The organism is Pseudoalteromonas luteoviolacea (assembly GCF_001696455.1).
GTDB classification, from domain to species: Bacteria; Pseudomonadota; Gammaproteobacteria; order Enterobacterales; family Alteromonadaceae; genus Pseudoalteromonas; species Pseudoalteromonas luteoviolacea_C.
Genome location: NZ_MAUJ01000011.1, coordinates 1 through 57,671, shown reverse-complemented (window position 1 = coordinate 57,671; position 57,671 = coordinate 1). Strand labels below are relative to the sequence as shown.

51 protein-coding genes, 4 tRNA genes and 1 pseudogene (1 of these 56 running past the window's edge) are annotated in these 57,671 nt (G+C 43.4%); 20 read left to right on the top strand and 36 right to left on the bottom strand.

Annotated elements, in window-relative coordinates; all coding sequences use genetic code 11:
* Positions 1-770, bottom strand: partial view of a 23S rRNA (uracil(1939)-C(5))-methyltransferase RlmD gene (gene rlmD, locus A7985_RS22220; RefSeq protein ID WP_065792626.1) — the 5' portion only. The gene continues 535 nt to the left of window position 1, outside the view; only the first 770 of its 1,305 coding nucleotides appear in the window; its start codon is at positions 768-770; the stop codon falls past the left edge of the window.
* An 82-nt stretch (positions 771-852) separates the two neighbouring features.
* Between rlmD and barA the strand changes: the two genes are divergently transcribed.
* Positions 853-3,621, top strand: coding sequence for a two-component sensor histidine kinase BarA (gene barA / locus A7985_RS22215; RefSeq protein ID WP_065792625.1), 2,769 nt, complete (start codon positions 853-855; stop codon positions 3,619-3,621).
* A 60-nt stretch (positions 3,622-3,681) separates the two neighbouring features.
* On the opposite strand, the gene A7985_RS22210 is transcribed toward barA, so the two are convergent.
* From A7985_RS22210 to pspA, 8 genes are all read right to left on the bottom strand, one after another.
* On the bottom strand, positions 3,682-4,023 hold the full coding sequence (locus A7985_RS22210) for a 4a-hydroxytetrahydrobiopterin dehydratase (protein ID WP_065792624.1): 342 nt from the start codon (positions 4,021-4,023) through the stop codon (positions 3,682-3,684).
* 10 nt (positions 4,024-4,033) lie between these two features.
* Positions 4,034-4,831 (bottom strand): phenylalanine 4-monooxygenase, encoded by a 798-nt coding sequence (gene phhA / locus A7985_RS22205; RefSeq protein WP_065792623.1) that lies wholly within the window; start codon positions 4,829-4,831, stop codon positions 4,034-4,036.
* Positions 4,832-5,045: 214 nt separating this feature from the next.
* Positions 5,046-6,224: a methionine gamma-lyase gene (gene megL, locus A7985_RS22200; protein WP_065792622.1), complete on the bottom strand. Its 1,179-nt coding sequence runs from the start codon at positions 6,222-6,224 to the stop codon at positions 5,046-5,048.
* Positions 6,225-6,402: 178 nt separating this feature from the next.
* Entirely contained in the window at positions 6,403-7,431 is a 1,029-nt protein-coding gene (locus A7985_RS22195) for a TIGR01620 family protein (RefSeq protein WP_065792621.1), read from the bottom strand.
* Complete coding sequence (locus tag A7985_RS22190) at positions 7,428-8,837, bottom strand: YcjX family protein (protein ID WP_065792620.1); 1,410 nt, start codon at positions 8,835-8,837, stop codon at positions 7,428-7,430. Before A7985_RS22190 ends, A7985_RS22195 begins: the two co-directional genes overlap by 4 nt.
* Before the next feature lie 52 nt (positions 8,838-8,889).
* Positions 8,890-9,291 (bottom strand): envelope stress response membrane protein PspC, encoded by a 402-nt coding sequence (pspC, locus tag A7985_RS22185; protein ID WP_065792619.1) that lies wholly within the window; start codon positions 9,289-9,291, stop codon positions 8,890-8,892.
* Positions 9,288-9,521, bottom strand: a complete 234-nt coding sequence (gene pspB, locus A7985_RS22180; RefSeq protein ID WP_063359547.1) for an envelope stress response membrane protein PspB — start codon at positions 9,519-9,521, stop codon at positions 9,288-9,290. Before pspB ends, pspC begins: the two co-directional genes overlap by 4 nt.
* An 80-nt stretch (positions 9,522-9,601) precedes the next feature.
* A complete protein-coding gene (gene pspA / locus A7985_RS22175; RefSeq protein ID WP_065792618.1) occupies positions 9,602-10,261 on the bottom strand; it encodes a phage shock protein PspA in 660 nt (219 codons plus the stop codon).
* Positions 10,262-10,444: 183 nt separating this feature from the next.
* Between pspA and pspF the strand changes: the two genes are divergently transcribed.
* The 6 genes and pseudogenes from pspF to A7985_RS22145 all read left to right on the top strand — a co-directional run bounded on the left by pspF (position 10,445) and on the right by A7985_RS22145 (position 16,851).
* Positions 10,445-11,530 (top strand): phage shock protein operon transcriptional activator, encoded by a 1,086-nt coding sequence (gene pspF / locus A7985_RS22170; protein ID WP_065792617.1) that lies wholly within the window; start codon positions 10,445-10,447, stop codon positions 11,528-11,530.
* Between the two features lie 14 nt (positions 11,531-11,544).
* Positions 11,545-13,188 (top strand): ABC transporter substrate-binding protein, encoded by a 1,644-nt coding sequence (locus A7985_RS22165; RefSeq protein WP_081310684.1) that lies wholly within the window; start codon positions 11,545-11,547, stop codon positions 13,186-13,188.
* Positions 13,188-14,219 (top strand): ABC transporter permease, encoded by a 1,032-nt coding sequence (locus A7985_RS22160; protein ID WP_065792616.1) that lies wholly within the window; start codon positions 13,188-13,190, stop codon positions 14,217-14,219. Before A7985_RS22165 ends, A7985_RS22160 begins: the two co-directional genes overlap by 1 nt.
* Positions 14,206-15,099: an ABC transporter permease subunit gene (locus tag A7985_RS22155; RefSeq protein WP_065792615.1), complete on the top strand. Its 894-nt coding sequence runs from the start codon at positions 14,206-14,208 to the stop codon at positions 15,097-15,099. Before A7985_RS22160 ends, A7985_RS22155 begins: the two co-directional genes overlap by 14 nt.
* Positions 15,099-16,105, top strand: a pseudogene (locus A7985_RS22150) (peptide ABC transporter ATP-binding protein). The gene A7985_RS22155 and the pseudogene A7985_RS22150 overlap by 1 nt, the downstream one beginning before the upstream one ends.
* Positions 16,090-16,851 (top strand): ATP-binding cassette domain-containing protein, encoded by a 762-nt coding sequence (locus A7985_RS22145; protein ID WP_065792614.1) that lies wholly within the window; start codon positions 16,090-16,092, stop codon positions 16,849-16,851. The pseudogene A7985_RS22150 and the gene A7985_RS22145 overlap by 16 nt, the downstream one beginning before the upstream one ends.
* 54 nt (positions 16,852-16,905) lie before the next feature.
* Here the strand turns inward: A7985_RS22145 and A7985_RS22140 are convergent, their stop codons facing one another.
* From A7985_RS22140 to A7985_RS22095, 10 genes are all read right to left on the bottom strand, one after another.
* Complete coding sequence (locus A7985_RS22140; protein WP_065792613.1) at positions 16,906-18,819, bottom strand: SurA N-terminal domain-containing protein; 1,914 nt, start codon at positions 18,817-18,819, stop codon at positions 16,906-16,908.
* 162 nt (positions 18,820-18,981) lie between these two features.
* Positions 18,982-19,254 carry a nucleoid-associated protein HU-beta gene (gene hupB / locus A7985_RS22135; RefSeq protein WP_063359539.1) on the bottom strand — a complete coding sequence of 91 codons (273 nt, stop codon included), beginning with the start codon at positions 19,252-19,254 and terminating at the stop codon, positions 18,982-18,984.
* Positions 19,255-19,464: 210 nt separating this feature from the next.
* Positions 19,465-21,834 (bottom strand): endopeptidase La, encoded by a 2,370-nt coding sequence (lon, locus tag A7985_RS22130; protein WP_065792612.1) that lies wholly within the window; start codon positions 21,832-21,834, stop codon positions 19,465-19,467.
* 123 nt (positions 21,835-21,957) lie between these two features.
* Positions 21,958-23,241 (bottom strand): ATP-dependent protease ATP-binding subunit ClpX, encoded by a 1,284-nt coding sequence (clpX, locus tag A7985_RS22125; protein ID WP_065792611.1) that lies wholly within the window; start codon positions 23,239-23,241, stop codon positions 21,958-21,960.
* A 236-nt stretch (positions 23,242-23,477) separates the two neighbouring features.
* A complete protein-coding gene (gene clpP / locus A7985_RS22120; protein ID WP_063372306.1) occupies positions 23,478-24,086 on the bottom strand; it encodes an ATP-dependent Clp endopeptidase proteolytic subunit ClpP in 609 nt (202 codons plus the stop codon).
* A gap of 193 nt (positions 24,087-24,279) precedes the next feature.
* Entirely contained in the window at positions 24,280-25,587 is a 1,308-nt protein-coding gene (tig, locus tag A7985_RS22115; protein ID WP_065792610.1) for a trigger factor, read from the bottom strand.
* 274 nt (positions 25,588-25,861) lie between these two features.
* A tRNA-Pro gene (locus tag A7985_RS22110) sits at positions 25,862-25,938 on the bottom strand.
* Positions 25,939-25,958: 20 nt separating this feature from the next.
* Positions 25,959-26,034: transfer RNA gene (locus tag A7985_RS22105), tRNA-His, on the bottom strand.
* 24 nt (positions 26,035-26,058) lie between these two features.
* Positions 26,059-26,135, bottom strand: a tRNA-Arg gene (locus A7985_RS22100).
* A gap of 49 nt (positions 26,136-26,184) precedes the next feature.
* Positions 26,185-26,261, bottom strand: a tRNA-Pro gene (locus A7985_RS22095).
* A gap of 386 nt (positions 26,262-26,647) precedes the next feature.
* On the opposite strand from A7985_RS22095, the gene folD reads away from it, so the two are divergent.
* Positions 26,648-27,502, top strand: coding sequence for a bifunctional methylenetetrahydrofolate dehydrogenase/methenyltetrahydrofolate cyclohydrolase FolD (gene folD / locus A7985_RS22090; protein WP_065792609.1), 855 nt, complete (start codon positions 26,648-26,650; stop codon positions 27,500-27,502).
* Between the two features lie 18 nt (positions 27,503-27,520).
* Here the strand turns inward: folD and A7985_RS22085 are convergent, their stop codons facing one another.
* From A7985_RS22085 to cysS, 4 genes are all read right to left on the bottom strand, one after another.
* Entirely contained in the window at positions 27,521-27,931 is a 411-nt protein-coding gene (locus tag A7985_RS22085) for a hypothetical protein (RefSeq protein WP_065792608.1), read from the bottom strand.
* A gap of 109 nt (positions 27,932-28,040) precedes the next feature.
* Complete coding sequence (locus tag A7985_RS22080; protein ID WP_065792607.1) at positions 28,041-28,322, bottom strand: hypothetical protein; 282 nt, start codon at positions 28,320-28,322, stop codon at positions 28,041-28,043.
* A gap of 136 nt (positions 28,323-28,458) precedes the next feature.
* A complete protein-coding gene (locus A7985_RS22075; RefSeq protein ID WP_065792606.1) occupies positions 28,459-28,926 on the bottom strand; it encodes a RidA family protein in 468 nt (155 codons plus the stop codon).
* A 365-nt stretch (positions 28,927-29,291) separates the two neighbouring features.
* Entirely contained in the window at positions 29,292-30,671 is a 1,380-nt protein-coding gene (cysS, locus tag A7985_RS22070) for a cysteine--tRNA ligase (RefSeq protein WP_065792605.1), read from the bottom strand.
* A 210-nt stretch (positions 30,672-30,881) separates the two neighbouring features.
* Here cysS and A7985_RS22065 point away from each other — a divergent pair, with 210 nt between their 5' ends.
* Together A7985_RS22065 and A7985_RS22060 are read left to right on the top strand one after the other, a co-directional pair.
* Entirely contained in the window at positions 30,882-31,376 is a 495-nt protein-coding gene (locus A7985_RS22065) for a peptidylprolyl isomerase (RefSeq protein WP_063372300.1), read from the top strand.
* A 52-nt stretch (positions 31,377-31,428) separates the two neighbouring features.
* The gene (locus tag A7985_RS22060) at positions 31,429-32,157 is read left to right on the top strand and encodes a UDP-2,3-diacylglucosamine diphosphatase (protein WP_065792604.1); all 729 of its coding nucleotides are present in this window, start codon (positions 31,429-31,431) and stop codon (positions 32,155-32,157) included.
* Positions 32,158-32,184: 27 nt separating this feature from the next.
* Here A7985_RS22060 and A7985_RS22055 read toward each other — a convergent pair whose 3' ends face one another.
* The 5 genes from A7985_RS22055 to A7985_RS22035 form a co-directional block, all read right to left on the bottom strand.
* Entirely contained in the window at positions 32,185-33,114 is a 930-nt protein-coding gene (locus A7985_RS22055; protein ID WP_065792603.1) for a glycosyltransferase family 2 protein, read from the bottom strand.
* Positions 33,071-34,210, bottom strand: a complete 1,140-nt coding sequence (locus tag A7985_RS22050) for a polysaccharide pyruvyl transferase family protein (protein WP_065792602.1) — start codon at positions 34,208-34,210, stop codon at positions 33,071-33,073. The genes A7985_RS22055 and A7985_RS22050 overlap by 44 nt, the downstream gene beginning before the upstream one ends.
* Positions 34,211-34,429: 219 nt before the next feature.
* Entirely contained in the window at positions 34,430-35,110 is a 681-nt protein-coding gene (locus tag A7985_RS22045) for a sugar transferase (protein ID WP_065792601.1), read from the bottom strand.
* Positions 35,111-35,112: 2 nt separating this feature from the next.
* Positions 35,113-36,369 (bottom strand): WecB/TagA/CpsF family glycosyltransferase, encoded by a 1,257-nt coding sequence (locus tag A7985_RS22040; protein WP_065792600.1) that lies wholly within the window; start codon positions 36,367-36,369, stop codon positions 35,113-35,115.
* 212 nt (positions 36,370-36,581) lie between these two features.
* Positions 36,582-37,325 carry a hypothetical protein gene (locus tag A7985_RS22035; protein ID WP_065792599.1) on the bottom strand — a complete coding sequence of 248 codons (744 nt, stop codon included), beginning with the start codon at positions 37,323-37,325 and terminating at the stop codon, positions 36,582-36,584.
* Positions 37,326-37,560: 235 nt separating this feature from the next.
* Between A7985_RS22035 and A7985_RS22030 the strand changes: the two genes are divergently transcribed.
* From A7985_RS22030 to A7985_RS21995, 9 genes are all read left to right on the top strand, one after another.
* Entirely contained in the window at positions 37,561-39,189 is a 1,629-nt protein-coding gene (locus tag A7985_RS22030; RefSeq protein WP_065792598.1) for an LruC domain-containing protein, read from the top strand.
* Positions 39,190-39,204: 15 nt separating this feature from the next.
* Positions 39,205-39,813, top strand: coding sequence for a hypothetical protein (locus A7985_RS22025; protein ID WP_065792597.1), 609 nt, complete (start codon positions 39,205-39,207; stop codon positions 39,811-39,813).
* A gap of 258 nt (positions 39,814-40,071) precedes the next feature.
* Positions 40,072-41,526 (top strand): sigma-54-dependent transcriptional regulator, encoded by a 1,455-nt coding sequence (locus tag A7985_RS22020; protein WP_065792596.1) that lies wholly within the window; start codon positions 40,072-40,074, stop codon positions 41,524-41,526.
* Between the two features lie 160 nt (positions 41,527-41,686).
* Complete coding sequence (locus A7985_RS22015; protein WP_065792595.1) at positions 41,687-42,925, top strand: oligosaccharide flippase family protein; 1,239 nt, start codon at positions 41,687-41,689, stop codon at positions 42,923-42,925.
* A gap of 10 nt (positions 42,926-42,935) precedes the next feature.
* Positions 42,936-43,943, top strand: a complete 1,008-nt coding sequence (locus A7985_RS22010) for a glycosyltransferase family 2 protein (RefSeq protein WP_065792594.1) — start codon at positions 42,936-42,938, stop codon at positions 43,941-43,943.
* Positions 43,944-44,140: 197 nt separating this feature from the next.
* Positions 44,141-45,412, top strand: coding sequence for a polysaccharide biosynthesis/export family protein (locus A7985_RS22005; RefSeq protein ID WP_247684924.1), 1,272 nt, complete (start codon positions 44,141-44,143; stop codon positions 45,410-45,412).
* 11 nt (positions 45,413-45,423) lie between these two features.
* The gene (locus A7985_RS22000) at positions 45,424-46,557 is read left to right on the top strand and encodes a hypothetical protein (RefSeq protein ID WP_256096832.1); all 1,134 of its coding nucleotides are present in this window, start codon (positions 45,424-45,426) and stop codon (positions 46,555-46,557) included.
* Between the two features lie 71 nt (positions 46,558-46,628).
* Positions 46,629-46,823, top strand: coding sequence for a hypothetical protein (locus tag A7985_RS27010; protein WP_256096831.1), 195 nt, complete (start codon positions 46,629-46,631; stop codon positions 46,821-46,823).
* A 3-nt stretch (positions 46,824-46,826) separates the two neighbouring features.
* Entirely contained in the window at positions 46,827-48,185 is a 1,359-nt protein-coding gene (locus tag A7985_RS21995) for an O-antigen ligase family protein (protein ID WP_256096830.1), read from the top strand.
* Between the two features lie 7 nt (positions 48,186-48,192).
* On the opposite strand, the gene miaE is transcribed toward A7985_RS21995, so the two are convergent.
* Complete coding sequence (gene miaE, locus A7985_RS21990) at positions 48,193-48,981, bottom strand: tRNA isopentenyl-2-thiomethyl-A-37 hydroxylase MiaE (RefSeq protein WP_065792593.1); 789 nt, start codon at positions 48,979-48,981, stop codon at positions 48,193-48,195.
* 207 nt (positions 48,982-49,188) lie between these two features.
* Here miaE and A7985_RS21985 point away from each other — a divergent pair, with 207 nt between their 5' ends.
* Positions 49,189-49,788 (top strand): Yip1 family protein, encoded by a 600-nt coding sequence (locus A7985_RS21985; RefSeq protein ID WP_065792685.1) that lies wholly within the window; start codon positions 49,189-49,191, stop codon positions 49,786-49,788.
* A 119-nt stretch (positions 49,789-49,907) separates the two neighbouring features.
* Here the strand turns inward: A7985_RS21985 and purF are convergent, their stop codons facing one another.
* The 7 genes from purF to A7985_RS21950 form a co-directional block, all read right to left on the bottom strand.
* Positions 49,908-51,434 carry an amidophosphoribosyltransferase gene (gene purF / locus A7985_RS21980; RefSeq protein WP_065792592.1) on the bottom strand — a complete coding sequence of 509 codons (1,527 nt, stop codon included), beginning with the start codon at positions 51,432-51,434 and terminating at the stop codon, positions 49,908-49,910.
* A gap of 18 nt (positions 51,435-51,452) precedes the next feature.
* The gene (locus tag A7985_RS21975; protein ID WP_065792591.1) at positions 51,453-51,947 is read right to left on the bottom strand and encodes a CvpA family protein; all 495 of its coding nucleotides are present in this window, start codon (positions 51,945-51,947) and stop codon (positions 51,453-51,455) included.
* A 61-nt stretch (positions 51,948-52,008) separates the two neighbouring features.
* Complete coding sequence (locus tag A7985_RS21970) at positions 52,009-52,752, bottom strand: SPOR domain-containing protein (protein WP_065792590.1); 744 nt, start codon at positions 52,750-52,752, stop codon at positions 52,009-52,011.
* Positions 52,753-52,764: 12 nt separating this feature from the next.
* Entirely contained in the window at positions 52,765-54,024 is a 1,260-nt protein-coding gene (gene folC / locus A7985_RS21965) for a bifunctional tetrahydrofolate synthase/dihydrofolate synthase (protein ID WP_065792589.1), read from the bottom strand.
* A 22-nt stretch (positions 54,025-54,046) separates the two neighbouring features.
* Entirely contained in the window at positions 54,047-54,922 is an 876-nt protein-coding gene (accD, locus tag A7985_RS21960; RefSeq protein ID WP_065792588.1) for an acetyl-CoA carboxylase, carboxyltransferase subunit beta, read from the bottom strand.
* 213 nt (positions 54,923-55,135) lie between these two features.
* Positions 55,136-55,936 (bottom strand): tRNA pseudouridine(38-40) synthase TruA, encoded by an 801-nt coding sequence (gene truA, locus A7985_RS21955; RefSeq protein ID WP_065792587.1) that lies wholly within the window; start codon positions 55,934-55,936, stop codon positions 55,136-55,138.
* Positions 55,937-56,031: 95 nt separating this feature from the next.
* A partial coding sequence (locus A7985_RS21950; RefSeq protein ID WP_305119519.1) for a FimV/HubP family polar landmark protein occupies positions 56,032-57,671 on the bottom strand: 1,640 nt, incomplete at its 5' end.

Sequence of the window (57,671 nt, the reverse complement as noted above, 5' to 3'; positions counted from 1 at the left end):
CGAATATCGTCGACTTGATACTCTGGAAGTACGTCATAATGCACCTCACTAGCGCCATCATCCCAAAGCACTTGCCAAGGGAGTTGAGTTGATAACACTTGTTTTGTCTTCTCATCAATCGGCTTAGTATGGCGCAATAAAATAAACGGGAAGTTATCCGCTTCGCATAATTGAATGTGGCTTACGCTTTTAAATTGTGAATGGCTATTGAGGGCGACTCTTAATAAAGAAAAGACCTCTTGATACACCTCATTTAATACAGCACACGCGCGTACTTCGACTATCTTTTTCGACTTTGCAGCGCGAAACCCTAGCTTTAAAGATTTCGTGCTCTTGTCCAAATAAGTAGCGATTCTGCCAGCTCTGCGATAATTAACGCTTTCACTCGCAATCGCTTCGCGCCAAGGTAATGATTGAATACCTGCAAATTTCGCAAACAGCTTTTCAACAGCAAGCTGTTTGTGACTTATTTGCGCGCGCTCTTCTAAATGCTGCAGCGAGCATCCACCGCACTCTTGGTAATGCGAACAAAATGGTTTAACCCTGTCAGCACTTGCCGTGACGACCTTTTCTATGACCCCTTCAAAAAGCTTGGCTTTTTGTTGTAGTACTCGTACTTTCACTTGTTCTGAGGGAAGTGCACCGTCAATAAATCCCACTTTGCCTTGATGCTTGGCCACACCGCGTCCGGTATGGTCAAGAGACTCAATCGAAACTTCAAAGACTTGCCCTTTGCCCGTTGTTTTTTTAGCACGAAAAAATTGTGCCATGCATCGCCCCTTTTACATTGCTAAACACCAGTGAACTCGCTAATCTAGAGTTCATAATTATCAAAGTTTTATATCGCAAATTATGTCAAAATTGAGCTTACGAGATAGCGTTTTGTTGCTTACTCTGATCCCGACGGTGTTAATCGGTCTAATACTTGGAGGGTATTTTACTATAAATCGCTACGTAGAGCTTGAACAAATCCTTAAACAGCAAGGCACCAGTATAGCCAATGCTCTGGCGATGACAGTAGAACAACCGCTCACGACAAAAGACAAAGCTAAACTACACGGCATCATCACAAAAGCACATAATCAGCATGCCTCTTTGGTCAACAGCATTGCCGTGTTCGACAAACACAACCAGCTCATCATGACCAGTAACTATCACAGTGAGTTTAATAATCTTCATTATCGTGGCAATGTCGTTGCTTTACATGCAACTGAAGTACAAAAGCTGCGTAATAACTATGTCATATTTGCGCCTGTCAAGCATTATGGAACTGGCTCAGTCTGGCAAGAAGCGCATGCACAGACCACTGCGGTATTGATGGTTGAAATCAGTCAAGATCAGGCCATCATTGGTCAACAAAAAGCATTGTTGTTTAGCAGCGCAATTATTCTGGCGGCCTTGTTTTTAAGCGCTTTATTATCAACGCGACTTAGTCGGATGTTTTCAACACCACTCTCTCAACTGCAGCTTGCAACGGACAAATTAATAGAGGGCAAAACCGATATCGGTGTTAACAATCCCATGCAAGGTGAATTTGACATGATGCGTCAGGGCCTTATCACCATCAGTGAAAAAATGGTCGGGCAACGTGACGAAATGCAAAAACACATCGACCAAGCGACCAGTGATTATCGAGAAACGCTTGAACAGTATGAAACTCAAAATATACAGCTCAATATAGCTAAAAAGGAAGCACAAGTTGCAAACCGTGTTAAGTCAGACTTCCTCGCCAAAATGAGTCACGAGCTTCGTACCCCCCTAAACGGCGTCATCGGTTTCACTAGGCAACTATATAAGACCCCGCTCAATAAACATCAAAAAGACTATTTGGACACCATAGAGCTTTCAGCCAACAGCCTGCTCACCATTATTAGCGATATTTTAGACTTTTCGAAACTTGAAGCTGGCGCCATGGAGCTAGAAAACATCCAGTTTCAACTACGTGACGCGGTGAACGAAGTGATGACGCTGCTTGCCCCAAGTGCCTATGAAAAGCAATTAGAGCTTTCAATAGCCGTTAACCGTCAGGTGCCTGATAATTTAGTTGGCGACCCAACACGGTTTAAACAAGTACTAATTAACCTAATTAGCAATGCGATTAAATTTACGGAAAAAGGCTCCGTTAAAGTTGATATAAGCCACCGGCTTAAAGGCGATACACAAACCTCCCTACTGGTCTCCGTGAGTGATACCGGCTTAGGCATTGCCCAAGAGAAACAAGATACCCTATTCACGCCATTTGCGCAGGCTGACACCAGTATTACACGGAAATTCGGTGGCACCGGCCTTGGTTTGATCATCACTAAACACATCGTAGAAGTGATGCAAGGGCGTATCACATTGAACTCTGCACTTGGTAGTGGCTCTTGCTTTACTTTCAATGCCATTTTCACTTTACCTAATCGCCTATTCAACGATGACTTACCGTGTAAACCGCTTGAGAATAAACGCGTGCTATATTTCGAGCCGCAAGAACATACGCGCAATGCGGTGTGTGCGCAAATTGAAAGTTGGCATATGCAAGTAACAGTGTGTGAAAGCGATGAGGCTTTCCAACATGCGTTATCACAGGAGTTTAGTTACGACATCTGCCTAGTAGGAAATATGGCGACCGTAGATGACATGCAAACAGTGAAAGGGTATATCAATCAAGCTCGCAACAAGGCTGATTACCTATACTTAATGGTGAACACCATCTCACACAATATGCGAGAGTCCTTAATAGGTAGTGGCGCAGATGCATGTATCAGTAAGCCTTTGCACCATAGAAAACTGTGTGAAATGCTGGCGGCACCTTATCGCTTGGATCACCCAGATCTCTCCATTGAAACCGACAGCCCTACACATTTACCACTGAAAGTGCTGATTGCAGATGATAACCATGCGAACCTCAAGTTGCTCTACACATTACTCGAAGAACAAGTAGAAACCATAGAGACAGCACACAATGGTGCCCAAGCAGTGGGTTTATGCAAAACACATAAATACGACTTAATTTTTATGGATATTCAAATGCCGATCATGGATGGTATCACCGCTTGTAAGAGTATAAAAGAATCTTCCATGAACGATGATACCCCCATTATTGCAGTAACAGCACACGCACTCACAGGAGAAAAAGAGCAATTGGTGAAAGATGGATTTAGTGGGTACATGACCAAACCCATCGATGAAGACATGTTAAAACAAATCATTTGTGATCACAGCGCAGCGTCTCCTGTGGAGAGAGCGCAGAAAGAAGAGCAGCTTGTTAGTAGTGTCGCACCATTTGACAGTCATTTACTTGACTGGAACCTTGCTTTGCAACGCGCAGGCAATAAGCCACACCTTGCGCTTGAAATGCTCAATATGCTGCTGCAAAGCGTGCCCGAAACCATCGAGCAGTTAAATGCAGCCTGTGAACAAGAAGATGCCGAGCAACTTCTCAAGATAGTACACAAGTTCCACGGAGCCTGTTGCTATACAGGCGTGCCAAAGCTCAAACAGTTAGCAGAGACAATCGAAACCGCTTTGAAACAGAATAAGGGGTTTAATTATGTGGAACCAGAAGTGTTAGATCTAATTGATGAGCTTACTAACTTAAATCAAGATGCTGAAATCACCACGGTACCAAGTTTGTAAGTGAGATTATACGAAATAAAAAAGGCGCCTTAGGCGCCCTTAACATTCCGAATTTATCGATTATAGTGCTGCGAATACTTCGTCAGTCTTTGCCGCACAAATGAAATCATTCTTGTGAAGACCTTTGATTGAGTGGCTCCACCAAGTTACAGTTACTTTGCCCCACTCAGTAAGAAGGCCTGGGTGGTGTCCCTCTTCTTCAGCCATATCGCCTACTTTGTTAGTAAACTCAAGTGCTAACTTAAAGTTTTTGAACTTATAAACTCTTTCTAATTGCATGATCCCGTCACGCACTTCAGGGACCCAATCAGGGATCTGCTTAATCAATACTGCTAACTCGTCATCTGACACTTTAGGCGCATCCGCACGACACGCTTCACATTTTTGTGCACTTAAAGACATGGATGGTTCCTTAACTTGCTAATTTGTTTTTAGGTGGAAATTTAGGTTCATACAGACCCAATTCTTTGGCTCTTTGTACTAAAGACATAATGTCCATTTGAGAAATATCAAATAAGTCATCAATCGAGTTAATGGTGTAGTACAGGGGCTGCATTATATCAATTCGATATGGTGTACGAAGTACATCTAATACTTCTAGTTTGTTGATCTCTGGTTTATCAGAGTAAACATATTGCGTTTCGCCAGGGCTAGATAAAATACCACCACCGTATATGCGCAAGCCGTTTTCTGTTTGCATCAAACCAAACTCAACAGTAAACCAATAAAGGCGTGCTAGATAAACACGGTCTTTTTTCTCAGCGGCATAACCGAGCTGACCATATTTGTGAGTAAATTCGGCAAATGCTGGATTTGTTAGCATTGCACAGTGTCCAAATATTTCATGGAAGATATCTGGCTCTTGCAGGTAATCAAACTCTTCACGAGAACGAATAAAAGTTGCTACTGGAAACTGTTTGTTGGCCAATAGACGGAAAAACTCATCGAAGTCAATCAAAGCTGGTACCGGGGCAACTTGCCAACCAGTTTCTTTTTCTAATACCGCATTAATTTCGTGCAACTGTGGAATACGATCGTGAGGTAAGTCTATTTTTTTTAGACCTTCCATATATTCATCACATGCCTTTCCCTCAATGCACTTAAGTTGTCTAGCGACTAATTCGGACCAGATCTTATTCTCTTCGTCGCTCCACTCTATGACGCCTTGCTCGTTTGGCTGCTTGGAGATGTATTTACTAGATTTAGCCATAGTAACCTTCTTAAATTTTGATCCCCACTTCTGCTGGTGGAGCGTTCAAACCTGTTATCTGGATACTATGTAAAAGTGAGCAAAATATTAATAGTAGGGACGTAAATGCCCCCACTACAAACCCGGCTTTTTGTACACTTTAAATTACACTTTTGAACAAAAAATATTACACCCCTTTTATTACGGGGCACTCAAGCCAGCTTGGTGTAAACATTTATATACAAGAAAATGCTTTTTCAAGGTCTGCAATAATATCTTCAGCTGCTTCTAATCCAACAGAAATGCGGATCAGACCATCAGAGATACCCGCCGCCAATCGTTCTTCGGGCGTATATGGAGAGTGAGTCATAGAAGCGGGGTGCTGGATCAGCGTCTCTGGATCTCCCAAACTCACAGCCAATGTGCAAAGCTCAGTCGCATTGATAAATTGCTCACCATCTGCCAGCGTCCCTTTAATTTCAAACGCGATGACCCCGCCAGCCGCTTTCATTTGATTACCAATAAAACGATGGCCTGGGTGAGATTCAAGTCCGGGATAATATACCCGCTCTACTTTCGAGTGAGACTCCAAGTATTCCGCCACTTTTTGCGCACTTTCACAGTGCCTTTCCATTCTAATATGAAGCGTTTTTAATCCACGATTGATAAGCCAAGCATCATGAGGGCTGATAGTTGCACCTATGTCTTTTAACACCGTGAGCTTAACTGTTTCGATGTGCTCTTTACTACCACATACGACACCAGCAACTACATCTCCGTGGCCATTCAAATATTTAGTTGCACTGTGAATTACAATATCGATACCAAAATGCTTGGGTTTTTGCAGTAAAGGCGTCATGAAAGTGTTATCAATGACACTGATTAACCCATTTTGCTGGGCAAATTCACCGAGCATCGTCAAATCCAACACCGTCATATTTGGGTTGATGGGGGTTTCAGCAAATAACATTTTACTGTTTGGTTTAAGTGCTGCCTTGAGTGCGTCAAGATCGGTCATGTCTACGAAGCTGACTTCGATCCCAAATTTAGGCAACATATGCGCGAACAATGCAAAGCTACAGCCATACAGTGCACTGGATGCAATTAGGTGGTCACCCTGTTGTAAAAAGCTAAGTACCGAAGCAGAAACCGCGCCCATACCAGTCGCTGTTGCCGCTGCATCTTCCATTTCTTCCAATTGGGCGAGTTTCTCTTCTAGCTCTCGTGTCGTTGGATTACCCAATCGAGTATAGATATAACCAGCTTCCTCACCAGCAAAACGCGCAGCACCTTGAGCCGCATTTGCAAACTTAAAAGTAGAACTCTGATATAAAGGCGCGGTCAAGGCACCATGTGGATCTTCAAAATGATTTGGACCGTGGATACAATTTGTTTGATCATGTAACTTCTTCATTGCTTGCCTGTTTGTTATTATTCAAAAGTTTAATACCTGTATGTAATTAGATATTCTATGAATGATAAATGCACAAGCATGCCGGAAGTTCAGATGGCTATGTGAGAAAGATTAATATTATCAGGCTGTACACATATCTTGTCACCACAGAAAGTGCAAGACATGTGCACATCATGTATTAGTTTTGCTTAAGCAGCTGATTCGTCAATTTTTTAGCAAATGTTGTGAGGAAATTTGCTTTGTTTTCTAAGCGAGGAATAGGTCGGCATATTTCCATTGCTTTATATCCAAGCCTTGCGGTGAAAACACCAGCACTTAGGCCTTGAGCAGAACGTGCAGACAGCTTACCCAATAGTTCGGCCCCTAAACTAGTCGCTGCGAGATCGCTCAAAAGCTCCGTCGCGCCGACAAATACTATCTGCTTTGCCAGTAACTTATACAGTTTTATGCGACTACGATAACCAAGCTCCACGCCGTAGTGTTTACTCAGCTTCTCTATCAGGCTCACACCTCGCCACAGCACAGCTAACATATCCGTGATAGCCATTGGACTCAGTGCAACCATTAACGCTGAAGTGGTCGCATATTCAGATATAATGGCCCTTGCGGCATCATCTTGCGTTTTTAGTACACTTTGTTCATATAGCTGGAGCACTTCTTTGTCAGTATAGTGACTTTTAAGACTCGCTTGAAATTCATCAACTGTACCCTTGGGTAATTTTTTAAATATCGGCTCAAGCCAGCTTTGTGCTTCACCTATTTGGTTGCTACTGAGTAACCGCGATGCTTGTTCACGTCTGATCTCTAAGTTTTTTAGCGTTCTAAGTGCCAAAACCTCTTTAATTAAAAACTGACCACCCCAGCCTAAAGCCGATACCACACACAAAGTATATATACCCGCAAGGATTATACTTTGTTGAAATGCAGTATAAATAGCCATCGCCATTTCAATAGGAATAAGCACCATCAAACTAAACAGCAGGATGTGCCGCCAGCCGAAATGACTGCTTGATGCCTCGAAGCTACTTTCAATTTGCTCATCATTGGCTTGGCGGCTCAGTACATTGATATCCTCGGTAGAAAAAGACGCTTGTTCGTCCTCAAGTCGCGCACTCTGGCGGTTAAATTTTTGCGTTTGTAGCACTTCATCCGAAGATGCTTGAGTATCGATCCTGCGTCCCGCCTGCCACTGTTTTGACTTTGTCATCTCAACTTGTCCCCTATTAAAAACTGCAGCGTGTGATCTAAACGGATATGCTCCAATTGGCCTTGATAAGCAGGCATGGGATAAAAAGACAAAAACTCAAACCCCTGATCTGGCCAGTTTGAGGAAGACAGCACATGGTCAGGCGGTTCAGGTGGTAAAAATGTGATGAATTGGGATTCGTTTAGTGGTTTACCATACACGCAATTCAAGGTTTTGCCTTGATCTTGTACTTGCTTGTGTTGGCAGCTTTTTACCGAGGAGATAGTCATGGTATCCACTTCCACACCAGCAAATTTCAGTTCGTTTTCATGCTCACACAGTAGTTCGTGTAACAAACGCGTTAAGTTATCTTGCTCTGTAATCGCAACGGCATCGCACTTATTGGCCGCAAACAGCACTTTGTCAATTTTTGGCCTAAATAGCCTTTGCAATACGCCACTTTTGCCATGCTTGAACATGCCCATAGTCTCTCTTAGCGCCTGTTGCGTTTGAACGAGTGTTGCCGGACCATCATTCAGGGCACCGATTAAATCAACGAGTACCAACTGCCTATCAAACGCACAAAAATACTCTTTATAAAAAGGTTCGATCACTTGCTTTTTATAAGCCTCAAACCGCTGCGCTAACTGTTCGTACTGCGTGCCAGCTTTTTCTACTAGGTCGTGATTAGGGAGTGGAAAAAATTGAATAATTGGTGCACCGGCTAAGTCACCGGGGATCAACATTCTGCCTGGCTGTAACTTCGCGACCTTGGTTTCGCGTTTTAGCGTTTTCAAAAGCGTGCAATAGCTTTCAGAAAGCATATTTAAAGCACTTGAGTCCACCTGTGCCGTCGCATCAAATTTATCGAGCTGAGCCAAAAGTGGCTCACTATACTGGCTATATGCAGACTGTGATAAAACATCTAATTGAGAGCGACTCCATTGCTCAAAATTCATATTGAGCATGGGTAAATCCATAAGCCACTCACCTGGGTAATCAATCAACTCAAGATAAATCGTGTGATCATCTGAGAAATGCTGACGTATCCCACTACGACTTCGAAATTTAAGCGCCAGAGTCAGCGTATTGATACGCTCGGTAGAAGGTGGCCATCTAGGGTCTTCAGCCAATAGACAGGCTGCCGCACTGTGATAATCAAACGTCGGGATATCAAGCGCTTTTTGTGGTACCAATTTACAAGCAATAAGACGGTGATCTCTTACAACATCGAAAAATGGTAGGTTTTGACTATTTGCTTGCGTTGTCAGATGCTTGACAAGCGCTGTTATTAATGCCGTTTTACCGCTGCCACTAAATCCCGTCACAGCTAATTTAATATGTTGATCGAGTGAGCGCTGTATCGTTTTTTGCGCTTTTTGCTGCAGCTTTTCAAGTGTTTTTTGGGTTGTAAACCTTAAGCTCATGTATTGGTAATTCCTTAACGTAGGCGGCGTGGCGAATCCTCGCCACAGGCCATTAAAGCTTATTAATTTCCCTTTTTACCGTAAACTCAGCGGACGTCACATAACGCTCCATATTTTGGATACGGCTATCTAACCTGCCGAGTCTATCTTTTAAATCAAACAAAGCTTGACGCGGTGGCTCTCCCTTTTGCCATACCTTGAACTTTACTGAAACAGGATCATTATCGTGGTTGTGGTTAATGTGTTCATGTTCAAGTTCCTTTTTATCTAAAATGAACCAGCACGCAATATAGATAACCACAAATAAAGGACCACCTGACAGTAATACGGCAGTAACGAATAAGATACGTACCAGCCACAACTCCATGTTGAAGTAATCACTTAACCCAGCACAAACCCCTGCTAACTTACCCCGTTTAGGGTCGCGATATAACTCTCTTCGTCTCTGGCTCATACTTTACGTCTCCATTCTGGTGACTCTTGATCTAATAGCGCTTCTAACGTCTCTACTCGTTCTGCCATTTTCTCTGCTTTATGTGCCAGCTCCAGTAATTGACGATGCTCGTGTTCGCTCAGACCCTGACTCAGCTGTTTTTTGCTTTTGTAATGAAGAATGAGCCACAGCGGCGCTACCACAATTAAAAATAGGACAACTGGGGCAACTAGTATTTCTGCGTCAAACATAATCTTCTCCTGTTTATATTGGTCTTGGCAGCGTAATTATTGTTGTTTTGCACCTACTCTAACAGTAGGTGCTGCTAGATTCACTTATTTGCCAGCTTTTTCTTTAAAGCTTCTAGCTCGTCATCTACTTTTTCATTTTTTTGTAGATCCGCTATCTCATCAGCCAGTGACTTTTTACCAAGATCATACGCTTCCACTTGCGATTCAAGGCCATCAATTTTAGTTTCGTAACGCTCAAAACGATTTAACGCATCTTCAACTTTTGAGCTATCTAGTGCTTTTTTAACATCGAGTCTAGACTCAGCCGAACGTTGTCTCAGTACAATGGCCTGTTGGCGCGCTTTTGCATCAGCAAGCTTTTCTTGTAGTGTCGTTACTTCTTGTTGCAATTTTTCAATGTGAGACTCTACATGGCTCAACTCTTGTGCAACGCTTTGCGCCGCATCTGAAGCTTTTTGCTTTTCAAGCAGTGCAGCACGCGCTAAGTCCTCGCGCTCTTTCGTCAATGCAAGCTCAGCTTTTTCTTGCCAATCATCAGCTTGCGAGTTTAATTGCTCAACGCGTCTCTCTAACTCTTTCTTCTCAGCCAATGTTTTAGCTGAAGTCGAACGCACTTCAACCAATGTATCTTCCATTTCTTGGATGATAAGGCGAACCATTTTTTCTGGATCTTCAGCTTTATCTAAGATGGCATTAATATTAGAATTAACGATGTCAGCAAAACGTGAAAAAATTCCCATAATCTTTTACCTCGTTGGTTATGATTTGTATTACTGGGTTTTATATATCAAATAGCTTGCCAACTTTACAATGAAAATTAACCCATAATTTTCAACAACTTATAATCACAACAAAAAGCTTCCTATCACTGTTTTTTTCAAATAAACTATATCTTAGTCAAAAACACTAAGAGTTAGGCAAATATGAGTCAGTTCCGCCAACAAGATAATCTTTTGGGTCAATCCGATAGTTTTTTAGCCGTGCTCGATCAGGTATCCCAACTCGCGCCCTTAGACAAACCCGTGCTTATCATTGGCGAACGCGGTACAGGTAAAGAACTGATTGCAGCCCGCTTGCACTTTCTTTCTGAAAGATGGGACCAAAGCTATGTCAAACTCAACTGTGCTGCGCTAAACGAAAACCTTTTAGAAAGTGAGTTATTTGGTCATGAGTCTGGCGCATTTACAGGTGCGAGTAAACGTCATGAAGGTCGCTTTGAGCGAGCCAACAGCGGTACGTTATTTCTAGACGAATTAGCGAATACATCGGCGATGGTCCAAGAAAAACTACTACGCGTGATTGAATATGGTGAATTTGAACGAGTTGGTGGTAAACAAACCGTCAAGGTAGATACCCGATTAGTTTGCGCAACCAATGAGGACTTGCCAAGCTTGGCTGAAAACGGGGAGTTTAGGCATGACCTGCTCGATCGACTCGCATTCGATGTCATTACACTGCCCCCCCTTAGAGCTCGTAAAGAAGACATCTTATTGCTAGCCGAACACTTCGCAATAAATATGGCCCGTGATCTTGGGTGGTCATTATTTAGTGGATTTACAAGACGGGCCACCGATGCCTTGTTAGATTATGAATGGCCGGGCAATATTCGAGAGCTTAAAAACGTGGTTGAACGGAGCTTGTATCGCCACGGCAATGAAAATCTGCCAGTACACCAAATTAACTTTGATCCATTCGACAGCCCTTATAGGCCACAACAAAGAATAAAAGCAGTAAAAGACACTGATACGGTGCGCCATGAATTGATAAAAACAAACCCACAAGCGCCCACCAATCACACGGAATCGGCAGAAACAACGAGTTTGGCATTCGACTTTCCATGCGATCTCAAATCTCTCTCCAGCGACTACGAGGTCGAGTTACTTAAAAAAGCGCTTGAATTTAGTCAATTTAATCAAAAGAAAACTGCACAAAACCTAGGATTAACGTATCATCAGTTAAGAGGCTATTTGAAAAAATACAATTTGTTAGACTCACAACAAGAGGCTTAACTGTGGTCACTGCGATGACTGACTTACTGACTAAACCCAAGCATTATATTGGCCGTATCTGGCTGCCCGCTTTTGCCCTGTTTATCACAGCATGTAGCGATGTAAAACAGGTTGAAAATACGAGTAAAACGCAAGGCATTGTATATTGCGCAGAGGCAAATCCTGTGTCATTCAACCCACAGGTCACAACGACAGGGTCGACAATAGACATTATTGCTAATCAATTGTACAACTCCCTTATCAGCATTGACCCAGTTACCGCTGAGTTTAAACCAGAGTTAGCGACTGAGTGGCATATCAGCGAGGATGGTAAAAAGATCACGTTTAAACTACGTGAAGGGGTCGAATTTCATACGACGGAATATTTCACGCCTACCAGAGCGATGAATGCGGACGATGTTATCTTTTCTTTTAGTCGTCTTTTTGATGTCTACAATCCCTACCACTTTGTCCATGACGCGAGTTATCCATATTTCCAAAGCGTCGGTATGGATCAATTGATTAGGAAAATTGTCAAAGTTGACAGCCACACTGTACGCTTCGAATTATTCAGTGCAGAGAGTAGCTTGCTATCTAACATTGCCACCGATTTTGCGGTAATTCTTTCTGAAGAATATGCGATGCAACGCGCTTCTCAAGATCAAAAGCACCTATTCGACAACATGCCGATTGGTACTGGGCCCTATAAATATAAGCACTTTTTACGTGATAACTTAGTGCGCTTTCACAAACACGAAAATTATTGGAAGCATGACTACGGCGTTGATCAACTCGTCTATGACATCACGACCAATAACACCACGCGCATCGCCAAAATGCTGACCAAAGAGTGTGATATTACCTCACATCCTAGCGCCACTCAGCTGGAAGCCCTTGCTGCTAGAAAAGATATCGTGGTCGACAAAGCTGTCAACCTCAATGTGGGATATTGGGCGTTCAATACGGAAAAGCCGCCATTCAATAATGTGCTAGTTAGAAAAGCGCTTGCACACAGCATCGATTTCAACAAAATCATGCAAGCTGTTTTTTATGGAAACGGCATTGCGGCCAAATCAATTTTGCCCCCCTCTTCATGGGCTTTTGCCGCTCAGCAGATGCCGGTATACGATCCCGAAAAGGCAAAGGCATACTTAACGGAAGCTGGCTTTCCAAACGGTTTTGAAATGACCTTGTGGGCCATGCCCGTCTCTAGAATTTATAACCCCAATGCCAGAAAAATGGCTGAACTGATTCAAAGTGATCTGCGCCAAATAGGTATTCGTACGCGGATCGTTGAATTTGAATGGAATACATTTATTGAACGTATTGGTCGGCATGAGCATGACAGTGTGCTTTTAGGTTGGGCTGCTGACACCCCAGATCCGGACAACTTTTTCAGTCCACTGCTTAGTTGCACCGCCACTTTTACAGGGAAAAACCCGGCTAATTGGTGCAACCCGGAGTTTGACTTATTGCTCACCCAAGCATTGGATACCAATGAACTTGCAATGAGAAAGAAATACTATCTCCAAGCACAAGCGATGCTCATTGATGAGATGCCACTGGTTCCAATTGCTCATGGAGTTCGATTCCAAGCGCGAGGTGCCGACATTGAAGGCGCACAACTGAGACCATTTGGCGGCGTCTCTCTCGCCAATGTTAGAAAAGGCGAACAGTAATGCTTGATTATCTCCTTCGCCGATTTAGCTTACTGTTATTTATGTTGTTCGCTTTATCCGCGTTTACTTTTGGGTTGAATTACTTATTTCCAGGAGACCTGTTAACCAACTTTAGCGGACAAGTGAATACCAGCTTTAGTCAGTCTCAAATGCTTGAAGACAAATACCGAATCAACGAGAACGTGCTCGTTCAATATGGTGCCTTTCTAGGACGATTGCTCGAAGGTGATTGGGGGGTTTCTTTGTCATCAGGGCAAACCGTGTTCTCCCATGTTACCTTGCTTTTACCTGCCACTTTAGAACTATGCTTTTATGCGCTAGTCATGGCGGTCATCATCGGTATTCCAGCAGGGATCATTACCAGTGCATACCATAGAAAGTGGCCCGATAAGATTATCAGCACACTGACCTTACTTGGGTTCTCGATACCTGTTTTCTGGTTAGCACTGTTACTCATTATGGTATTTTGTCTTGGCTTTGGCTGGTTCCCGATGTCAGGCCGAATAGGCTTACTTTATGAGATCCCTGCTGTCACAAACTTCATATTATTAGATATTTGGCTACTTGGGTTTCCTTACGGTGGACAAGCTTTTGTTGATGCACTGCATCATTTAGCGTTGCCAACTATTGTCTTAGCCATGTATCCAACTACAGTACTCACTCGGTTTACGCGCGACTCAATGCTGAACGTGTTGGAGCAAAACTACATAAAAACCGCCAGAGCGAAGGGCCTTAACCGTAGGCAGATTATCCTCGATCATGCACTACGAAATGCATTGCTTCCGGTTATTAAACAAATTGGTCTGCAATTTAGTACGCTGATCACCCTCGCGATGGTCACTGAGGTGATTTTCTCTTGGCCAGGTATTGGCCGCTGGCTCATTGACAGTATTTACCAACGAGATTACCCTGCGATTCAAGGTGGACTACTCGCTGTTTCGATGTTCGTCATATTCGCAAATATGTTAGCGGATCTGACCCACTCAATGCTCGACCCTGTATCAAGGAACCAATCTCATGGCAAAGTTTAGCTTATACAGTGAAGAGTCAAACCGTTCCCCTTTATCTCGGCTGTGGCGAAACTTTAAAGCCAACCATTTAGCGCTGGTTGGTCTGTGGATGTTTATTGGTTTAGCACTGCTGGCTATGACAGCGCCTCTACTCGCGCCTTATGGGATTGACCAACAACATAGTAATGCTTTATTACTGCCCCCTTCGTGGCACGATGACGGTGACGTGCATTTTATCCTTGGTACTGATGATTTAGGCCGTGATGTGCTTTCTAGACTGATGAATGGCGCTACGTACACCTTCGGCTTATCTATCATCGCGGCTTTGATGACGACGATTATCGGCGTTGTGCTAGGCACGTTAGCTGGCATTAACCGGGGCTTCAAATCGAGTATTTTAAACCACTTATTGGACATAACTTTGGCAATCCCTTCGCTATTGCTCGCAATCATAATTATTGCCATCTTGGGCCCTGGGCTTCTCAATACTGTTTGGGCTATTATCCTCGCCTTGCTACCACAACATATCCATTCCGTTCGCAACCTTGTTGTTGATGAATTAAATAAAGATTATATCGGCGCATACAGATTAGATGGAGCCAGCAGAGCACACATCCTATTTAGAGGTGTTTTTCCCAACATCTATGAGCACATCGTGGTCATATTTACTTTGGCACTTTCTACAGCAATCTTGGATATCGCAGCGCTAGGCTTTTTGAAACTTGGTGCTCAACCACCCACAACTGAGTGGGGTGCAATGTTGGCTGAGAACTTAGGTTTAATCTACATCGCTCCTTGGACGGTAGGATTACCGGGAGCATTATTGTTTTTGTCAGTATTAGCCACTAATCTAGTGGGTGACGGGCTTAGAAATGCACTGCAAGCGCGAAAGGCAACCTAATGCAATTATTAGACATAAAAAACCTGACCATTGAGCTACCCACAGAAGACGGCATTATTCGTGCTGTTGATAAGGTCAATCTTAGCCTGAAAGAGGGTGAAGTTCACGCTCTAGTAGGTGAATCAGGATCAGGAAAAAGCCTCATCGCTAAGGCAATTGTTGGCGTACTCAACGCGCGTTGGCGCGTCACAGCAGACAGAATGCATTGGCAAGGTGTGGATTTGATGCGCCTCAGCCCAGAAAAACGCCGTAAAATCGTAGGGCGAGATATGGCCATGATTTATCAAGAGCCGAGGCGAAGCTTAGACCCCACAGCAAAAATCTTTGAGCAAGTTGCTGAATCTTTACCTGATGACTGCTTTAAAGGAGGGTTTTTTGGTAGAAAGAAAGAGCGCCAAAATAAAGTAAAAGCGCTGCTTCATAAAGTAGGGATCCGAGAAGACGAAAAAGTATCAAGTAGTTATCCCCATGAACTCTCCGAGGGTGTCTGCCAAAAAGTCATGATCGCAATGGCGATTGCTAGAAGCCCCAAGCTGCTCATCGCAGATGACCGACGACAGCGCTAGAAAGTACAACCCGCGCGCAAGTTTTTAGACTGCTGAAAAGCTTAAACCAGCTTAAAAATATGTCTATTTTGATGATTTCTCACGAGCTGGAAGAAATTACTCAATGGTCCCATGCTATGCATGTGCTTTATTGTGGACAGATGGTGGAGGCTGGGCCGACTAAGAAAGTCTTTAACGGTCCGTACCACCCGTATACTCAAGCACTTGTAAAATCATTACCTGATTATGCGCATGGCATCGGCCATAAAGCACCATTTTATGCACTCAAAGGCACTATTCCCCCACTTCAACATTTGCCGATTGGTTGCCGTCTAGGTCCACGCTGTCCACAAGCTCAAAAAGAATGTGTCGCGACACCCACGCTGGTCAAATCTCACGGTCATTCATTTGCCTGCCACTTTCCACTAAATAGAGAGAAAAAGAAATGCAACCCGTGCTAAAAGTGCAGGCACTTAATAAATCATTTAAAACCCGAGCAGGCCTTTTCAGCCGTCAGAAAGTTCAAGTCTTAAAAGGGGTCTCTTTTGCGGTTACTCCTGGGCAGACCTTGGCTGTCATTGGCGAAACCGGTTCAGGAAAAAGCACCTTGGCAAAAGTCCTTGCAGGTGCGGAAGAAGTGGATTCTGGACAAATACTCCTAAATGGAAACATGATAGTGGACGATGGCATTAAAAATCGTGAATGCCACCACATTCGGTTGATATTCCAAGACCCCACTCGTTCACTCAACCCCGGCTTGACGATTGGTGAAATGCTAGATGACTGTTTAAGATTCAATACTAAGCTCACTGAGCAACAAAGAGAAGGTAAAATAGAGCTTACTTTATCTAGGGTTGGGTTACTTTCAGAACATTATGAGTATTATCCCCATATGTTTAGTGGTGGCCAACTACAACGTGTTGCACTCGCTAGGGCTCTGATATTGGACCCTAAAGTGGTCGTACTGGACGAAGCCCTTTCATCTTTAGACCCATCAGTACGCGCACAAATCGTGAACTTGCTTCTTAAGTTGCAAAAGGAAACAGCATTGAGCTACGTGTTAATCACTCACCATCTAAGCTTAGTGAAGCACATGAGTGATAAATTATTGGTTTTGAATAAGGGTGAGGTTGTTGAGTACGGGTCCAGCGAAGCAATATTTAATAACCCTAAATCTAAAGTCACGCAAAAACTGCTGGCAGTCTAATCACCTCAATAATACGTTATTGAGACATTAAAAAAGGCGCCTAAGCGCCTTTTTTTAGTTTTCTTCAGTGACTGTGAATGAACTTGGTTTGTTCACCTCAGCAGTACTTTCAAGTGCACTGAGAAGCGCTAGGTAGTTTTTATTAACCTGCGTTCTAGTAATACTTTGCTTTTGTTGTGGCTCAACTTCTTCAGCTATCTCTGCGACCTTAACAGCTTTCACTACCAACAACGCGGAATCACCATTATTAAGTTCAACCATTGACTTAGAAACGCTGTCAGCTGCCGGATGTGGCAGTTTAAACGCTTCGCTTACCAATGCTGGCTGAACCGCATAGCTCTGACGTGCCAATGCTTCTTGGGTTTGTACTTCAAGAGATTGCTCCGTTGCAATGTCTGTAAGCGACGCACCTTGCTCAAGCTTTGCGAATAACTCGGTGGCTTTCTCTTTTGTCAGCTCTGTCGCCTTGTCATTTTCAAGACGCGACTTAATTTGTGCTGTCACATCTTCAAGCGGTCTAACAGCGGCAGCTTTGTGCTCTGCAACACGAACGACAACCATGTGCTCTGGCGCAACTTCAATAACCTCTGAGTTTACACCATCTTCTAAAAGCTCAGGCGTAAATACAATATTGGTGACTGCCGGCTGGTTAAGTGGTGCAGGAAGCAAGTTACGGGCAACAAGCTCTGTTTTCTTCACTTCAAGATTTGCAGCCGCTGCAGCATCTTCTAATGAATCTGCCACCTCAAATGCCAGCTCACGAATTTCTTCCTGTTTACCGTAAAAAGCATCGATTTTAGCGTTTTGCTCAAGCTCTGTACGTAATTCTGCTGCCACTTCTTCGTATTCTTTACTTTGTTGAGCTTGTAGATCTGTCAGTTTAATGATGTGAAAACCGAACTCAGATTCAACAATCTCAGAAAAGTCACCGATGTTCGCTAGGGCAAATGCAGCTGTTTCGAATGCCGGATCCATCATATCGCGATCAATCCAATCTAAATCACCGCCTAGTTCACCACTGGCGATGTCGTCTGATTGTGCCTCTGCCAACTCTGCGAAGTCTGCGCCACCTTGCAGCTGAGCATAGAGCTCTTCAGCTTTAGCCTTTGCCGCAGATGCATCATCACCACTTTCAATTAAAATGTGAGATACACGGCGTCTTTCTTCTTCTAGATACTGTGCTTTATTTTCTTCGTAGTATGCTTTTACATCTTCTTCTGAGATAGTTTCTTCCAACTCGATGTCAGATGCTTTTAATTCAATATAGCTCAGTGCTACCTGTTCAGGAGACTGGAACTGATCTTGGTTTAAGTCATAGTAGTCTTTGATTTCTTCGTCACTGACAGACACTTGCTCTTTGACTGTATCTTTACTTAAAACAAGATAATCAACGTCACGAGTTTGCTGCTGAAGTGCGAGCACTTGCTTAACTTCGTTATCCAATGCAAAATCAGAGCCTGCAAGCGCAGAGACCAATTGATTACGTGTCATCTCTTCACGTAGATACTCACGAAACTCATCAGGTTGAAAGTTCATCTGACGAATAAGTTGTAAATATCGGTCGTTATTAAACTCGCCGCCGATTTGGAAATATGGCATTTCAAAAATGGCTTGCTTAATTTGCTCATCGCTTACTCTCAGCCCTAACTCAAGCGCTAGCTGGTTTTGTAGTTCTTGCTGTACAAGTCTGTCTACAACACCTTGACGAATTTGCGCCATATAAGTTGGATCTGAAGCGATCTGTTCAAAGTATTCACCAAACTGCTGCTCTAGTCTGCCACGCTCGTTCTCGAACGCTCTAGAAAACTCTAGCTGGGTAATTTTAACTCCATTGACTTCTGCAACTGGCTGCTCTGTGGTTTGACCTAGGTAACCACCAATCCCTGCCAGCGCAAAAGACAAGATAACTGCACCAAGAACGATCTTGGCAGCAAGGCCTTGCGAGCCCTCTCTAATCTTTTCAAGCATTTGTTCTATCTCTTATCTAAGTCAAAGCACCTGAGTACTTTGCATCAGTTAGCTCATGTAAAAAAAGCGTATCTTACCAGATACGCTTTTTATCTTGAAGCTTATCGCGTTCAATTAGCCCTGTTTAATAACTGGGTAATTGTAAATTGTATAAGCTATATCTTAGTTAACCGCGTCTTTTAGAGCTTTACCAGCTTTAAAAGCAGGGATGTTAGCAGCAGCAATGTCAATTGCAGCACCCGTTTGAGGGTTGCGGCCTGTACGTGCAGCGCGTTCACGAACAGAAAAAGTACCAAAGCCTACTAGCGCCACTGAATCGCCATCTTTAAGCGCAGTGGTTACTGACTCAATGAATGAATCCAGTGCACGACCAGCAGCGGCCTTAGAAATATCAGCATCAGCTGCGATTTGATCGATTAATTGAGATTTATTCACAATATCATCCTCTTACATTGTTATTATCAAGAGCGATGGTGTTTTAAAACTAACATCACTTTTGTTGTTAACTACGAGAAATCTTACGACTCTCTATTTGCTTAAATGTATTACAGCCTAGATGCTACGGGGCTTCCCGCGAACTAGGCTTAAATCCAGTGCTTAACTTAGCACACCACTGGGATTTGAAAACCCTTTTTATCGACTTTTTTAAGCTTTCTCAGCAGTTTTTTGAGTTTCCACTGAAAAACTGTCCACAGGTTGAGCAAGTGCTATCGATAAAACGTCTTCAATCCACGTGACAGGGTGAATTTCTAGCCCTTCTAGAACGTTATCAGGGATCTCTTTAAGATCTCGTTCGTTCTTCTTCGGGATCACCACCGTTTTTATTCCGCCACGGTGAGCAGCTAATAGCTTCTCTTTCAAGCCACCGATCGGCAATACTTCACCACGTAAAGTAATTTCACCCGTCATCGCGACATCGCTACGTACAGGGTTGCCCGTCAGACTTGAAACAAGACCAGTTACCATCGCGATACCTGCACTTGGACCATCTTTAGGCGTTGCACCTTCAGGCACATGCACGTGAATATCACGCTTCTCGTAAAAATCATCGTTAATACGAAGCTTGTCTGCACGGTTTCTAACCACGGTCATCGCCGCCTGAATAGACTCCTGCATTACATCGCCTAGCGAGCCTGTGTAAGACAGTTTGCCTTTACCAGGTACCGCAGCACTCTCGATTGTCAACAAATCACCGCCTACCTCAGTCCAAGCAAGACCAGTCACTTGTCCAACACGATCTCCATCCTCGGCTTTGCCATAGTCAAAGCGTTGAACACCTAAGAAACTCTCTAAGTTATCACCATTGATGACAACTTTCTTTTGATCTTTATCGAGCAAGATCGCCTTAACCGCCTTACGACATAACTTCGACATTTCACGCTCTAAGTTACGTACCCCCGCCTCGCGAGTGTAGTAACGAATCGTATTGATAATAGCGCTGTCTTCAATCTCAATTTCACCTGCTTTTAACCCGTTACGCTTAATCTGTTTCGGAATTAAATGCTGCTTTGAAATGTTAAGCTTTTCGTCTTCTGTGTAACCCGAAAGACGAATGACTTCCATACGATCTAACAGTGGACCAGGAATATTGAAACTGTTTGACGTCGCGACAAACATTACATCAGATAGGTCATATTCAACTTCAAGGTAGTGATCCGCAAAGCTGCTGTTTTGCTCAGGATCTAATACTTCAAGTAATGCAGATGCCGGGTCGCCACGCATGTCAGAAGACATCTTGTCGATTTCATCAAGCAAAAAGAGTGGGTTTTTAACACCAACTTTGCTCATGCTTTGAATAAGCTTGCCTGGCATTGAACCAATGTAGGTACGGCGATGTCCTCGGATCTCCGCTTCGTCTCTTACCCCACCAAGTGCCATACGCACATATTTACGACCAGTAGAACGCGCTATCGATTGACCAAGACTGGTTTTACCCACGCCAGGAGGACCGACTAAACACAGGATTGGTCCTTTTAGTTTATTTGTGCGTTGTTGAACCGCTAGATATTCAATAATACGCTCTTTCACTTTATCTAACCCATAGTGGTCAGCATCGAGAATTTTCTGCGCATTTGCTAAATCTTTTTTCACCTTAGAGCGCTTCTTCCAAGGCACATTGATGAGTGTATCAATGTAAGAGCGAACAACGGTCGCTTCGGCAGACATCGGCGACATCATTTTTAGTTTGTTCAACTCAGATATCGCTTTTTCTTCTGCTTCTTTTGGCATTTGTGCTTCACTGATGCGCTTTTTCAACGCTTCAAACTCATCAGGCACATCATCCAATTCACCAAGTTCTTTTTGGATGGCTTTCATTTGCTCATTAAGATAATACTCTCTTTGAGACTTTTCCATTTGCTTCTTAACACGAGAGCGGATTTTCTTCTCTACTTGAAGTAGATCAATTTCTCCCTCCATTAGCGCCATTAAGTACTCTAAACGCTCTGTAACATTGTACAGCTCTAGTACTTTTTGTTTCTCAGGTACCTTGATTGGCATGTGAGCAGCCATGGTATCTGCTAAACGTGCAGTTTCATCAATGCCAGATACAGAGGTCAGAACTTCAGGTGGAATTTTTTTATTGAGTTTTACATACCCTTCAAACTGACTAACTGCACTGCGAATGAAAATATCCTGCTCCTGCTCAGGAATATTTTCCGAGGCAATAAACTGGGCTTGTGCTAAGAAGTAATCATCGGTTACTAAAAATTCATCGATTCTTGCCCTTTGCGTCCCCTCTACCAACACCTTAACCGTACCATCAGGTAGTTTAAGCAGTTGTAAAACAGTCGCAACCGTACCAACTTCATAGATATCGTCAGTACTAGGATCATCGATTGAGGCTTCTTTTTGAGCCACTAAAAATATTTGCTTGTCATTTTCCATTGCAGCTTCAAGACATCTAATAGATTTCTCTCTGCCAACGAACAGCGGGATCACCATATGAGGGTAAACAACCACATCACGCAGTGCCAACACTGGAATTTCAACTCGATCCGTTCTCTCAAGCGTCATTTTGTTCTCTTCGCACTTCTTTTATTTTTAAGATTACAGAGGTATATGGGGATGCCCTCTATAAAGTTCAACTCTTCGACAAAAAAAGGAGCACGAGGCTCCTTTTCTAATTATCTTGCCTGATTACTCAGACGCAGCTTTGTCTTGACCACTGTTTTCATAAATTAAGATAGGATCTGACTCCCCCTTAATTACAGTTTCGTCAATGACAACTTTGCTTACATCTTCAATTGAAGGTAACTCATACATAGTTTCAAGTAATACAGCTTCAACAATTGAGCGTAATCCTCGAGCACCCGTTTTACGTTCCATTGCTTTGTGTGCAATCGCTTTCAAAGCATCTTCGCGGAACTCTAGTTCAACACCTTCCATCTTAAATAGCGCACCATACTGTTTCGTCAGTGCATTTTTAGGCTCATTTAAGATTTGTATTAGCGCGTCTTCATCTAGCTCTGTCAGTGTTGCAACAACAGGTAAACGGCCAATAAACTCAGGGATTAATCCGTATTTAACAAGATCTTCTGGCTCAACATCTTTAAACGTTTCACTTAATGAACGCTCACTGTCAGCACCTTTTACTTCAGCGCCAAAGCCAATACCTGTACTTGTATGACTACGTTGTTCGATTACTTTATCAAGACCGGCAAACGCACCGCCACAAATAAACAGAATCTTAGATGTGTCTACTTGTAAAAACTCTTGCTGAGGGTGTTTGCGACCACCTTGAGGTGGTACAGACGCTACTGTCCCTTCAATCAGCTTCAATAGTGCTTGCTGTACACCCTCGCCTGACACATCTCTTGTAATAGATGGGTTATCAGACTTACGAGAAATCTTATCAATCTCATCAATGTACACGATGCCACGCTGAGCTTTTTCTACATCATAATCACATTTTTGAAGTAACTTCTGAATGATATTCTCAACGTCTTCACCAACATAACCCGCTTCGGTTAATGTGGTTGCATCCGCCATTGTAAATGGCACATCTAACAATCTTGCGAGTGTTTCTGCTAATAAAGTTTTACCACTACCAGTAGGACCGATCAGTAGGATGTTACTTTTGCCTAGTTCAACCTCAGTTTTAATACCTTGGTTTCTCAAGCGTTTGTAATGATTGTAAACTGCTACTGACAATACTTTTTTCGCGTGCTCTTGCCCGATTACATAATCATCCAGATGGTTACGGATTTCTTTAGGCACCGGCAGTTTATCAGACGAATCATGCTGCGGCGCAATATCCTTGATCTCTTCCCTAATGATGTCGTTACACAGTTCGACGCATTCATCACAAATGTATACTGATGGACCAGCAATTAACTTGCGTACTTCGTGCTGACTCTTACCACAAAATGAGCAGTACAAGAGTTTGCTATTCTTGTCGCCGTCTGTAGGAGTGTCTGACATTCAACTACCTCTTAAATTTGGTGAGTTGCCACTACCGTGACAACACAATACATGCTTTAACTATACCAAATAAAAAATCAGTTGGTATAGCTAAGCTAGCGCAAAATGAAAAGTACTCGTGCAAAAGTCTTCATTTTGGCAATAAACTCTAAAAAACTTGGACCTCTCTAAGATATAGATCCAAGTTTTATTATTTCAAGGTGTAAATTTTCACCTAAAAATAAATAGTGCATTATTTAGCGGCTGGTATGTACCGCATCAACCAAACCGTACTCTACAGCTTCTTGCGCATTCATAAAGTTATCACGGTCTGTGTCATTGGCAACTACATCGAACGGCTGGCCAGTATGATCAGCAAGTAATCTGTTTAATTTTTCTTTAATTGTTAAGATTTCTTTTGCATGGATCTCAAAGTCAGACGCTTGACCTTGGAAGCCGCCCAATGGCTGGTGGATCATGACACGAGAGTTTGGTAGGCAATAGCGCTTGCCCTTGGCACCGCCTGATAACAAAAATGCGCCCATACTTGCCGCTTGGCCAACACACACAGTGCTCACATCTGGCTTGATGAAGTTCATCGTGTCATAGATAGACATACCAGCTGTCACAGAGCCACCAGGAGAGTTGATGTATAGGTAAATATCTTTATCTGGGCTTTCCGATTCAAGAAACAACATTTGTGCAACAATCAGATTTGCCATATGGTCTTCAACTTGACCTGTCAAAAATATAATTCTCTCTTTAAGCAAACGAGAATAAATATCGTAAGAACGCTCACCTTTAGCTGTCTGCTCAACAACCATAGGCACTAAAGCGTTTAGAGGATCTATCATACCGTCATTCATATTATTGGTTCCTTTGTATGCGAGGCAGGTTTGCTGCGCAGTTCAAGTGCTAATTATTGAACTAGCCTTGTACTTTTTCTCTATCATCATAACGAAAAAGGCTCGCAGCACTGCAATTAACAGAGCATTACGAGCCATTTAAGCGTTAGCTTAACAGTAAGTCAATGCTTTCCTCATAGTCGAGGGAAGAAACTTACTCTGCAGCTTGTTGTGGGTTCATGATGTCGTCAAAAGACTTTTCAACATCAGTAACCGTAGCGCTTGCAAGTACAGCTTCAACAGCTTGCTCTTCCATTGCTACATTACGCATTTGCTGCATTAGTTGATCATTTTCTTTGTAGTAGTTAACTACTTCTGAAGGATCTTCGTAAGCTGAAGCAACTGTTTCAATTAAAGACTCAACTTTTGCGTCGTCAACTTTAATGTCGTTCGCTTTGATCACTTCACCAAGAAGAAGACCTGTCTTAACGCGAGTTACAGCTTGCTCATGGAATAGTTCAGCTGGAAGCTCAGGCATGTTCTTAGCATCACCACCGAAACGCTGTGCAGCTTGCTGACGAAGTGCATCGATTTCTTGGTCGATAAGCGCTTTAGGTACTTCAACTTCATTAGTTTCAAGTAAGCCTTGGATAGCTTGCTCTTTAACCTTTGCTTTAACAGCTTGGTCAAGCTCGCGCGTCATGTTCTTTTTAACTTCTTCTTTAAGAGCGTCAACACCGCCTTCAGCTACACCGAATTTAGTTGCAAACTCGTCGTTAAGCTCTGGAAGTTCTTGAACTTCAACTTTCTTCACAGTGATTGTGAACTGCGCAGGCTTACCTTTAAGGTTCTCTGCGTGATACTCTTCTGGGAAAGTTACGTCAGCAACAACTTCGTCGCCCGCTTTCTTACCAACGATACCATCTTCAAAACCAGGGATCATACGACCTTGACCTAGTTCTAGAGGGAAGTCTTCAGCTTTACCGCCTTCAAACTCTTCACCTTCAACAGTACCTAAGAAATCGATAGTTACACGATCTTGCTCACCAGCTGCTGCTTCTACTTCAGTCCAAGTAGCGTGCTGCTTGCGAAGCGTCTCTAGCATATTCGCTAGGTCGTCAGCAGTTACATCTACAACTGGCTTTTCAACAGAAACTTTGTCTAGGTCTTTGATTTCAACTTCTGGGTAAACTTCAAAAGTTGCTTCAAACTCAAGATCTTTACCAGCTTCTAAAGACTTAGGAGCAAAGCTAGGTGCACCAGCAGGGTTGATCTTTTCTGAAACGATCGCTTCGATGTAGTTACGTTGCATTAAGTCGCCAGCCACTTCTTGACGAACTGCAGCACCATAGCGCTTGTTGATTACAGAAACAGGTACTTTACCGGGACGGAAACCGTCAATACGCTGGGTTTTAGACAGTTGTTGTAAGCGTTTTTTAACTTCAGTCTCAACGTTCTCTGCAGGAACGGTGATAGTCAGACGGCGCTCAAGGCCTTGAGTCGTCTCAACAGAAACTTGCATGATATACCTCAATTTTCATTTTTGGCGACAACGCGCCTTCCTTCACAAACAAGTCGACACAGAAGTGCAATTGGCATTTTAGCGAAATGCGCTGATAACCTACCAATTACATGCCAGACTTGCTGCCTGCCCCATCAGGGCACTATTGTTAAACATTAGACGCGGCATTATAACCTATAAAACCGTAGAGTCGAGCAATCCGCTGAAATAAATGAGATATAAGGTAACAATAATATATTTAAGGAAAAAATAGAGAAAAATAAGAGTGAGGAGATGGTCGGCGATGCAGGATTTGAACCTGCGACCCCTTGGACCCAAACCAAGTGCGCTACCAAGCTGCGCTAATCGCCGAAACATTTTTTGAGTGTAGATGGGGCGACTGATGGGGCTCGAACCCACGACAACCGGAATCACAATCCAGGGCTCTACCAACTGAGCTACAGCCGCCACTACATGTGGACTTTATTTAAATGGCGCACCCGGAAGGATTCGAACCTTCGACCCACGGCTTAGAAGGCCGTTGCTCTATCCAGCTGAGCTACGGGCGCAACACAAACAACACTTGTGTGCTATCCACCCACATCTTCTAGGAAGAAGTGGTCGGCGATGCAGGATTTGAACCTGCGACCCCTTGGACCCAAACCAAGTGCGCTACCAAGCTGCGCTAATCGCCGATTTTGTTACTTACTCAGAATGTTTTTATTTAACACCCCTCGTTGGCAACGGGGTGCATATTAGAGATTTGAGTTGTTGAGGTCAAACATTTTTTTTAAAAATTATTTCAACTGCCTATTTTTACCACAAAAGGGTTAAAAATCAGCTGAAACAATCAAATTTTACTCAACTTATTCCGCGTCTCTTAACTTTGCTCAATGTTTATCGTGGGATCTAGCTTGGCTAATCAGTTCAATTTTGCGAAAATATAGGCAGTACAGTTGTAATCCTTACACATACCCTATTTTTATTGTGAAGGAATACATACTGCCATATTTAAATAGAGTGACCCCTTTTTAACTCTATAATCGTTCAAGTAACTAACCCTTATATATAAAGGTCACCCATGACGGCAAACATCATAGATGGCAAAGCAATTGCGAAACAGGTTCGCAGTACAGTCGCAAAACGTGTAGAGCAGCGAGTAGCTGAAGGACTAAGGGCCCCAGGATTGGCTGTGGTACTTGTCGGGCAAGATCCTGCCAGTCAAGTTTATGTTGGCTCAAAGCGTAAAGCCTGTGAAGAAGTAGGCTTTGTTTCTAAGTCATACGATTTACCCAATGATACGAGTGAAGAACAGTTACTCGAGCTGGTAGACAACCTAAATGTTGATCCAGAAGTTGATGGTATCTTGGTACAACTCCCTTTACCTGAGGGTTTGGATGCCGAGAAAATTCTAGAGCGTATTCACCCAAGCAAAGACGTTGACGGTTTCCACCCGTATAACGTTGGTAGACTGGCGCAAAGAATGCCTGCACTGAGGCCTTGTACACCAAAAGGCATTATCACCCTGCTCGATTCGACGGGTGTACGATATAAAGGCATGCATGCTGTCGTTGTCGGTGCTTCTAATATTGTCGGCAGACCTATGTCTTTAGAATTACTGCTAGCGGGCTGCACCACCACGGTATGTCACAAATTTACGCAAGATTTGGAAGCCCATGTTCGTCGTGCAGACCTGTTGGTTGTTGCCGTTGGTAAACCTGAGTTTATTCCAGGTGACTGGGTGAAAGAAGGTGCCATTGTTATTGATGTAGGTATCAACAGACTGGAATCTGGAAAACTGGTTGGTGATGTGCAATATGATAAAGCGGAACAAAAAGCGAGCTTTATCACACCGGTACCTGGAGGCGTTGGCCCGATGACCGTTGCCAGCTTAATTGAAAACACACTAGAAGCGTGTGAAAACAGCAAACGCTAGTAACGTGTCAGGAGCACTTTAATAGTGCTCCAATTTATTGGACTGTTTTTCTGCTTCTTCCGTTGATTTTAACTCTTTCGCCATCATCGACTCTAACATCTCCATTTGTTTGTCAAAGTCCTCTTTACTGATTTCTCCATTCTCTAATCGACTTAAAAGCTCATCCATTTTAGCTCTGATCTCTTTAACTTTTTCCTCGTTTACGCCAAGACGGTTAAACATCAACGTTTGTTGTACCTGAGATAAAAAACTCTGGTTCTGACTAGATGTCGATAAGTCCTTTTGCCTCAAAGACTGCGATAATTGTGAAACAGGGTTTTGATTGTTTAATTCATTAGCAAACGTTTCACCACTTTGCGTTTTATCGGCGCCAGTGCGTGATGATGAGTAGGTAGATTGAGGGGTCGCGTTGGTTTTATGCAATAGCATTTTATACTCCTTTTAAAAGGCACGCCTTTGCCGTTTAATGATTACCTCAAAAGTTAAGCAAACTGCATGCCTTGTCACCAAAAAAGGCGGGATGTGAAGTACCAAATAGCTATTTACATGTCGACTTGATGATCTTCTCTTGACGCTTAAGCGCTTGTTGGTCGTTATTAGTTAGTGCAACTGCATGATCAACTTTAGCATTTTTACATTTGTCGCTTAATTCTTTGTTCATAAGATAGACTTTATCTTTCTGTGACTGGACCACACCTTCAACGCCAACGTACTCTGTTCTGTCTTGAGGCTCTGCCTCCTTGTCGTACGATGCGCCTTCATTTACTTTACATCCAGCCAATACAAATGCCGCACAAGCGGTAACCAAAGCTAATTTCATATTGCGATACTTCCATTACAACGTTAAAAACTTAAAGGTACCACAGCAATAAAAGTCAATAAAACCATATTATTATGTAGAACTGGTAGAACAGCAGAGCAGCGTCAAAATAACAATGACGCTTAGCAAAAGCTCTTTAAGTCGGTACTGCTGCAATACATTCAACCTCTACACGCGCTCCCAAAGCAAGTCCGTTCGTAGAAAAAGCGCTTCTTGCAGGGTAAGGGCGACTAAAAAACTTGGTATAGACTTTATTAAATTCAGGCCACTCTTTTATGTCTGCCAACATAATGGTGCATTTAAATATATCTTTCATACTCAAGCCATGTGCATTCAAGCTCGCGCGTATGTTTTCCATAGTTTGCTTGCTTTCAGGCCCAATTCCCCCTTCTACCAATTTAGTAGTGCCAGGCTGAATCCCTATTTGACCAGAGAGGTACACTTTATCATTAACTTTTACCGCTTCTGAAAACGGTAAATTATGTCCTGCGGGTAACACGGCATAAGAATTCAGAAACTCTATCCCCTTTGTCGCTTTTGGCTTAGCGACCGACGAACCCGTGCTCAAAGTTAATAAAATGACCGCAATAGCATATTTCTTCATAACGATTCCTTTTACGTAGTATTTATTTTCTCAAAATACCATTGTTTAGATAAAAACCAAATCTCGACACTCAGACCCTACTGTAACTTGATTAAGTTTCATATATCACCACTATCAGCTTTATTTCTCAGCTAACCAACTGATGGACATATTGACACACTAAATGCATGCTCTGGCGACTCAAACCATGCGAAATATGCCATAACTAACTCACCTAATCGGCGATAAAAAACGCAACCAATCGTGCCAATATACTTTTTGGGGAAGTGTTCTATTTTGGGAAGTAAAAAGAGAGTCGAAGAATAATCAAGAGAGAGTAGTAACAAGAAGCAATTTATTGCTTCTTGTTACCTGTAGATAATCGATTAAGCTTTGCGCCAAGTCGTTTTACCAGCACTGTCTTCAAGCACAACGCCCATAGCAGTTAACGCATCACGTGCTTCATCAGCAGCAGCCCAATCTTTGTTGGCTCGCGCTGTTTTGCGCTGTTCAATCAAAGCCTCTATTTTTGCCACTTCATCGTCATCTTGTTCGCCTTGCAGGAAGCTTTCTGGAGATTGCTGTGCGATACCCAGTACTTCTGCTAACTTAACCAGAATATAAGCATGTTTACCTGCAGCTTGCGGATCTGACTCTTTTAACAAGTTAACTTCTTTTGCAAGTTCATAAATAACAGGCAGCGCTTCTGGCGTATTAAAGTCATCATTCATCGCATTTTCAAAACGCTCAACAAATGCATTGCCTTTTAGCTCAACCTCAACCAATTCAACCCCACGGAGCGCGGTATAAATACGCTCAAGTGAAGAGCGTGCTTGATCTAGGTTTTCTTGTGAGTAGTTCAATTGGCTGCGATAGTGGCCATTGATTAAGAAATAGCGCACTGTTTCACGGTCATAAGCTTTTAGTACTTCACGCACAGTAAAGAAATTACCTAACGACTTAGACATTTTTTCTTTGTTTACTTGAACCATGCCTGTATGGATCCAAGTGTTCACATAGCAGCCGTTGTTTGCACAGCAAGATTGCGCAATTTCATTCTCATGGTGCGGAAACTGTAAGTCAGAGCCACCACCATGGATATCAAAAAGATCACCTAAGTGTTTTGAACTCATTGCGCTACATTCAATGTGCCAACCGGGTCTGCCCTCTCCCCAAGGTGAAGTCCACGAAGGTTCACCGGCTTTCGCTTTTTTCCAAAGTACAAAGTCAAGCGGGTCGTCTTTACCTTCTGCAACTTCAACGCGAGCGCCAGCCTGTAGCATATCTAAGTCTTGCTGTGATAGTTGGCCGTAGTCCTTAAATGTAGAAACGTCGAATAAAACGTCTCCACTGTCACCTACGTATGCATGGCCTTTCGTAACTAACCGTTCGATCATCTCAATGATTTCGTCCATGTGCCCAGTTACCGTTGGCTCGATATCAGCTGGTAAGATATTAAGGGCTTCGAAATCTTCATGCATTGCCTTGGTCATACGAACAGTCAAGTCATTGATCTCTTCGTTGTTTTCAGAGGCTCTTTTGATGATTTTATCGTCAACATCAGTAATGTTACGCACGTAAGTTACGTCATAACCTAAATGACGAAAATAGCGGTTGATCACATCAAAAGACACGTATGTGCGAGCATGGCCTACATGGCAGAAATCGTAGATTGTAATACCACACACATACATGCCGACTTTACCTTCAACGAGAGGCTTAAATGGTGATTTTTGACGTGTCAGTGTGTCGTAAATCTGCAACATGTAGTTATTTTCCTAATAAGTTGTGTTTAAAGCTTGGGCATAATAACACTTGCTCAGGCTTGCCTCTACTGTAAAAAATACTAATTTTACCCCGTCTGGGTAACAAACTTTACACAGTAAAAGTGTCAAAGTAATTTCAACACTTTGTAGTTCTGCAGTTGTACTATAAAATAGCGTTTTAATCTTTTTATTGTAATTCAAGGACCCATTATGGTTGTTTTACAAACAAACTTCGGCGAAATCAAAATCGCATTATTTGAAAAAGAAGCGCCAGCAACTGTCGCAAACTTCAAGAAATATGTTGAAAATGGTTTCTACACTGGCACTATTTTTCACCGCGTAATTGATGGCTTTATGATTCAGGGCGGCGGTTTTGAGCCGGGCATGAGCCAAAAAGAAGTTGATGCACCGATTCAAAACGAAGCAAACAACGGTCTTGCAAACAAAGTTGGTACGTTAGCAATGGCGCGTACGCCAGATCCTCATTCTGCAACAGCGCAATTCTTTATCAACGTGAACGACAATGACTTCCTTAACTTTTCTAGTGAAACGTCTCAAGGTTGGGGATACTGTGTATTCGCTGAAGTTGTTGAAGGCATGGATGTTGTGAACAAGATCAAAGGTGTTGCAACAGGCTCATCAGGTTTCCACCAAGATGTACCTCTAGACGATGTAATCATCGAGAGTGCTGTTATCACAGATTAATCCACGGATTACATATGAGCGCTACGGCGCTCTTATTCTAACAAGAGATCCCATGCGCAAAACCTATTTTATTTCAGATCTGCACTTAACAGAGCATCGTCCCGATATTACCAACGCCTTTTACTTATTTCTCGATAACTGTATCAATTCCGATGTTGATGCACTCTATATACTTGGTGACTTTTTTGAAGTCTGGATTGGTGATGATGAAGGCGATCCACTGGCATTGGACATTGCGCAAAGGCTGAAAAAAATCAGTGAGCATGGCACGGACCTATTTTTTATTCATGGCAACAGAGACTTTTTAATTGGACAAAAATATGCTGACTTGTGCGGCATGACGATTTTATCTGAGCAGACCGTCATTAACCTTTACGGGACACCAACAGTGATACTCCACGGTGATGAAATGTGTACGCAAGATATTGAATATCAAAAGTTTCGTAAAAAAAGTAGAGGCTGGTGGTGGCCACGACTGATGCTTGCAATGCCGTTATGGTACAGACGCCGTGTCGCGAGAAACGCGCGAGAAAAAAGTAAGATCACGCAAATGGGTAAAGCACCAAGCATATTAGATGTAACGCCCGATGCGGTAAAAGAGATGTTTGATAAGTTCAATGTCACAAATATGATTCATGGCCACACCCACAGGCCACATGTGCACCAACATGAAAACCGGACTCGAACGGTTTTGGGCGATTGGTATAGTCAAAGTTCTTATCTGGTAGTAACTGAACAAGGCCAATCACTTCAGCAGCATGGTTACAGCGAGCACAACTAACCACGTTGTCTGCTCACTGTCTTATGCCTAAGCGCCTTTAAAACTGCTTAAATAAGCCAACGGCAACGCAACAAACTTATAATAACTCCAGTGCACTGGCTTTTTTCGCGACGCAGGGTGCGTGAGCAATTGCGCTGCAAATTCAAATGAACGATGCTGGATGTGACGCTTTGCTAAATCACATATATGTGCACCTACATACTTTAAGACCATAGGTTTTAAGTTTTCAGCCACACGCCCTTCTTTAATATCTATCAATAGCCGCTCTGCGAAGGGACACAATTGCTGTGGGGGTGCCTTGTCACATGCACTGTTTTGCGTACCTTGATAATAAAAGCTCTCAATAACGGGGGTATACGCAATACGAGAGTACATCGCGAAGTTAATATAGAAGCTCTGATCTTCCCCCATCCACTCACCGCGAGGAAAACCGCCTAACTCAAAGAAAACCGGCTTACTGACAACAATGCTCGACATCGTGAATGGCAAATCTCCGCTAGCAGCAACAGCAAAATAGTTATCCATTTCGTATCCACAAGCATCCCATTTGGTTAATGCTATTTTGGCATCTTGGAACTCATTGTCGCCATACACTTTCTGGTAACGCGTCGCATACAGCCCCATATTTGGGAATCGGCTAATCAACGCCTCAATCCGTGATAAGAAAAATGGGGTCCACGTATCATCTGCATCTAGGAACGCCATATACTCATTACTACAATGCTGAGCCCCGGTATTTCTAGCAGCTGAAACCCCTTGGTTTTCCTGACTGATCAGCTTTAGGTTTGGCACATTCAACGCTTCTACTTTGGCTACGCTATCATCTGTTGAACCGTCATCAACAATGATAATTTCATCCGCTGGGTAGCTCTGTTCAAGCACACTTTTGATGGTACGCTCAATACACTCACTCTTATTGTAAAGAGGGATTACGACTGAAAATTTGATGCTGTTCATATTCATTACTCCAATTCTTCATTGATAACGCGATAGCTTGCTCCACTGGTAAAGTTGGAGAAATACACTGCCCAGCCACCAGCTTGTTAATGGTCTTAATTACGCTTTCTGGCTCGTATTCATTTGCGTCAAATTGATAATCTGGTGCCATGCCAATCTGTTTCGACCACTGCTTGCATTTGCTGTGGTATTGCAGGCTCACAAAGGGGGTATTCATCATATATGCATATATTGCAGCGTGGAGCCGCATACCCACGACGGCTTTAAACATAGCCATGCTCTGCAGCATACGAAGTGGGTTGATAGTGTAACGAATACGTTTGATTGGCACGTAGCTCGGTAGCTTGCTTATGATTTGATCATGAATGAGGTTATCGCCTAGCACACCATGATCATTGAGTTCCATTAAGTACACATCTTCACGCGTGGTTTCCCAAACTGACGTGATAATCTTAACCGCTTTACGTACACGTGCTCGTTCGTTTAAAGCGTCCGTTTCACCAAAAGCATTTGTTGCTTGCTGACAGAAGTTAAATGCAACGCCTCTTCTATCAATGTTACGTATGGAATCACCAAAATAATGAAGTAACGAAGGTGCTAAATCAAAAGTCAATGCCACATTTGAACTCGGCGCAATTGACTTGGCTATCTCGTAACTTTGCGCGTCTCTTACACCGATAAAGTGGCATTTATTCAAAAATTTAGCACACTGCCTTTCGTCATTTGCGGTTTTAAATGCTTCAATACCAACCCCAACCGCATAACTAGACTCTCTACCACACAGAGATATCATGTGGCACTTCTGTGCGATATCCTTACTAGAGTGCAATACCGAACCACCACCAAACACGATCTTGTTTGCATCAAATGCACGTTTATAATTAGTAACGCGTTGATGCCCTCTGAACATCATCGGCCCTTGACCTTGCAACTCCAACTGTTTTACAAGGCCATATTGGCGACTTGCATTAACCGCTACATTATTGAAGCTAAATGCTTGCTTAGCACCTTCTACACTTGCAAGCATCAAAGCGTCGTCCCCGCTATTGCGCATGCCGTAATATCCCACTACAAATATGTCGCTCTTGCTTTGCATGATTAGTCCTCAAATCTGAATGTCTGAGTAACTAATTGCAGGCAGTATGCCAAGAAAAAACAAAAATTAAACACCTGATATAAAAGGATTTTTTTAAATTTATAAATACCGGTGTGCAGATTGAAAACTGAATTTTTGCATTTCGAAAATTATAGGTAGGGAGTTTTGTAAAATAAAAAAGTCGGCGCTGTAGGCACCGACCCTTTGAAAACCTTGCTTTTAATAAGCGCCTTTGGCACCCAGTACGCACGGTACCGTTTTGAGTAAGATTTTTACATCACTTATGATGCTTTGCTCTTGAATATACTGTTCGTCCAATTGTACTTGTTGCTCAAAGGTGGTGTCGGCGCGGCCCGTTACCTGCCATAGGCCCGTCAACCCCTGCTCACTATTGAGACGCGAAAGCTGACATGGTTCATACTGGGCAACTTCCATCTCTAATGCAGGTCTTGGGCCGATGAGTAACATGTCTCCTTTGACAACATTTAAAAGTTGAGGTAGCTCGTCAATTGAATATTTGCGAATAAAACGACCAATACAAGTAATACGAGGGTCATGAATATACTTTTGACATACCCCTTCTCTCGAGCTGTCTTTTTGCTCAGGTGCTTTGAAACGCGGATCATCCTGCATGTACATTGAACGGAACTTGTACATGGTAAAACGACGACCATATTTGCCCACGCGGACTTGTTTGAAAACACACGGACCTTTACTTTCCAATTTAATTGCGAGCATTAACAGGGCTAATAAAGGGCTAATCGCGAGTAAGCCAAGTGTTGCGACTGCACGCTGCAACCATACTGGAATACCGTGGTGAACACCATCTACACTCACCTTGCGTGCAGCTTTGATTGAACGTACTGTGGCTGAAGCTGAAATTTTGTTTGTAATTTCCATGATTAAAGCCCTCTGATAGATTGTTTTAAAACATAAACTCGGAATAAGAAAACTGGATTACCAATAACGTAGCGGCTGAATTTGGCTTTTGGTTCTTGCATAAGACGCCAGATCCACTCAAGCCCTAATTCACGCATCCACAGTGGCGCTCTTGGAATTGAGCCTGAAAAGAAATCTAATAAGCCACCTACTGCAAGTGCGCATCGGCAGTTCAAACGGTGCCTGTTTTTAGCCAGCCACACCTCTTGGCGAGGAGAACCTAAGGCAACTAGCAAAATGGTTGCACCGCTGTTGTTGATTTTTTCAATAATGTCGTTGTCGTCTTTAAAGTAGCCATGATGAGTTCCGCGTATATCCAAACCCGGGAACTGGGTTTCTAATGCATCACCGGCTTTTTGCGCGATGTCGTCTTTAGCACCAAGTAAGAAAAAGGAACCGCCAGTCTCTACCGCTTTACGGCACAAAACCGGGAGCATGTCAGTACCATTGATGTTATCGGCTAAATTAATCCCAGCGTGGCGAGCCGCAAGGCGCATACCGGACCCATCTACAAAATTCTTGTTGCTTTGCGTTAATACAGCTCTCAGCTCTTGTTGTTTTGCTGCCAGATTTATTGAATTCGCATTTAAAAAGTAACCGACCTGGCAATAATTCGCTTCAGTATGGGATGCACACACCCAATTCACCGCGTCTTCCATATTGGCGTTGTCGAATGGGATCCCAAACACAGCAGATTGCGCCGTTTTTTCCCCGCCATCTTTATAAACGCAGCGGCAAAATAGAATTTTTAAGACCATCGCTAAATCTTTCACCGCACCTTGTTCGTTTTGCGACGCCAGTAAACTCGGGATATCGCCTGCAACTAACCCTGTCAGGCTATGGAGTTGCAAACAATCAAACACACCCGCTTTGGCGCAGGGCGATTTAAATCTGCGTACGTTGGGAACGGTTGTTTCTCCCCATATAATCGGCGTACCAACAAAATGGATGTCACCCGCCGTGATATTAAAAAGCATGGCACTGCTTTTAAAAACGCCAGCCTGCCAAACATACAGCTCAACAACCTCACCCCCGATGTCTAACCACTTCTGCTTTTTTAAGGGAGCGCGAAACGTCGCAATGCTCAACACTGCGTTGAAAATAAACAGTGGTAACATGACGCTGGTAAGTGCAGCAGCACATGTAACTCTCAGGACTCGGCGAAGCAGATTTTGCTCCGACGATTTGCTAGTTTGTTGTGTGGTTTTGTTGTGCAACATAATTCAGCCTCAAATGTTTTATCTGAGGTAGAAATTGCGAGGAGTGTGCCAATCTATAAAAAAAAATTAAGACTATGTTTTTTATGTAAAAAATGCTAACAAAGATCTGGGGTGATTATATTATTTTCTTATTTTGCAAACTAAATCGAAAAGCTTTTTTAAAATAAGAATACGATGAACACTGTCGTTAACTGCGATTATTATCGCGTTGTTTACTTAGAAAACTCGGGGTATATCTGTACCACTCGATTGAATAATTTTGGGAGCTTATGCTGCACCACTTGTAATTTTTTTTCTTGCTGGTCCAGATCATTTAAATCGCATTTGAGTAAAATTTTACTCACTTTAAATATTATTTTATGCACTATTTTATCTGACCAACTGTTCTTCAGTGGACCGAAGTTAAAATGTCTTATGTAATCGTTCATCTCTTTGGCATAAGTATTGTTCCACTTTGGTGAGATTAACTGAAAACCCTCCCAAGATTTTGCAAAATGAGCCACATGGCCATTTTCACCCCACCCTATCCCTTCTGACTCCACAACAGGCGTGCAAATCGAAGCCAATAGATCGTTAATCCAATTCAATGCTGCTTCTGAGCGCTGCATTAGCATAACACCCGAGTTGATTTCCCCGCTGTAGCCATGCGCCATATACAAGTACTTGTCATCCTTCAGAAGTTGTTCAACGGGTGGACATGTCGGTTGAATGAGCGCATCAGCGTCAACAAACAGAACCTTATTAAAACCGGCTTCTAGTGCAGCTTTTAACAATAAAAGTTTTAGCCAGCAACACTCCACTCCCAGTGAGGTAAACACAGGTCGTGAAACCACAACATATTGGTAATTCATTTTTTTGGCATATTGCTTGTGACTTTTTATACAATGACTATAACGCCATTGGTAGCCGTTTAATGCCACACTAAAAACTAATGTGGTCGTTGTTCTTTTTGTCATTACGCATCCTCTAAAAAAATACTGCTATTTATTAATAAAGCAAAAGAACTGCATTTTGCCCAAAAAGTAATTTTCTCAATTTTAAAAATGAGAAATTAATCGCTTACGATATTGCGAAAAAATGGCTGTAAAACCTTCTAATAAAATCATAACCAACTGTTAAATATAACAATTCAAGTTTGGCACAGTTACTGCTCAATGAGTTACATCATCAACCGAATATAAGGTTCTTATCATGAACTATTTAACTAAGATGTGCTTGGGCGCCGCATTGTGCGCAACCGCAACGCCAGCACTGGCGGTGCAATTAGTAGATGGGCAGTATGTTTGGCAATTTCAATCTGGAGAAGCTTGGCCCACTGGCTACAACCAAAATACTGGTAAGCCAGACAGTATGATATATGCTCGCGACCAGTACAGTAGCGACTTCTTCCAACGTATCAGCAACGCACTCCCGGAAGCTAAAGTGAACGAAGCTTTCATCACTGGTGACGAAGGCTCGACCATTCACCTAAACGAAGAGGCTGAAGTATTTATCACGTTTATTCACGAAGGTGCTGGATACAAAAACTCGTTTGGCTACTTTACTTTTGATCCAGAAAATCCACCCACTACACCAGAAGAAGTGCAAGAAACCATCGTGTTTCCTAATTTGAGTTATCCTCACTTAACAAATGGTCATAGAGTCAGCATTGGTACCTTCCCTGCTGGGACCAGCATTGGCTTTTTCGTTGCAGCCAACGGGTTCTGGTACTATACAGGCGTCAAGAACTGGCAAATCCCATATTATTATTCAATCTCTTCTTTAAACCCAGAACCGACAGCAGAATTAAGACAACACTGCGTACTGCTTTATGATGAACAAGAACAAGAAGTGGTCATTGGCTTTGAAGACTTACCACGTACTTGGGGTGATAATGACTTCAACGATGCCGTGTTCAGTGTGACAGCAAGCCCGGGCTCCGCTATCTCTTCAACCAACTTAGTGACTATGCCTGAGGCCAACGACAGTGACGCAGATGGGATCCCTGACGAGCAAGACGAGTTCCCAAACAATTACCGTCGCTCTCATAGCCAGTACTTTCCTTCAGAAACGGGCGTGTCGACACTCGCTTATGAAGATAACTGGCCACAACGCGGTGACTACGACATGAATGATCTCGTTGTTAAGCAACGCATTCAAACGACCTTGGACGCCAATAATCTTGTCAGTGGGTTTATTTTACATGGCTGGATAACCGCACGCGGCGCTGCTTTTGAAAATGGGTATGGGTTACGCATAATGGGTTCAACACCCGATTTGATCGAAAGCGCCAGTATTACCATTGATGGGCAAAGCTTTGACAAATCTGTAGAAGCATTTCAAAGCAATGCCGTGTTACAACTGTGGAGCAGTACGCAAGTCTTTACGCAAACAGGTCAGTCAGGACAGTGCTCTCACTTCAACACGGTTAAAACTTGTAATTACTTTGAGCCAGTGCCTTTTACACTCGATGTAACCTTTGCAGAGTCTCAAGCATCTCTAAGTATTGCTGATATGGACTTCTTTATATTCAGAACTGCCGATAGAACGATTGAAGTACATATGGCCGATTACCCTCCGACAGATCTGTTTGACCAAACCCGTTTTGGCAAGGTTGACGACACCTCTGACGCGACCAGTAATCGTTACTTCAGAACGGCTGATAACCTGCCTTGGGCACTCACAGTCAGCGAAGAGTGGAACTACCCGCGTGAGTATATTGACGTCCTGTGGGCCTACCCTGACTATGAAACTTGGGTAGAGTCCAGCGGTGAACAAGCACAAAACTGGTACCTCACCAGCGATCGTGACACACACTACTATGTACCAGAATCTGAGTAATGTTAGGAGACCATCATGAACACACTGCAAAATTTAAAAACAGCTATTAGTATGGCCTTACTGACCACCTTCATTACTGGTTGCGGAGGCGGTGGTGGCGGCGATTCTGCCCCATCAAATACCACAGGCCAAACGACGACACAGCAAGCGACGCCTGCGGACACAACAAGTCAGACACAGACAACGAGTGACAGTGCAGCTACTAGCGACTCTAATAGCGATGCCGCAATGCCTGAACTCAACTATGAACCGGAAGCTGAACTGCTACAAACCACAGCGACAGACTCCACTGACTTATATGTAGAACCAGACTTCAAGTTTAGAACCAGCGACGATATTTCGCTTGAGCTTGATGGGCAAGATGTCTTTGGTGAGTCTTTAGCAGGAAGAGCAATTAAGGTTTACTCATTCAGTATGGAGGTGCCGTCTGTCGAAGATGAGTTAATGGGCAACAAACAGTTAATCGCTACACTGCGATTTAACGCGGCAGGGCAATTGCAACATACCCTGACAGTCCCTCAGACTACACAAACCATGTTGATAAGGGTGGACGGGATGCTAGAGACCAATCAAGTTTTATTCAAACTGGACTCAAGCACCTCAGTCACACATACCTTTAATTAATCCCTTCATGCGGTGTGCAGCCGCCCTGCACGCCGCCCTTTAATGACTGTCGAGGCATTCGTATAACACGGCTTTTTTTAAATAATTTCATCCACCTTCCCTCGCAACTTTGGTATCTTTAACTAAGCTATTGGCGGATAAACAGCCAATTTTCGAGTTTTCAACAACATCTTTTAATTTTTAGTAAAAGTCCTTGGAACTCTTACAGTTACACTGCTATATGTTAATAGAAAACAAAAATGAAAAAGGAGCGCAACCATGGAAAAGATGATGGGATTACACATCCTACTAGTAGATGACGAACCGCATATTTTACGTTCTTTGAGCCGTGCACTGCGCTCTGATCAATATACCATTCGCACCGCTGAAAGTGGCCAAGATGCCTTAGATGTATTAGCCAATGAACCAATTGACGTAGTTGTAACCGACAAAAACATGCCTGGCATGACAGGCAATGAACTCCTCGCCATCATCGCGGAAGACTACCCTGACACCATTCGTATCATGTTGACAGCCTTTACTGAACAGGCGGCACTTATCGATGCAATAAACCAAGGTAAAGTGTGGGGTTACTTGCAAAAACCATGGGAAAACGACAATTTGCGCATTACGATAGAGCAAGCATTGCAAACAAAAATGCTCATTGCTGAACGCAACATGCTGCGTGCCAGCCTCAAAAGATATAAACGAGAGCATCGCTCTCAATTTCAACGTTTTATCGGTAGCTCATTGGCCATGCAGGTCGTCTACAAAGCCATAGATAAAGCCGCCCCGAGTCGTGCAAATGTGTTTATAACAGGCCCCAGCGGTACAGGTAAAGAACTCGCGGCAGAAGCCATTCACAATTTGAGCCCTCGTAACGAACAAGCTCTGATTTGTATAAACTGTGCAGCCATTCCATCAGAATTAATGGAGTCAGAAATATTTGGCCACGTTAAGGGCGCTTTCTCTGGTGCTACCAACAATAGAGATGGCGCAGCGACGCTCGCTGATGGCGGCACATTATTTTTAGATGAAATCGGCGAAATGGACATGGCATTACAGGCCAAAATCCTACGATTCATACAAACAGGGACCTTTCAACGTGTAGGTAGTGGCAAGACAGAGCGCGTTGATGTTCGATTTGTTTGCGCTACAAACCGCAACCCACTCGATGCTATTGAGCAACAGTTACTGAGAGAAGATTTATTTTACCGCCTTAATGTGATCGCCATAGATATGCCAGCGCTGGCAGAAAGAGATCAAGATCCCTTACAAATCGCTCTGTATTACTTGAATAAGTACAGTGAGCTAGAAAATAAACTCTTCGTTGGCTTTTCCAAACGTGCCGAGCAACTCATATTGAATTACGCTTGGCCGGGTAACGTTAGACAGCTCGAAAACCTCATACACAGTGCCGTTGTAATGTCTGATGGTCCAATGGTGAGTGAAGAGACATTAATGCAACAATTACATCTAAAACCCGATGAGGCATTATTCACACCTAAAGACAAACCTCAATCGGCGCCTATTATGCCCCGACCTTCGATAACTTCCTCAGATACAACACAGCAAAACGGTACGTTAAACATTGTGCCTCTTTCTGAGGTAGAGCGATTTGCCATTGAGCAAGCATTACAAGTGTGTGAGGATAATGTGGTAAAAGCAGCAGGTTTACTCGAAGTTAGTCCCTCCACTTTGTACCGAAAAATCCAGAAATGGGAACCTTCTTAAACCTTTGCAAATCGATAATTTACCGCTTTGCAATCTGCAACTCCGTCAAAATGAAAAATAAGGTTTAAAATAAAAACCTTAAAATACAACAAGTTAAAAAGTTTGTGTTTTGGCCTGATTATTGATTAGTAAAACTATCACTTAATCAGAGGCGAAAACTATGCAGGCAAGCAAATACTCTATCACCCTTCTTCTAAGAAACACCTCTTGGCTAGTTGGTGCTGAAGTAATTGCAAAGGCATCTCGCCTAGTAAGCATTATGGCAATGGCTGCTTTCTTACTGCCAGTAGAGTACGGCGCAGCAATGCTGGCTTTAAGTATTCACGAAGTCCTGCGCCTGTTACTTCGCTCCGGTACAGGCGCCCAAATCATCCGGGCGACCGAGAAAGAATTACCGTCACTATTATCCAACGGCTTGTGTGTCCAGTGGGTTATTTGTATTAGCCTGTTCCTTGTGCAAGTTATGGTGGCGTATTGTACCGAATGGCTATTTCCAGAGCACGACATCTTCACGCTTGTGGCTTTGATGGCGTTTACTTACTTAGTCTTCCCCATTGTTAGTACCAAAGCATTTCTTGTGCAACGCGAAAACCGCATGGCCTTGTTCAGTGTGATTAGCAGTGTGTGTATCATCTTAGAAAACTTCGCAATTGCTGTCGCGTTATACCTAGATGCAGGACTACTGGCTATCGTCTACGCGAAATGGGCTTTTGCCATACTGTGGTTAGTGGCATTTTTAGTGGTCAAAACGCAACCCCATCGCATTGGGTTCGATCGCCCTATATTTGTCAACCTGTTAATGACATCAAGTCAACTCGCTGCTGCTGATGCACTTCGTTCACTTCGCATCAACATGGACGTATTCATCGCTGCGAGGTTGATGACCCCTGAGTTATTTGGCTTGTATAGCTTCGCAAAAAGCGCTGGGATCGGCCTTGCCATGTCTATCAGTCAAGCCTATATCACCGCGCTATATCCATACATCTGCCAGCAAAAACAGGCAAACCCCAACCGTGGCCTGGCGAAAAAAATCGTCCTAGTGACTACGTGCGTATCCCTGATTTTTATCTGTCAATCAACATTAGTGCCTGTGTACGTACCATTTCTATTCTCAGCAGAATGGCAGGCTAGCTTTACCACCACTAGTCTGCTTTGTTTAATCGCAATCACCTCTGTTTGGTCAGATACCTACAGCGCAGTGTTGCGCAGCAAAGGTCTTTTTCGCTTAGAAGCACAACAATGTGGTTATTGCTTACTCGTGTCACTCGTTGGGATATTTTCGATGACCCCACAGACACCAGAAACGTTTGCCCTAGTACTACTTTTATCCAGTGTTTTATGGCTTGTGTTCCCAGCCGTAAACATGTTTATCCAATTTAGAACCATAAAGCCCGCATAAGGAGCCTATTATGAACAGCTTAATTCACCCAACTGTTAGCGTCATTATCCCTATGTACAATGTAGGAAAATACATAGAGCTGAGCATAAACTCTGTGCTCCAACAAACCTATCAAGACTTTGAGTTGATCTGTGTAGATGACGGTTGTAGCGACGATACGCTGGCAAAAGTCGCACAGTTCGACGATGCTCGGATCAAAGTGATTTCTCAATTGAACAGAGGCTTGTCAGGCGCTAGAAATACCGGTATTCGCGCAGCACAAGGCGATTATATTGCACTGTTAGATGCGGACGATTACTGGGCACCAGAAAAGTTGGAAAAACACGTTGCACACTTGGAGGCCAACGACCAGTTAGGAATTAGTTACTGCCCGTCTTTATTTATAGACGAAGACGATGCCCCATTGGGCATAGGGCAGTTCCCAAAACTTAAAAACATCACCACTAAACACATTTTTTGTCGCAACCCTATCGGCAATGGTTCCGCTCCTGTTATTCGTAAAACCATACTAGACAGTATTGCTTTTCAAGATGGTATGCGAAATTGGGTGCAATATTTTGATGAAGAGCTTCGTCAATCTGAAGACATCGAACTGTGGCTGCGTATCGCACTGGACACCAATTGTATGATCGAGGGTATTGAACAACCTTTGACATATTATAGAGTTAACGCCTCTGGGCTTTCTTCAAATTTGCATAAACAGTTTACTAGTTGGCAGTATGCTGTAGATCAAAATCGCATTGGTCACGATGCCTTCTTTAGTCAATATGCATCGCTGGCAAAAGCTTATCAGTTACGCTATTTATGCCGTCGAGCAATTCAATCACGCAACAGTACACAGGCAAGCAAGTTAATGCATGAGGCATTAAAAACCAATTGGCGTATCTTGAAAGAGGAGCCCAAACGCACTCTGGCTACACTCGCTTGTACGTATTTATGCGCCTTACCAAACAGTCTCTACAGTGCCATTGAAAACGCTGCAATGCGAGGTGCAGCCTTCCTTCAAAAGTCCAATTAGGCCACTTTTAGCGCTAAAACACAGAAAGCCAGCATCTGCTGGCTTTTTATATTGCAAAATAACCACAATGCAAATTGCAAAACAGACACGAAAAACCTGAAAGAGAAACACCTAAACGCATGAAAATAAAGGATTTAGACAACTGGCCTAATTAATGCTTTATTTAAGTCAGCAAACTTCTTATTAAGGAATAAGCCATGTCAGTCACTCACTTAAAATCCAAGCTAAGCATGTTGGCACTCGTATGCCAGCTTGCGACCATCGCTGGCTGTGCACACATTGACGGAACAGTAGAGTTAGAAGACAAAGATGACCGCTTTTACGGGCACCCGAATGCACAAGGTACTGTCATCGCCCCCTCTAAACCAGGTACCGTGTTCGCTGCTGGGTTAGACTGCTCCGGTGCCAATGAGTTTGCAATCACCAAACAATACCGCGTCGATAGAGCAATAAAGACACACCCAAATAACCAAGCACCTGTACCTGTTCTTGGTGGTAAAGGCGCCAGCTCATTGCCTCTAAGCCCGGGCGATTTAATTGAAGTAAGCATGGAGTTTGGTGAAGGATTTAATGGCAACTACATTTTAGACAACTCTGGCCTACTTGAAATGCCAGCCATTGAGCCCATATTCGCAGCAGGCTTAACCACGCAGCACCTGAGTGAACGTATAGAGCTGGCGCTTATCAGAGCGAATATATTTAAGGCCAGTACATTAGATGTAAATATCCGAGTGCTCAATTTAGCTGCAATTGAAGTACCGGTGTCTGGCGCAGTTTTCGAACCTGGCCGCGTAACCATTAATGCTTCAATTCCTGCACAAATTCACAAAGACCGCCTTGTAGCTTCGGGCGACCAAACTAAAAAGCGCTTGTTGTCCGAGGCAGTAAGAACCGCTTCTGGTATTCGTCCAGACGCCAAATTAGACCAAGTCATTTTAATTCGCTCTGGCTGGCAAGTAGAAGTCGACCTAACCGGCATCTTAACGGGTGAACCAGTAACTGACTACGCGCTTATCGCTGGTGACCAAGTGATTGTGCCAAGCACAGGCTGTTTTCAACCTCATCTAGTGCGCCCTTCTCAGATTACGCCAAAAGGGTTTCGCGTGTTTATGTCGAACTTAATTGATTCTGCAGAGAGTAATTCTAACGCTGCCATCGGTCGCTTCTCAAGCAACCTCCCTTATGGCACCAGATTATTGCAGGCGGCTGTTTCAGCTAACTGTGTGGGTGGTAAATCCTATACAAATGCGCCTCGCCGTATCGTATTAGTCAGTACACACCCAATTACTAAACAAACTCAAGTCATTGAGCGCTCTATAGAGCAGCTAATGCGTATGCCTTACAGAGATCAAATAAATCCATACGTAATGCCAAATGACGCCATCGCCTGTTACGACTCTGATATCACTAACTTAAGAGACGTAGCACGTACCGTTTTAGACATAGTCACACCGTTTAAAGTGTTTTAAGGAGGTGTATCATGGGTACCGCACTTCAAGTCACAACACCTTATAGCCGCTTCAGAGCCAGTGTTTACAGAGCCCTGCACAGACCTTATCTGGTAGCATGTCTCATTAGCTACGCAATAATTGTGATGCTCGTTATCGTCTACTTGCAAAAAGCGCCGACATACAAAAGCGACCTAGACATTGTGCTTCCAGGTACGGGTGCAAACAGCCAAGTTTCTATTGATGAAGTAGGACAAGTGGTGTCATCTACGAGTGCGCCTTTTGGTAAAGGCTACAACCCTAGAGTGAACTACAAAGAGATGTTGATGAGCCGCAATTTAATCGAAAATGCGGCCCAGTCTCTGAACATTCACATCCGCGACTTTGGCAACCCCAAAGTAAGATTGACCGAGCAAACTTCCATTTTAAATGTCGAAACAACTGCAAATTCAGCCAAAATGGCACAGCAAAAAGCGTGGGCGCTTTACGATGCTCTACAAGCTCAATTGGACCATTTGCGCGCAGATGAAGTAAAACGCCGCGACGAAAGCATCAAAGCAGTGTTAGATCAGTACCGTGAGAGATTAAACGCGACCCGTAACAACATCATCGATTTTCAGCAGCGTTCATTACTGGTATCTGGCGAGCAGCTACTACGCGAAACCGCAACCTTGTCTACAATCAAAGAAAGAATCGTTATGATCCAAGCCGAAATCGGTCAAAGCGATGATTATGTCAATCAGCTGAGTGTCGATTTAGGTGTATCACCAGCCATGGCAGGACAAGCTTTTGTTTTACAATCGGATGGCGAGTTTCGTGGCTACTTATCAGAGCTAACTTCAAGTGCTTCTCAACTCAGTGAGTATCGCTCTCGCTGGGGGGATGGTCACCCGAAAGTAAAAGCTGAATTTGCGCGCTTTGAACAATCTAAGCAATCTTTGAGAAATCGCTCTCAAGGCCTTGTTGGCCCGAACGCAGCGCATATTTTTACCTCACTTGATTTAAAAAATAACCCCAAACGGGCGCAACTATTTGCAGACTTAATCAACGCCTATGCCCTGAAAAAAGGTAAGCAAGCTCAGTTAGTAGAACTTGACCAAGCACAAGTATTACTCAATGAGAAAATAAAAATTTATGCCAGAGAAGCGGCGAGCTCGAAAGGTTAGAACGCGAGTTTGACCTAGCTGAAGCGGTTTTCACCTCTGCGGCTGCGCGCCTTGAAGCAGGTAAAGCTGACGTGTTTGCATCATATCCAATTGTACAACTTATGACACCTCCATCGGTGGCTATGAAACCCGTTAGCCCGAAAAAGAGCCTCGCAGTTGCCGCCGCATTATTTGCCATGATTTTCACCTCAGCAGCCATTTTAATGGTGAACAAGCGCAGAGAGATTGTTGCGCTTGTCGTAGAAAAGCCAAAGGCTAAGGCGTAAGTTATGTTATTACTCTCAGCGCTACCAGGCGAGAAAAAAGAATTTATTAGCTCTGAAGAGTTCGTTGTGTGGGCAGGGCTAGTGCTCACTTATCCGGCTTTTTTAACAGGCACATTGTATGTGTTGGGTTCAGTTATCGGGTGGTTGCTATTTGCGATGGTGATCACCCGAATTTATGTTGAAGTAGATACCAAACATGCCTCGGTAAGCCCTATGGTATGGCTTTGGACAATAGCCATGTTGGTGATGCTGGTGGCACTGATTATTGCCCACTTTAATTGGTCTTTAGGGATTGGGAAAACCATCAAATCGTCTATTGGTTGGATGAAAGGATGGGCATTGCTGGCACTGTTTCCTTTCATCGCCAATATGATCCAAGTAAGAAAAGAAGTGATCATTCGTGCCGTTTGTATCATCGCAATTCAAACACTTATTTTTGCGGTTGTGTCATTTATCTTTTACCTAGGACGCCTACCAGGCGACATATTTCTATCACCGTTAAAAGTGATTGGCGGACCTGGAGAAAGTTTTTTTATGGTGAGCTTTTACGGTATTAACCCTGAAACAGGTGCTGGCCGCTGGCGTTTTTTCACACCTTGGGCACCAGCTGCTGGATTTATGGCATGTATTTACTTAGTTTTTTGTCTACAGGAACAAAATGCACGCATCCGTAGATGGGCAATTGCGGGCTGCTGGGCAATGTTGCTGTTGTCTCAATCTCGCGCAGGTATCGCCATTTTTATTATGTTGTTCCCGATGGTGATGTTCAGCGATAAATTCAAAGAGCCGTGGTTTTTGCTCATGCTTGGCTTTATTGTCCCAGCCGTCCTACTGTTAGGTGAGCCGGTATATAATTGGATAATGGACTCGTATGAAGCCATCAAGCAACAGCGCCCCGGCTCGACAAGAGTAAGGCAGGCCCTGGCCAATATTGCAATGCAACGTTGGGAGGCAGAAGCACCAATTTGGGGGCACGGTATCGTAGAGCGAGGGCCCAAAATTGTTGAACGTATGCCCATCGGGTCGCATCATAGTTGGTATGGGTTATTGTTTGTTAAAGGGATCGTTGGCGCAATCGCGCTGGCCGTGCCAATGGCAATTACCATGGTATATTTTTTAGTGAAGTCACAAGTGTCGAAAACGGCTCAAACTGCGTTGTGTTTAATGACGGTATTTATCTGCTATAGCTTTTTTGAAAATTTAGAGATTTTGTCTTTCTTGTACTGGCCAGCGCTTCTGTGGTTTGGTCTTGTATTCAAAGGTGATAACGAAACCCTTGAGACCAAGCGCAAAAAACGCCGCCGTGGAAATCGTACAAACCGCCAGATCGAACGATTCCCGAGTGGTCGAGCGTTTAATTAAAACGGGCTTAGGCCGCGACAGGAGTGCCACTGTGAAATTTAAAGTCTTCATCCGGCGCAGCAATCAGTGCGTTCTCAATTTCTTTAAACTCAGCAATACGCGCTGTCACATCAAAGCGAGCCGGATCTGTCGCTTGCGCAACTTGCTCAGCAAGCTCAATATAATCTTGGTAATGTCTCGCTTCAGAGCGCAATAACGACACATAAAATCGCCCTAAATCCTCATCTAAAAACGGAGCTAGCTTGGCAAAGCGTTCACAAGAGCGTGCTTCAATAAAAGCACCTATAATGAGCTTGTCAATCAATGCTGCTGGTTCGAACGTACGTACATGCTTTATCATACCCGCAGCATATCGAGATGCATTTAAACTCTGAACTCTGAGCTCTCGCGCCTGAATAATTTCAAGAACCTGCTCAAAGTGATGTAACTCTTCTTTAATCAGGCGCACCATTTTATCCAAGATGTCTTGATTGTACGCGTATTCAGGTTTGGCCTTTAAACTGCCGATTAGCTCATTCTTACTTGCGCCAAACTGACCATCACCAATTTTGCGATAAACAAAATCTTCATACGGTTTTACCCAGCCAAGTAAAGTTTTTGCAGAGGTATTATCGACTGCATATTTGCGAATTAAAAATGCTGCACTTTGTGCGGCTTTTAATTCACAGTGCATATGATCGACAAGCAGTCTCTGTAAATTCTCAGGCTTTTTCGCCTCCTCAATCCAGCTATCTGGCGTACTCGTGCCTAAAAACTCATAAATTGGCGCCAGCAAATCTGCGTATTTTTCTAGCATAATCTTTAAAACTCCCGAACCAAGGCGCGCATTCTAACACATCCCCAGCAAATGCCTCCATCATCCACAAGTCAAAATACCTTTGCCATTGCACCTTATCGAAGGATTAGGGTGTTTAACTCTAGTTTCTTGACAAAATTTAACCAATATTTCATAAATAAATTGAAGCTGTGTAAAAAACACCCAAAATATAACAGAGAGGCTTTTATGATCTTAAACCATTTATGGGGGCTCTATGCGCACCCAATCGAAGAATGGCAAACAATTGATAACCATCATGAAAGTGCCAAGTTTAGCCTGTCTCATATGTTTCTGATTGCATTGGTCCCTTGCATTATGGGCTATGTTTCATCGGTACATTTAGGCTGGCGGATCGGTGCAGGTGATGTTGTGTTCTTGACCCATGACAGTGCATTATTGATCGCATTTGCAATGTATTTTGCGCTGATTATCGGCGTATTTACCCTTGCCTACTTAGCGCATTGGATGGCAGTTACATTTGGTGCACAGCCTACCTTTACCCAGACGATTGAACTTGCAGCTTATACTGCCACGCCAATTTTTATGTCTGCCCTTGCAGCTATGTATCCAGAACTTTGGTTTGTCGTCAGTGTTGGTATCGCCTCTGTCGCATACTCAGTCTATTTGCTTTACACCGGCGTACCTATACTAATGCATATCCCTGAAGAGCGAGGCTTTATTTATGCCAGTTCAATGGTGACTTGCGGTCTCATTTTATTGGTAATAATTCTCGCTGCAACGGCTATTTTGTGGACGAATGGCATAATTACCCCTACATTTACCTAGGGAGGCGGCTTTAATTGCGCTTCCTTTGCTTTTATCCTAAAAAACGAAATCAAACAAAAGGGCGATGATTTACATCATCGCCCTTTTTTAAATTCGAACCCATTACTTACTGTTCTGAATTACTCGCCTTCGCCTGTTTCTTGATTATGAAGTTCAAGACTCGCAGACATCGCTTTTTCTCGTGTTGACTTAGCTGAATCATTACGTAAAGCATCAATACGGTTTAAGTAATCCTGATCAACATCACCTGTGATATATTGACCGTCGAATACTGAGGTCTCAAATTGGCTGATCTCCGGGTTTTCGATCCGTACAGCAGCAATCAAATCGTCAATCGATTGATAAATCAAGCCATCAGAACCAATGCTACGGTTGATGTCTTCTAATTCACGACCATGCGCAATTAACTCTGACGCCGACGGCATATCGATACCATAGACATTCGGGAAACGCACTTCTGGTGCTGCGGATGCAAAGTATACATTCTTAGCACCTGCCTCTCTCGCCATTTCAACAATCTGAGCAGAGGTTGTACCACGAACGATTGAATCATCAACCAGTAGGACATTTTTGCCCACAAATTCTCTGTCTATTGCATTAAGCTTGCGACGTACTGATTTTTTGCGTTGCTCCTGCCCAGGCATGATGAAAGTACGGCCAATGTAACGGTTTTTCACAAACCCTTGGCGATACGGCAACCCAAGTACTGACGCAATTTCCAACGCAATATCACATGAGGTTTCAGGGATAGGAATTACCACATCGATGTTTTTATCAGCCCATTCACGCTGAATTTTCTCACCAAGCTTAGTCCCCATGTTTACGCGAGATGCATATACTGACATGCTGTCCATTGTCGAATCTGGTCGCGCAAAGTACACAAACTCAAAAATGCACGGCGCTAAAGTCGTTTTATCAGCGCACATCTTCGAGAAAAATTGCCCATCTTCCGTTACGTAAATCGCTTCGCCAGGGGCAACATCACGCACAAAGTCAAAGCCGTCTGTTGCCAGTGCAACACTTTCGGAAGCAAACATGTACTCAGTACCATTTTCAGTGTCTTTTTTGCCAAACACTAATGGGCGGATCCCATGTGGGTCACGAAATGCAAGCATGCCGTGGTCGATGATCATCGCAATACTTGCATATCCACCCGAGCACTGCTCATTTACCGCAGCTATGGCTGTAAACATGTCGTCTGCTTCCAGCTTCATTTTGTCATTGCGGCCTAGCTCATACGCTAGGATATTCAGTAAGATCTCTGAGTCTGAAGTCGTATTTACATGGCGTCTCGCCTTTGTGAATAAACGCTCTTTTAGTTCCGCGGCATTGGTAAGGTTACCATTATGCGCAAGCGAGATACCAAATGGAGAGTTTACATAAAAAGGTTGAGCTTCTGCTGAACTGGATGAGCCAGCAGTTGGATAGCGCACATGGCCGATACCGATGTTGCCTTGTAGGCGCTTCATATGACGCGTATGAAATACGTCTTTCACCAAGCCGTTCGCTTTGCGAAGGCTGAACGTATTGTTGTCAATGGTAATGATGCCAGCAGCATCTTGACCGCGGTGTTGCAAAACAGTTAAGCCGTCATACAAAGCCTGATTAACAGGAGATGTTCCGACTATCCCAACGATACCACACATTAAAAAATTCCTCGCCGATTAACGGTTTGCTGAATTTAAAAAGCTCGAATTATTTTCTAAATAAGAAAAAAACCATTCAATAACAAATCCAAATTCAGGGATTACTACCGATGCTTTCCACCAATCTGTATCTGGGGCTTTGGTGAATGCATCGAGAAAAAATAACAGGGCACTGACTACCAATACACCTCGCATGGCGCCAAACAAAAGGCCAACTACGCGATCTGTGCCTGATAGGCCTGTACGTTGTACAAGCTCGCCCAATATAAAATTAACTAGTCCACCTAATACCAGCGTCGATATAAACAGTATGGCTATCGCCGCAGCGTTTCTTAAAAGGGGTTCTGAAACAAAGGTAAGGAAAGTGGATAGATATTGATAAAATAGACTGGATATGAAGAATGCGCCAACCCAAACTACGAGGGACATAGCTTCTTTTACAAAGCCGCGTATCAGCCCAAAAAAGGTAGAAATACCGACAACTGCAAATATGGCGTAATCAACCCAAATCATAATAACCAACAAGTCGTTAATTTGGGGCGCATTTTATAAGACACGCTCTAGAAATGCCAGATCAATTTGCAACCTTAAACTGGGTTAGTCGCCCATTAAGTTTGGTTAACTTCTTTAATTCTGGTAACTTAGCTTCAAGTTTTTGTTTATTTAAGTCTGGCCCAACAAATACCTTTGTTAAGGTACCATTCGGGGTTTTAACCGGGCGTGTAAAAGTTTTAAAGCCATTTTTTTTCAACTTGTCGGTCAATGCCAAAACATTTGCATGATGAGAAAAACTCCCTAGCTGAATAACATAGGCCATTTTAGTAAAGTTGGATGACTCAGGACGTTCGAGTTTTGGCTCTGCTTTTACGGTAGCCGTAACGGGTTTGGGTTCAGGCTGCTCATCGCTAGATTCACTGGCGGCTTTAGCCACCTCTTCGACCGGCTTTTGAGTATCAGCTTTGGTCACTTGTACTACTTGTTCAGCTGTCTCCGACGATTCTGTTAAATCAGCCTCGTTGGCAACCGTCTCAGCAGTGGCCGTCTTACCATCAGCAGCCTCTGGCGTCGAGCCGGTATCATTGAGGTCATCTGCAACAACGTCTTCAATGACGTCCTCTTTGGGCTCAAGTGCCAAAGAGGCTCTATCATCGATGCTTTCTTGAAGATCAATAGAAGTAAAATCTGGACGTTCTGGGATTTGTTTGAACCCTTCCTTATAGTGTACTTTCTCGCCATCCAAAATATTTGGAATAAATACGATTGCAGCAATAACAATGATACTGGTACCGACAAGGCGATTCACAAATCCTGAGTTCAAAATATTACTCTCTTATTTCCAATATTGAATGGCATCGGCCACTGTGAAAAACGATCCGAAGACAATTAACGCGCTATCATTGCCCTGCTCTGGCAACAGTGAATCTAAAGCAGACGAAACACTATCAAAAGTGCGTGTGGTTGCTCGCTTGTTTTGAGGTATCACAGCAAGCAGATTCTCTGCTTTTTCCGCTCGAGGCCCACTCAATGTTGCACACGTCCAGCTATCCACTACTTCTTTCAGCTCTTCAATAACACTGGCTTTGTCTTTATCAGCAAGCATAGCGACTAAGACGTTAATTTTAAAGCCCTGATTTTTTAAATCGTTTAACTTAGTGCGTAAATAACGCGCAGATTCTGGGTTGTGCGCTACGTCCGTATACACACAAGGAGATTGACTCAGCTGCTGAAAACGCCCCTCTACCTGAAGGTTTTCAAGCGTCTCTCGCAGCAGGGCCTCATCCGGTAACAATCCAAGTCTCGTCAATGCGGTTAATGCCGTCGCCACATTTTGAGCGGGAATGGCAGGCTTGGTGAAGCTCATATCATATGTTTGGTATTGCCATCTGAACCCACCGTCTTTCGGTGTAAAGTGGAAATCTCGCTTTGACAAAATCATCTCAGCATCGATTTCTTCACCATAATCAGTTAACGTATGGGGAATATTAAGGTCGCCGACAATGGCAGGTGTCCCTTTGCGGAAGATACCCGCTTTATCGTATCCAACCAGTTCTCGAGTATCGCCTAGGTATTCTTTATGGTCTAGATCGATCGTTGTGATAACACTTGCATAAGGTGTAACAATATTCGTGGCGTCATAACGACCACCTAAACCAACCTCGAGTAACACATAGTCAACTTCATATCGTTTAAATAGTGCTAATGCACCCAATGTACCGTATTCAAAGTAGGTAAGTTGAGTGTCGCCTCGACCTTGTTCCAATTCATAAAAAGCATCCACGTGATCTTGGTCTGGGAGCTCTTGCCCATTAATACGTACACGTTCATTGTAGCGAATTAGGTGTGGTGAAGCATAAGTCCCTACGGTATGCCCCTGAGCTAAAAGCATGGCTTCCATACAACGGGCAGTTGTACCCTTGCCATTGGTGCCACCAATGAGGATAATCTTACTAGGAGTATTTAATAATTGAATATTATTAGCGACTTGGGCAACGCGCTCTAAACCCATTTCTATATTGGCAGGATGCAGTTGCTCTAAATAACAAAGCCAATCATCTAAGCTCGATGATTGGCTAGGTTTGATGTGTGACATAGCTAGCTCAATTTCGAAAAATTTACGCTACTCTATGCTCTTGTTCAGTAGAAGGCAAGTCCATAAACTTGGAAATCATACGTGCCAATGAGTCACGCATTTCACGACGGTCAATGATCACATCAATCGCACCGTGCTCTAGTAAGAATTCACTGCGTTGGAAACCTTCAGGTAATGTTTCACGTACAGTTTGTTCAATAACACGTGGACCTGCAAAACCAATTAAAGCTTTTGGTTCCGCAACATTGATATCTCCTAGCATTGCCAAAGAAGCTGAAACACCACCCATTGTTGGGTTAGTTAGCACAGAGATAAATGGCAGACCTTGTTCACTCATTTTTGCCAGAGCTGCACTTGTTTTTGCCATCTGCATAAGTGAAAACAATGCTTCTTGCATGCGCGCGCCGCCCGACGCTGAGAAACAAATTAATGGCATTTTGTGCTCTAAGCATTCGTTAACCGCTTCAACAAAGCGGGCACCAACAACCGAGGCCATTGAACCGCCCATAAAAGAGAATTCAAATGCAACGGCTGCCACAGGTACGCCTTTAAGGCGGCCTTTCATAGCTATTAACGAATCTTTTTCGCCACTTACTTTTTGTGCCGCGGTAATGCGATCTGAATACTTTTTAGAGTCTTTAAACTTTAATACGTCTTGAGGCTCATACTGTGCACCCAGCTCAACGAGCTCACCGTCGTCTAAAAAGCGCTCTAAACGCTGACGAGCGGAAATACGCATGTGATGATCACACTTAGGGCAAACATGTAGTGATTTCTCTAACTCAGCTTTGTATAAAATTGAGTCACAAGCTGAACACTTTTCCCAAACCCCTTCTGGGACTTCTTTCTTACCTGCCGATTTAGCAGCCTTAGGCAAGATTCTTTCTAACCAACTCATTGGCAACTCTCTTGTCTTTATTCTGTAATGAGTCTGTGCACACAGACAGATTTTCCCAATTAAAACATGTTTAAGGCAACAGTGATATAAAAAACTGGTCTTAGTAGTCTTAACCACTTCTAGACGTAATAAAAACGCAATTTTTCATGCCTGATTACTCAATTTATATCAGACTGTTTATCGAGCAACCTCGTGCTAAATCGGGCTAAATTGTTATTTTCTGATTTCTACTTCGGGTAAAAACAGCGGACCAACCGCCATTTTTGGAATTCCCCACTTTTCTGGATAGTCAACATCGACCAAATACAAGCCGTTGGGCTTTGCCGTAGCGCTGGCCTGAGTGCGGTCTTTTATTTTGAGCAGCTCTCCCATCCACCCAGGTTCTTGCTCTCCCGTGCCGATGTCTAACAAACACCCAGTTATGTTTCTCACCATATGGTGCAAAAAGGCATTTGCTTTAACATCAATTACTACGTAATCACCAAACCTGTCAACCTGTAAATGGTGAATGTTTCGAAATGGCGTGTTCGATTGGCAATGGACAGCTCGAAATGAGGTAAAGTCTTGTTCACCCAACATAAATGGACATGCCGCTTGCATTCTTTCGACATCGAGAGGTTGATGGAAGTGTGTAACGCCGTTGCGTAAAATACCAGGGCGATAGGTATGGTTATAAATAATATAGCGATAACGTCTTGCTGTTGCGCTAAAACGCGCATGAAACTCTTCATCTACTTGTTGAGCAAACCTTACAGCAATATCATCGGGTAATTGTGAATTCATACCTAAAGTAAACGCGCTCATTTCACGCTGCGCATCAGTATCAAAGTGAACAAGCTGACCTGTCGCATGCACACCCGCGTCTGTGCGGCCAGCACACACTATGTCAACCGGATGATTACAGATCCTCGACAACGCTGTTTCAATTTTTTCTTGAACGCTACTGACATGACTTTGACGCTGCCAACCTGAGTAGTTTCCACCGTTATACTCTATACCTAGTACTACACGCATACACTTGCTAACTCTTCACTAAATTATGACCGGGCATTTTATGCTATTGAGGCGGGGAAGAAAAGCAAAGGGCGAGTTATCGCCCCTTTGCTTTTTTATTTAATTTGTTCTTTTAAGATTCTTGCTTCCTGTTGCACTGATTCTGGCCCGTTCTCCATCACCTCCTCTAAGGCAGAAACCGCAGAATCAAAGTCTTCAATTTCTAAATAAGCCCGAGCTAAATCCAGTTTGGCAGCAAATCCGCCTTCTTCTAGATCTACATCTGTTGGGTTATCACCAGCCAAGAGCTCCTCAAAATCATCCAACCCCACGTCCATATTAGGTTCTTGATAAGGTTCTTCTTGCTCTAAAATATCATCACTTTGTGCAATTAAATCATCGATATTAAGGAAATCTTCCGGTACTTGTTCAGCGTCACTTGTTTGCTCTTGTGCCGCTTGATCCTCTTCGATTTCGAAAGGTTCATCCAGCTCCTCACTTAACAAGGCATCAAAGTTGACCTCCAATTCAGGCTGTGACTCAGTCTCTATTGACTGTGGCTCCGCATACTCATCTAAAAGAGACTCAAAATCTGTCTCCTCTAAATCAGCCATAAACTCATCTTCTATCGCACTTTCGTCAATTTCGATAGGAGCTTCTCTCTCAGTATCACCTTCTGCGGCTTCATCAAGCTGCGCCAAGAAACTCTCAGGGTCTATATCCAGTTCAAGAGACTCTTCATCACTTTCAACATTTTCTTCTGAAGGCTCTCCGAGCATACCCAATGCTTCATCCGCTTCTGCCAACGCGGCTTCTTCATCAAATGACGCCTCCAAATCCATTGCCAAGTCATCCACCTGAGCAATGCTATCATCTACGATAGGCGCATCTGGTGTGTCTATCCCTTCATCCATAGCAGCCATCGCGGCCGCCTCATCAAACGGCGTATCCAAGTCTACGCTTAGATCGTCAATTTCGTTGTTCGCACTCTTTTCAATCTGTTCCGTTGATACTGGCGCCTCATCCAAATCAGCCAAAGCTGCTGCTTCATCAAACGGCGTCTCTAAATCTAGATTTAAATCATCCAGTGATTCAGCGACTTCTAAATCGGAAAGTTCTTGTGATTCCTCAGGCAACTCTTGCTCTTCAGGGCCATAATGCTGATCACTTGCAGGGCCTGATTCTGATGGAGTATCAACGGCTTGTTGACTTTCAACTTCAGTATCATCAAATAAGTCGTCTAAATCATCCTCAAACGGTTCTTCTAACTCATCTTCAAGCTGTAAATGCAGATCGTTCTGGTTGCCTAAACTTTCTGCCAACTGGCGCTCTGTCTCACTAATTTCGTGTGAAGCATCTCCCTCTTCTAATGAGATTGCTAACTCGTCATCGTCACTGTCTAACTCAAGCTCTGGGTAGCTATCAAGTTCAGCACTTGGTGTCACAAAATCTTCTTCTGGCTGCTCTTCTTCAGCCATTAGGTCAACTTCATCACCGAGTGGGTCATCGCCCAAGTCAATCTCAAGGTCTTCGGAGAGGAGCTCGTCATCCAAAGCAGCAAATTCAGACTCAACCTCAAGGGCCTCTAACATATCCCCTACATTTTGAGCAGATACATCATCGCTCTCAGGTTCTGCTTCGAGTTCTGGTTCAGCTTCGAGTTCGGGCTCAGCTTCGAGTTCGGGCTCAGCTTCTAGCTCTGGCTCAGCTTCTAGCTCTGGCTCAGCTTCTAGTTCTGGCTCAGCTTCGAGTTCTG

Bases quoted from the DNA above. Each gene is read 5' to 3' on its own strand.
- A7985_RS22195 (WP_065792621.1), bottom strand. From the start codon at position 7,431: ATGACAAAGTCAAAACAGTGGCAGGCGGGACGCAGGATCGATACTCAA.
- A7985_RS22040 (WP_065792600.1), bottom strand. From the start codon at position 36,369: ATGTTGCACAACAAAACCACACAACAAACTAGCAAATCGTCGGAGCAA.
- A7985_RS21975 (WP_065792591.1), bottom strand. From the start codon at position 51,947: ATGATTTGGGTTGATTACGCCATATTTGCAGTTGTCGGTATTTCTACC.
- A7985_RS22015 (WP_065792595.1), top strand. From the start codon at position 41,687: ATGCAGGCAAGCAAATACTCTATCACCCTTCTTCTAAGAAACACCTCT.
- A7985_RS22000 (WP_256096832.1), top strand. From the start codon at position 45,424: ATGGGTACCGCACTTCAAGTCACAACACCTTATAGCCGCTTCAGAGCC.
- lon (WP_065792612.1), bottom strand. From the start codon at position 21,834: ATGACGCTTGAGAGAACGGATCGAGTTGAAATTCCAGTGTTGGCACTG.
- purF (WP_065792592.1), bottom strand. From the start codon at position 51,434: ATGTGTGGTATCGTTGGGATAGTCGGAACATCTCCTGTTAATCAGGCT.
- A7985_RS22155 (WP_065792615.1), top strand. From the start codon at position 14,206: ATGGCAAAGTTTAGCTTATACAGTGAAGAGTCAAACCGTTCCCCTTTA.
- A7985_RS22035 (WP_065792599.1), bottom strand. From the start codon at position 37,325: ATGACAAAAAGAACAACGACCACATTAGTTTTTAGTGTGGCATTAAAC.
- A7985_RS22160 (WP_065792616.1), top strand. From the start codon at position 13,188: ATGCTTGATTATCTCCTTCGCCGATTTAGCTTACTGTTATTTATGTTG.
- A7985_RS22210 (WP_065792624.1), bottom strand. From the start codon at position 4,023: ATGTCTTTAAGTGCACAAAAATGTGAAGCGTGTCGTGCGGATGCGCCT.
- pspA (WP_065792618.1), bottom strand. From the start codon at position 10,261: ATGGGAATTTTTTCACGTTTTGCTGACATCGTTAATTCTAATATTAAT.
- A7985_RS22055 (WP_065792603.1), bottom strand. From the start codon at position 33,114: ATGAACAGCATCAAATTTTCAGTCGTAATCCCTCTTTACAATAAGAGT.
- folD (WP_065792609.1), top strand. From the start codon at position 26,648: ATGACGGCAAACATCATAGATGGCAAAGCAATTGCGAAACAGGTTCGC.
- A7985_RS22080 (WP_065792607.1), bottom strand. From the start codon at position 28,322: ATGAAATTAGCTTTGGTTACCGCTTGTGCGGCATTTGTATTGGCTGGA.
- clpP (WP_063372306.1), bottom strand. From the start codon at position 24,086: ATGAATGACGGTATGATAGATCCTCTAAACGCTTTAGTGCCTATGGTT.
- clpX (WP_065792611.1), bottom strand. From the start codon at position 23,241: ATGTCAGACACTCCTACAGACGGCGACAAGAATAGCAAACTCTTGTAC.
- accD (WP_065792588.1), bottom strand. From the start codon at position 54,922: ATGAGTTGGTTAGAAAGAATCTTGCCTAAGGCTGCTAAATCGGCAGGT.
- A7985_RS22010 (WP_065792594.1), top strand. From the start codon at position 42,936: ATGAACAGCTTAATTCACCCAACTGTTAGCGTCATTATCCCTATGTAC.
- A7985_RS21995 (WP_256096830.1), top strand. From the start codon at position 46,827: ATGTTATTACTCTCAGCGCTACCAGGCGAGAAAAAAGAATTTATTAGC.
- A7985_RS22060 (WP_065792604.1), top strand. From the start codon at position 31,429: ATGCGCAAAACCTATTTTATTTCAGATCTGCACTTAACAGAGCATCGT.
- A7985_RS22085 (WP_065792608.1), bottom strand. From the start codon at position 27,931: ATGCTATTGCATAAAACCAACGCGACCCCTCAATCTACCTACTCATCA.
- A7985_RS21985 (WP_065792685.1), top strand. From the start codon at position 49,189: ATGATCTTAAACCATTTATGGGGGCTCTATGCGCACCCAATCGAAGAA.
- pspC (WP_065792619.1), bottom strand. From the start codon at position 9,291: ATGAGCCAGAGACGAAGAGAGTTATATCGCGACCCTAAACGGGGTAAG.
- A7985_RS22065 (WP_063372300.1), top strand. From the start codon at position 30,882: ATGGTTGTTTTACAAACAAACTTCGGCGAAATCAAAATCGCATTATTT.
- folC (WP_065792589.1), bottom strand. From the start codon at position 54,024: ATGTCACACATCAAACCTAGCCAATCATCGAGCTTAGATGATTGGCTT.
- A7985_RS22075 (WP_065792606.1), bottom strand. From the start codon at position 28,926: ATGAAGAAATATGCTATTGCGGTCATTTTATTAACTTTGAGCACGGGT.
- A7985_RS22145 (WP_065792614.1), top strand. From the start codon at position 16,090: ATGCAACCCGTGCTAAAAGTGCAGGCACTTAATAAATCATTTAAAACC.
- A7985_RS22190 (WP_065792620.1), bottom strand. From the start codon at position 8,837: ATGAGCTTAAGGTTTACAACCCAAAAAACACTTGAAAAGCTGCAGCAA.
- A7985_RS22020 (WP_065792596.1), top strand. From the start codon at position 40,072: ATGGAAAAGATGATGGGATTACACATCCTACTAGTAGATGACGAACCG.
- cysS (WP_065792605.1), bottom strand. From the start codon at position 30,671: ATGTTGCAGATTTACGACACACTGACACGTCAAAAATCACCATTTAAG.
- megL (WP_065792622.1), bottom strand. From the start codon at position 6,224: ATGAAGAAGTTACATGATCAAACAAATTGTATCCACGGTCCAAATCAT.
- truA (WP_065792587.1), bottom strand. From the start codon at position 55,936: ATGCGTGTAGTACTAGGTATAGAGTATAACGGTGGAAACTACTCAGGT.
- A7985_RS22045 (WP_065792601.1), bottom strand. From the start codon at position 35,110: ATGGAAATTACAAACAAAATTTCAGCTTCAGCCACAGTACGTTCAATC.
- tig (WP_065792610.1), bottom strand. From the start codon at position 25,587: ATGCAAGTTTCTGTTGAGACGACTCAAGGCCTTGAGCGCCGTCTGACT.
- barA (WP_065792625.1), top strand. From the start codon at position 853: ATGTCAAAATTGAGCTTACGAGATAGCGTTTTGTTGCTTACTCTGATC.
- A7985_RS22030 (WP_065792598.1), top strand. From the start codon at position 37,561: ATGAACTATTTAACTAAGATGTGCTTGGGCGCCGCATTGTGCGCAACC.
- pspB (WP_063359547.1), bottom strand. From the start codon at position 9,521: ATGTTTGACGCAGAAATACTAGTTGCCCCAGTTGTCCTATTTTTAATT.
- phhA (WP_065792623.1), bottom strand. From the start codon at position 4,831: ATGGCTAAATCTAGTAAATACATCTCCAAGCAGCCAAACGAGCAAGGC.
- A7985_RS22165 (WP_081310684.1), top strand. From the start codon at position 11,545: ATGACTGACTTACTGACTAAACCCAAGCATTATATTGGCCGTATCTGG.
- pspF (WP_065792617.1), top strand. From the start codon at position 10,445: ATGAGTCAGTTCCGCCAACAAGATAATCTTTTGGGTCAATCCGATAGT.
- A7985_RS22140 (WP_065792613.1), bottom strand. From the start codon at position 18,819: ATGCTTGAAAAGATTAGAGAGGGCTCGCAAGGCCTTGCTGCCAAGATC.
- miaE (WP_065792593.1), bottom strand. From the start codon at position 48,981: ATGCTAGAAAAATACGCAGATTTGCTGGCGCCAATTTATGAGTTTTTA.
- A7985_RS22025 (WP_065792597.1), top strand. From the start codon at position 39,205: ATGAACACACTGCAAAATTTAAAAACAGCTATTAGTATGGCCTTACTG.
- A7985_RS22005 (WP_247684924.1), top strand. From the start codon at position 44,141: ATGTCAGTCACTCACTTAAAATCCAAGCTAAGCATGTTGGCACTCGTA.
- A7985_RS22050 (WP_065792602.1), bottom strand. From the start codon at position 34,210: ATGCAAAGCAAGAGCGACATATTTGTAGTGGGATATTACGGCATGCGC.